At 62.7% G+C, this 57,671-nt stretch carries 51 protein-coding genes and 1 pseudogene (1 of these 52 running past the window's edge); 28 read left to right on the top strand and 24 right to left on the bottom strand.

All coding sequences use genetic code 11. The features are described 5' to 3' along the window. A protein-coding gene (locus tag LB543_RS19430; protein WP_224615220.1) for a GNAT family N-acetyltransferase crosses the window boundary here: on the bottom strand, nt 1-520 show its 5' portion. 383 nt of this gene lie to the left of the window's left edge; the window shows 520 of its 903 coding nt (coding positions 1-520); it begins with the start codon at nt 518-520; its stop codon lies beyond the left edge, outside the window. Nucleotides 521-752: 232 nt separating this feature from the next. Here LB543_RS19430 and argE point away from each other — a divergent pair, with 232 nt between their 5' ends. From argE to LB543_RS19400, 6 genes are all read left to right on the top strand, one after another. Continuing rightward, on the top strand, nt 753-1,877 hold the full coding sequence (gene argE, locus LB543_RS19425) for an acetylornithine deacetylase (protein ID WP_224615219.1): 1,125 nt from the start codon (nt 753-755) through the stop codon (nt 1,875-1,877). Nucleotides 1,878-1,890: 13 nt separating this feature from the next. After that, a complete protein-coding gene (locus LB543_RS19420) occupies nt 1,891-2,814 on the top strand; it encodes a 2-hydroxyacid dehydrogenase (RefSeq protein ID WP_224589907.1) in 924 nt (307 codons plus the stop codon). Between the two features lie 24 nt (nt 2,815-2,838). Beyond that, the gene (locus LB543_RS19415; RefSeq protein WP_140808182.1) at nt 2,839-3,192 is read left to right on the top strand and encodes a cupin domain-containing protein; all 354 of its coding nucleotides are present in this window, start codon (nt 2,839-2,841) and stop codon (nt 3,190-3,192) included. Nucleotides 3,193-3,341: 149 nt separating this feature from the next. Beyond that, nucleotides 3,342-4,805 carry an aldehyde dehydrogenase family protein gene (locus LB543_RS19410; RefSeq protein ID WP_224589908.1) on the top strand — a complete coding sequence of 488 codons (1,464 nt, stop codon included), beginning with the start codon at nt 3,342-3,344 and terminating at the stop codon, nt 4,803-4,805. A 10-nt stretch (nt 4,806-4,815) separates the two neighbouring features. Further along, on the top strand, nt 4,816-5,859 hold the full coding sequence (locus LB543_RS19405; protein WP_224615218.1) for a tartrate dehydrogenase: 1,044 nt from the start codon (nt 4,816-4,818) through the stop codon (nt 5,857-5,859). Between the two features lie 16 nt (nt 5,860-5,875). Continuing rightward, nucleotides 5,876-7,333: an NAD-dependent succinate-semialdehyde dehydrogenase gene (locus tag LB543_RS19400; RefSeq protein WP_224615217.1), complete on the top strand. Its 1,458-nt coding sequence runs from the start codon at nt 5,876-5,878 to the stop codon at nt 7,331-7,333. A gap of 23 nt (nt 7,334-7,356) precedes the next feature. On the opposite strand, the gene LB543_RS19395 is transcribed toward LB543_RS19400, so the two are convergent. Together LB543_RS19395 and LB543_RS19390 are read right to left on the bottom strand one after the other, a co-directional pair. Beyond that, complete coding sequence (locus tag LB543_RS19395; RefSeq protein WP_224615216.1) at nt 7,357-8,631, bottom strand: NAD(P)/FAD-dependent oxidoreductase; 1,275 nt, start codon at nt 8,629-8,631, stop codon at nt 7,357-7,359. 16 nt (nt 8,632-8,647) lie between these two features. Continuing rightward, the gene (locus tag LB543_RS19390; protein ID WP_224615215.1) at nt 8,648-9,316 is read right to left on the bottom strand and encodes a haloacid dehalogenase type II; all 669 of its coding nucleotides are present in this window, start codon (nt 9,314-9,316) and stop codon (nt 8,648-8,650) included. Between LB543_RS19390 and LB543_RS19385 the strand changes: the two genes are divergently transcribed. From LB543_RS19385 to LB543_RS19350, 8 genes are all read left to right on the top strand, one after another. Continuing rightward, nucleotides 9,315-9,455 (top strand): hypothetical protein, encoded by a 141-nt coding sequence (locus LB543_RS19385; protein WP_181178383.1) that lies wholly within the window; start codon nt 9,315-9,317, stop codon nt 9,453-9,455. The genes LB543_RS19390 and LB543_RS19385 overlap by 2 nt on opposite strands. 179 nt (nt 9,456-9,634) lie before the next feature. Next, entirely contained in the window at nt 9,635-10,474 is an 840-nt protein-coding gene (locus LB543_RS19380; protein WP_224615214.1) for a GNAT family N-acetyltransferase, read from the top strand. 126 nt (nt 10,475-10,600) lie between these two features. After that, nucleotides 10,601-11,974, top strand: coding sequence for an aspartate aminotransferase family protein (locus LB543_RS19375; protein WP_224615213.1), 1,374 nt, complete (start codon nt 10,601-10,603; stop codon nt 11,972-11,974). A gap of 268 nt (nt 11,975-12,242) precedes the next feature. After that, nucleotides 12,243-12,935 (top strand): HAD-IA family hydrolase, encoded by a 693-nt coding sequence (locus LB543_RS19370; protein WP_411908770.1) that lies wholly within the window; start codon nt 12,243-12,245, stop codon nt 12,933-12,935. 66 nt (nt 12,936-13,001) lie between these two features. Then, on the top strand, nt 13,002-14,612 hold the full coding sequence (locus LB543_RS19365) for an ABC transporter substrate-binding protein (protein ID WP_140756937.1): 1,611 nt from the start codon (nt 13,002-13,004) through the stop codon (nt 14,610-14,612). Between the two features lie 86 nt (nt 14,613-14,698). Then, entirely contained in the window at nt 14,699-15,649 is a 951-nt protein-coding gene (locus tag LB543_RS19360) for an ABC transporter permease (RefSeq protein ID WP_224615211.1), read from the top strand. Continuing rightward, complete coding sequence (locus LB543_RS19355) at nt 15,646-16,497, top strand: ABC transporter permease (protein WP_140808200.1); 852 nt, start codon at nt 15,646-15,648, stop codon at nt 16,495-16,497. Before LB543_RS19360 ends, LB543_RS19355 begins: the two co-directional genes overlap by 4 nt. After that, nucleotides 16,494-18,149 carry an ABC transporter ATP-binding protein gene (locus LB543_RS19350; RefSeq protein ID WP_224615210.1) on the top strand — a complete coding sequence of 552 codons (1,656 nt, stop codon included), beginning with the start codon at nt 16,494-16,496 and terminating at the stop codon, nt 18,147-18,149. The genes LB543_RS19355 and LB543_RS19350 overlap by 4 nt, the downstream gene beginning before the upstream one ends. 63 nt (nt 18,150-18,212) lie before the next feature. Here the strand turns inward: LB543_RS19350 and LB543_RS19345 are convergent, their stop codons facing one another. Continuing rightward, complete coding sequence (locus tag LB543_RS19345; RefSeq protein WP_224615209.1) at nt 18,213-20,267, bottom strand: FAD-dependent oxidoreductase; 2,055 nt, start codon at nt 20,265-20,267, stop codon at nt 18,213-18,215. A gap of 93 nt (nt 20,268-20,360) precedes the next feature. Between LB543_RS19345 and LB543_RS19340 the strand changes: the two genes are divergently transcribed. Then, the gene (locus tag LB543_RS19340) at nt 20,361-21,302 is read left to right on the top strand and encodes a LysR substrate-binding domain-containing protein (protein ID WP_224615208.1); all 942 of its coding nucleotides are present in this window, start codon (nt 20,361-20,363) and stop codon (nt 21,300-21,302) included. A 46-nt stretch (nt 21,303-21,348) separates the two neighbouring features. Here LB543_RS19340 and LB543_RS19335 read toward each other — a convergent pair whose 3' ends face one another. Then, nucleotides 21,349-21,825, bottom strand: a complete 477-nt coding sequence (locus LB543_RS19335) for an Lrp/AsnC family transcriptional regulator (protein WP_140756925.1) — start codon at nt 21,823-21,825, stop codon at nt 21,349-21,351. Nucleotides 21,826-22,048: 223 nt separating this feature from the next. Here LB543_RS19335 and LB543_RS19330 point away from each other — a divergent pair, with 223 nt between their 5' ends. Further along, nucleotides 22,049-23,374, top strand: coding sequence for an NAD(P)/FAD-dependent oxidoreductase (locus LB543_RS19330; protein WP_224615207.1), 1,326 nt, complete (start codon nt 22,049-22,051; stop codon nt 23,372-23,374). 16 nt (nt 23,375-23,390) lie between these two features. Here the strand turns inward: LB543_RS19330 and LB543_RS19325 are convergent, their stop codons facing one another. The 5 genes from LB543_RS19325 to LB543_RS19305 form a co-directional block, all read right to left on the bottom strand. After that, complete coding sequence (locus tag LB543_RS19325; RefSeq protein WP_224615206.1) at nt 23,391-24,758, bottom strand: NAD(P)/FAD-dependent oxidoreductase; 1,368 nt, start codon at nt 24,756-24,758, stop codon at nt 23,391-23,393. Beyond that, nucleotides 24,755-25,057 carry a (2Fe-2S)-binding protein gene (locus tag LB543_RS19320; protein ID WP_224615205.1) on the bottom strand — a complete coding sequence of 101 codons (303 nt, stop codon included), beginning with the start codon at nt 25,055-25,057 and terminating at the stop codon, nt 24,755-24,757. The genes LB543_RS19325 and LB543_RS19320 overlap by 4 nt, the downstream gene beginning before the upstream one ends. Continuing rightward, entirely contained in the window at nt 25,054-27,039 is a 1,986-nt protein-coding gene (locus tag LB543_RS19315) for a hydantoinase B/oxoprolinase family protein (protein ID WP_263498759.1), read from the bottom strand. Before LB543_RS19315 ends, LB543_RS19320 begins: the two co-directional genes overlap by 4 nt. Nucleotides 27,040-27,044: 5 nt before the next feature. Continuing rightward, nucleotides 27,045-29,123, bottom strand: a complete 2,079-nt coding sequence (locus tag LB543_RS19310; protein WP_224615203.1) for a hydantoinase/oxoprolinase family protein — start codon at nt 29,121-29,123, stop codon at nt 27,045-27,047. Between the two features lie 89 nt (nt 29,124-29,212). Beyond that, a complete protein-coding gene (locus tag LB543_RS19305; RefSeq protein ID WP_224615202.1) occupies nt 29,213-30,118 on the bottom strand; it encodes a LysR family transcriptional regulator in 906 nt (301 codons plus the stop codon). Nucleotides 30,119-30,220: 102 nt separating this feature from the next. Here LB543_RS19305 and LB543_RS19300 point away from each other — a divergent pair, with 102 nt between their 5' ends. After that, complete coding sequence (locus LB543_RS19300) at nt 30,221-31,339, top strand: NAD(P)/FAD-dependent oxidoreductase (RefSeq protein WP_224615201.1); 1,119 nt, start codon at nt 30,221-30,223, stop codon at nt 31,337-31,339. Nucleotides 31,340-31,676: 337 nt separating this feature from the next. Here LB543_RS19300 and uxuA read toward each other — a convergent pair whose 3' ends face one another. The 10 genes from uxuA to LB543_RS19250 all read right to left on the bottom strand — a co-directional run bounded on the left by uxuA (nt 31,677) and on the right by LB543_RS19250 (nt 41,976). After that, nucleotides 31,677-32,870, bottom strand: a complete 1,194-nt coding sequence (gene uxuA / locus LB543_RS19295; RefSeq protein ID WP_224615200.1) for a mannonate dehydratase — start codon at nt 32,868-32,870, stop codon at nt 31,677-31,679. A 54-nt stretch (nt 32,871-32,924) separates the two neighbouring features. Then, nucleotides 32,925-33,638: a GntR family transcriptional regulator gene (locus LB543_RS19290; protein WP_224615199.1), complete on the bottom strand. Its 714-nt coding sequence runs from the start codon at nt 33,636-33,638 to the stop codon at nt 32,925-32,927. Between the two features lie 10 nt (nt 33,639-33,648). Beyond that, a complete protein-coding gene (locus LB543_RS19285; protein WP_140808226.1) occupies nt 33,649-34,926 on the bottom strand; it encodes a TRAP transporter large permease in 1,278 nt (425 codons plus the stop codon). Beyond that, on the bottom strand, nt 34,926-35,420 hold the full coding sequence (locus LB543_RS19280) for a TRAP transporter small permease (RefSeq protein ID WP_140756907.1): 495 nt from the start codon (nt 35,418-35,420) through the stop codon (nt 34,926-34,928). The genes LB543_RS19285 and LB543_RS19280 overlap by 1 nt, the downstream gene beginning before the upstream one ends. A gap of 107 nt (nt 35,421-35,527) precedes the next feature. After that, nucleotides 35,528-36,517: a TRAP transporter substrate-binding protein gene (locus LB543_RS19275; RefSeq protein WP_224615198.1), complete on the bottom strand. Its 990-nt coding sequence runs from the start codon at nt 36,515-36,517 to the stop codon at nt 35,528-35,530. A 27-nt stretch (nt 36,518-36,544) separates the two neighbouring features. Next, nucleotides 36,545-37,561, bottom strand: a complete 1,017-nt coding sequence (locus tag LB543_RS19270) for a Zn-dependent oxidoreductase (protein ID WP_224615197.1) — start codon at nt 37,559-37,561, stop codon at nt 36,545-36,547. A gap of 269 nt (nt 37,562-37,830) precedes the next feature. Then, nucleotides 37,831-38,895: a LacI family DNA-binding transcriptional regulator gene (locus LB543_RS19265; protein ID WP_224615196.1), complete on the bottom strand. Its 1,065-nt coding sequence runs from the start codon at nt 38,893-38,895 to the stop codon at nt 37,831-37,833. 23 nt (nt 38,896-38,918) lie between these two features. After that, entirely contained in the window at nt 38,919-40,436 is a 1,518-nt protein-coding gene (locus LB543_RS19260; protein ID WP_224615195.1) for a tripartite tricarboxylate transporter permease, read from the bottom strand. A 26-nt stretch (nt 40,437-40,462) separates the two neighbouring features. Further along, the gene (locus LB543_RS19255; RefSeq protein WP_224589931.1) at nt 40,463-40,882 is read right to left on the bottom strand and encodes a tripartite tricarboxylate transporter TctB family protein; all 420 of its coding nucleotides are present in this window, start codon (nt 40,880-40,882) and stop codon (nt 40,463-40,465) included. Nucleotides 40,883-40,932: 50 nt separating this feature from the next. Beyond that, nucleotides 40,933-41,976, bottom strand: coding sequence for an ABC transporter substrate-binding protein (locus LB543_RS19250; protein ID WP_224615194.1), 1,044 nt, complete (start codon nt 41,974-41,976; stop codon nt 40,933-40,935). A gap of 211 nt (nt 41,977-42,187) precedes the next feature. Here LB543_RS19250 and araD point away from each other — a divergent pair, with 211 nt between their 5' ends. The 7 genes from araD (at nt 42,188) to LB543_RS19215 (ending at nt 50,430) form a co-directional block, all read left to right on the top strand. Beyond that, entirely contained in the window at nt 42,188-43,927 is a 1,740-nt protein-coding gene (araD, locus tag LB543_RS19245) for an L-arabinonate dehydratase (protein ID WP_224615193.1), read from the top strand. A 17-nt stretch (nt 43,928-43,944) separates the two neighbouring features. Beyond that, nucleotides 43,945-44,844, top strand: a complete 900-nt coding sequence (locus LB543_RS19240) for a dihydrodipicolinate synthase family protein (RefSeq protein WP_224615192.1) — start codon at nt 43,945-43,947, stop codon at nt 44,842-44,844. Between the two features lie 24 nt (nt 44,845-44,868). Beyond that, nucleotides 44,869-45,579: a ribonuclease activity regulator RraA gene (locus LB543_RS19235; protein WP_224615191.1), complete on the top strand. Its 711-nt coding sequence runs from the start codon at nt 44,869-44,871 to the stop codon at nt 45,577-45,579. 386 nt (nt 45,580-45,965) lie between these two features. After that, entirely contained in the window at nt 45,966-47,021 is a 1,056-nt protein-coding gene (locus LB543_RS19230; RefSeq protein WP_224615190.1) for an ABC transporter ATP-binding protein, read from the top strand. A gap of 42 nt (nt 47,022-47,063) precedes the next feature. Continuing rightward, nucleotides 47,064-48,392 carry an ABC transporter substrate-binding protein gene (locus LB543_RS19225; protein ID WP_224615189.1) on the top strand — a complete coding sequence of 443 codons (1,329 nt, stop codon included), beginning with the start codon at nt 47,064-47,066 and terminating at the stop codon, nt 48,390-48,392. A gap of 288 nt (nt 48,393-48,680) precedes the next feature. Then, a complete protein-coding gene (locus LB543_RS19220; RefSeq protein ID WP_411908769.1) occupies nt 48,681-49,532 on the top strand; it encodes a carbohydrate ABC transporter permease in 852 nt (283 codons plus the stop codon). Nucleotide 49,533: 1 nt separating this feature from the next. Continuing rightward, nucleotides 49,534-50,430 carry a carbohydrate ABC transporter permease gene (locus tag LB543_RS19215; RefSeq protein ID WP_224615188.1) on the top strand — a complete coding sequence of 299 codons (897 nt, stop codon included), beginning with the start codon at nt 49,534-49,536 and terminating at the stop codon, nt 50,428-50,430. A gap of 102 nt (nt 50,431-50,532) precedes the next feature. Here LB543_RS19215 and LB543_RS19210 read toward each other — a convergent pair. Further along, nucleotides 50,533-50,805, bottom strand: a pseudogene (locus tag LB543_RS19210) (Arm DNA-binding domain-containing protein); the annotation flags it as partial. A 436-nt stretch (nt 50,806-51,241) separates the two neighbouring features. On the opposite strand from LB543_RS19210, the gene LB543_RS19205 reads away from it, so the two are divergent. Continuing rightward, complete coding sequence (locus tag LB543_RS19205) at nt 51,242-51,892, top strand: HupE/UreJ family protein (protein ID WP_318012983.1); 651 nt, start codon at nt 51,242-51,244, stop codon at nt 51,890-51,892. Continuing rightward, the gene (locus LB543_RS19200; RefSeq protein ID WP_224615187.1) at nt 51,882-52,667 is read left to right on the top strand and encodes a hypothetical protein; all 786 of its coding nucleotides are present in this window, start codon (nt 51,882-51,884) and stop codon (nt 52,665-52,667) included. Before LB543_RS19205 ends, LB543_RS19200 begins: the two co-directional genes overlap by 11 nt. A gap of 101 nt (nt 52,668-52,768) precedes the next feature. Here the strand turns inward: LB543_RS19200 and LB543_RS19195 are convergent, their stop codons facing one another. The 3 genes from LB543_RS19195 to LB543_RS19185 all read right to left on the bottom strand — a co-directional run bounded on the left by LB543_RS19195 (nt 52,769) and on the right by LB543_RS19185 (nt 54,556). Continuing rightward, on the bottom strand, nt 52,769-53,011 hold the full coding sequence (locus LB543_RS19195) for a hypothetical protein (protein WP_140756873.1): 243 nt from the start codon (nt 53,009-53,011) through the stop codon (nt 52,769-52,771). Between the two features lie 71 nt (nt 53,012-53,082). After that, nucleotides 53,083-54,054 (bottom strand): CobW family GTP-binding protein, encoded by a 972-nt coding sequence (locus LB543_RS19190; RefSeq protein ID WP_224615257.1) that lies wholly within the window; start codon nt 54,052-54,054, stop codon nt 53,083-53,085. A 55-nt stretch (nt 54,055-54,109) separates the two neighbouring features. Next, nucleotides 54,110-54,556, bottom strand: a complete 447-nt coding sequence (locus LB543_RS19185) for a Fur family transcriptional regulator (protein ID WP_224615186.1) — start codon at nt 54,554-54,556, stop codon at nt 54,110-54,112. A gap of 378 nt (nt 54,557-54,934) precedes the next feature. Between LB543_RS19185 and LB543_RS19180 the strand changes: the two genes are divergently transcribed. Then, nucleotides 54,935-55,408 (top strand): hypothetical protein, encoded by a 474-nt coding sequence (locus tag LB543_RS19180; RefSeq protein WP_224615185.1) that lies wholly within the window; start codon nt 54,935-54,937, stop codon nt 55,406-55,408. Between the two features lie 105 nt (nt 55,409-55,513). After that, the gene (locus LB543_RS19175; RefSeq protein ID WP_140756867.1) at nt 55,514-57,598 is read left to right on the top strand and encodes a sigma-54-dependent Fis family transcriptional regulator; all 2,085 of its coding nucleotides are present in this window, start codon (nt 55,514-55,516) and stop codon (nt 57,596-57,598) included. Nucleotides 57,599-57,671 lie beyond the last annotated feature (73 nt).

Genomic DNA, 57,671 nt, shown 5'->3' with positions numbered 1-57,671 from the left:
CGACCGCATCGAGCGCGATGATCGCCGGCAAGTGCTCGGCCACCAGCCGACGCACCTCGACACACTCCCTGTCTATTCCAGCCGCCGTGGCGGCGCGGGCAATCCCATGGCAGTGATAGACGGTCTTCTCCGGCTTGAAGTCGAGCGAAAGATAGAGCCGCTTTGCCGCCCGGGTCGCATTGAGACGCAAGTCGCGCCCGACCACGTTTTCGAAGACCCGCTTCATCAGCCACTGGCCGGCTCCCAGCGTCTGCAGCCGCGGCGAGGTGATGACCATGCCCACGGTCGCGAAACCGGTGCCATGCGGGAACCACATGGCCGAGCCGAGCACCCGGCCGATCTCGTCGAGCGCAACGAACCCCCGTCCCGATTCGCGCAGGAATTGCCAGTCCTCGGCGCGATGCGGCCATCCCACGGATAGAGAGTGCGCGTGCAACCGGTCGAGTTCGACGCCTTCGATGTCGCCGATCCGCATCGAGAAGGCATCGATTTTCAAGCTTCCGGACGGCTTCAATTCCATGCCTCTGAAAGACCGCGTAACGAGTGACACACAGGGCACCCATGCTCCTGCCAACGCTAAAACAAACTACCGATACGATTTGCTAGAAAGCCGCGCACCAACGCAAGATTCGACTGAAACACTTCCGCTTTCGGCACGCAATCGCGAAAGAAGGCGCACATCCTCCTTCGAATTGTTGCAGCCTATGGTCGACGGCACCAATCCGGCGCACCCAAATGTTTTGAGGGCAGGAATGGACGTCTTCGATATTCTCGACCGCCTCGTCGCCTTTCCATCGGTCGCCGGCAAGCCAAACGATGATATCGCAGGGTGGATCGGGGCCTACCTCGCGGGGCACGGAATAAAGGTCACCCTACTTCCAGGGCCGGAGGGTAACCGCTCCAATCTTTTTGCAACGATCGGCCCCGCCGATGTGCCGGGCTACATCCTGTCTGGCCACATGGACGTCGTTCCCGCTGGCGAGCCGCAATGGACCTCTGCTCCTTTCACGCTGCGCCCGGACGGCGAACGCCTTTACGGACGCGGCACCACGGATATGAAGGGCTTTCTTGCCGCTTCGCTGGCGGTGGTGCCTGCGTTGGCGCGGCTGCGCCTTGCCAGGCCGATCCACCTCGCCTTCTCCTACGACGAGGAGATTGGGTGCCGCGGTGTGCCGCATCTCATCGCCCGGCTTCCCGACCTTTGCGCAAAGCCGCTCGGCGTGATCGTCGGCGAGCCGAGCGGCATGCGCGCCGTGCGTGGCCACAAGGGCAAGGCGGCCGCCCGCGTGATTATCAAGGGGCGCTCGGGCCATTCCTCCCGGCCCGATCTCGGGCTCAACGCCATCCATGCGATGTCCGAAGTGCTCGCCGCTGCCGTGAGTGAAGCCGAGCAGCTGACGCATGGTCCTTTCAACCCTGTCTTCGAGCCAGCCTATTCTTCGCTGCAGGCCGGCGTGATCGCGGGCGGACGGTCTGTCAACATCATCTCCGACAGCTGCACGCTGGACCTCGAGGCGCGTGCCATACCCGGTGTCGACCCTGCCAGCCTGCTCGCGCCGGTCAAGGCGCGGGCCGAAGCACTCGCGGCCGGAGGCTTTCGGATAGAGTGGGCGCCAATGAGCGCCTATCCGGCGCTATCGCTGCCGCAAGACGCGAGCCTGGCGGCACTGCTGGGCGAGTTGACCGGCGAAGCGCCGCTTGCCGCCGTCAGCTACGGCACGGAGGCCGGGCTCTACCAGGCTGCCGGCTTCGACGCGATCATCTGCGGCCCGGGCGACATTGCCCGCGCCCACAAGCCGGACGAATTCATTCTCGCCGGTGAACTCGCCGCCTGCCAGCGGATGATCGAAGCGCTGGGTGTCCGTTGCACGGCCTGAAGGGGAACCGGAAATGACATTCCTGTTCAATTCCGATGCGCGGCGCGGCGCGGTCTTCGCCGACGCTTTCGCCAAAGAATTGCCGGACATCCCCTTCGCGATTGATGCTGGGACAGTCGATCCCGACACCGTGCGTTACCTGATCACCTGGACGGTGCCGGAGAACCTCGCCCGCTACAGGAACCTGGAAGTCCTGTTTTCAATCGGCGCTGGTGTCGACCAGTTTCGCCTCGAGGCGGTGCCTGGGAAGGTGAAGATCGTGCGCATGGTCGAGGAGGGCATCGTGCGCATGATGCAGGAGTATGTAACGCTGGCCGTACTTGCCCTGCACCGCAACCTGCCGGCCTATCTGGCGCAGCAGCGCGCCGGCGAATGGCGTGACGTCCTGCAACTCCAGGCCGGATCGCGCCGGATCGGCGTGCTCGGCCTTGGGCAGCTCGGCCAGGCCGTCCTTGACCGGCTGAAGCCCTTCGGGTTTCCCCTCGCCGGCTGGAGCCGCTCGCCGCGGCAGATCGAAGGCGTGACCTGCCATCACGGCGAGATCGGGCTGGAGAGGATGCTCATGGCCAGCGACATATTGATCTGCCTGCTGCCGCTGACCGAGGACACCCGCAGCTTCCTCGATGCCGACCTGTTCGCGAAACTGCCCGAAGGCGCGGCGCTCATTCACACAGGTCGGGGGCCGCAGCTCGACCACGCCGCGCTTGTCACCGCACTCGACCGCGACCGCCTTTCAGCGGCGATGATCGACGTGACCGATCCTGAACCCCTGCCTGCGGACCATCCGTTCTGGTCGCATCCAAAGATCATCCTCACCCCGCATGTCGCCAGCGTCACCCAGCCCGCGACCGCCGCACGCGCCGTCATCGACAACATCAGGCGCCACCGCGACGGTGTCGAGCCGATCGGGCTCGTCGACCGGTCGCGCGGTTATTGAAGTCCAACCAGAAAGGCCGTCCTCATGTCGCTGCTCAAAACCGTCGATACCAACCCAAGCTTTTCGCCACGCGAATCCAAGGCGCTGCCTGAGCGGCTGATTGCCGGCGACCCTGCCTTCAAGACCTGGGCGCAGGATGTCGCCAAGAACGACCTCGTCCATACAGGCGTCTGGGAAGCGACCCCAGGCGAAACGCGCTCGATCAAGGGGGAGACATTCGAGTTCTGCCACATCCTCTCCGGCGTGATAGAAATCACGCCCGATGCCGGCGCGACGATGACCTACCGCGCCGGCGACAGTTTCGTGATGAAGCCTGGCTTCACCGGTATTTGGAAAACGATCGAAACGGTGCGCAAGATCTACGTGACCGTGGGATGACAGAATCCGAGCGAGGTGCTGGCCGGCGCGGAAGATTTTGCCGTCCCCCGCACCCAGCACACAACATTCGTCGGTGGCGGAACCCCGAACAGCGCATGCTGCGTGCCGGGACGCGCTAGGCTCCTGCCGATGCCGCGGAGTGGTTGTCGATGAGCCTGAGCTTCGATCCCGATACGATCCCCCTTCCCGTCGGTCATTTCATCGGCGGGGAGTTGATCTCGGCTGAGGACGGGATCGAGATATGCCGCCCGTCGGATGGCAAATCATATGTTGCCTGTCCCGTGGCCGGCATAGACATGGTCGACCGTGCGGTGGAGAGCGCCAAGACCGCGCTGAAGGCCAGCAACTGGGGCGGCGTCCGGCCGCGTGAGCGCACCAAGGCACTCCAGGCCTGGGCCGATCTGATCGAAGCGGAAGCGGCAACACTGGCCAAGATCGAGGCGCTGTGCTCGACCCGACCCGTCGGCCAGCTTGTCGCCGGCGACATCGCCATTACCGCCGAGCAGATCCGTTTCTTTGCCGAATTCGCCGACAAGGAAGGCGGCGACTTGGCGCCGACCGACGACGGCAGTCTCGGCATGATCATGAGCGAGCCCTATGGCGTGGTCGGCGCGATCACGCCCTGGAATTTTCCCCTGTCGATGGCCGGGTGGAAGCTCGGTCCGGCATTGGCGGCGGGCAACGCGGTTGTGCTGAAGCCCTCCGAGATGACGCCGTTCTCGACCGTCTACATCGCGCAGCTCGCTGTCAGGGCTGGCCTGCCGGCTGGGCTCGTCAACGTGGTCCTGGGCGATGGTCCGACGACCGGCACGGCGCTGACCGGTCATCCCGACATCGCCAAGGTCTCCTTCACCGGCTCGACCCGCGCCGGATCGGCCATCATGGAGAATGTCGCCCGCACCGGCGTCAAGCCATTGACGCTGGAACTCGGTGGCAAGAGCCCGCAGCTCGTCTTTGCCGATGCCGATCTCGACAAGGCGGCCATCGCAATTGCCGGCAGCGTCACGTTCAACGCCGGCCAGGCCTGCGTGGCCGGCACGCGCCTTATCGTCGAGAAAAGCGTCGCCGAAAGGCTGACGGCCGCTATCCTGGGAAAGATGAAGGCGGTGCGGCCCGGCCCGACCTGGGATGCGACGACGCAGTACTCCCCCATCATCTCCGAACGACAGCGGGCGCGTATCGACGGCATCGTGCGGGCAGCGGTCGAGGCAGGCGGCGAATGCCTGACTGGCGGCAATGCCATGGACCACGCCGGCTATTTCTACGAGCCGACGCTGATTGGAGGTGTCGACCAGTCCAATCCTGCAATCGTCGAGGAAATCTTCGGCCCGGTCCTGACGGTGCAGACCTTCGAGACCGAGGAGGAGGCGCTGGCGCTGTCGAGCCATTCGACCTACGGGCTGGCTTCCGGCCTGTTCACCTCCGACCTCTCCCGCACCATCCGCTTCGCGCGCAAGCTCGAAGCAGGCACCGTCTGGGTCAACCGCTACAGCCGCTCGCGCGACCATATCCTGCCGACCGGCGGCTACAAGCGTTCCGGCATCGGCAAGGACCTCGGCCGTGAAGCCTATCTCGCCAATCGAAGGACCAAAAGCGTCCTGATCAGCCTCTAGAGAGATGCCGATGAAGTCCTATTCGATCGCCCTGATCCCCGGTGACGGCATCGGCCGCGATGTGACCGCCGCCGGCTGGTCTGTGCTGGATACGGCGGCCAGGCACGCAGGTTTTACCCTGGCCGGAACCGATTTCCCCTGGTCCTGCAAGTTCTACAAGGACACTGGCCGTATGATGCCGGAGGACGGCATCGAAACCTTGCGCGGCTTTGACGCCATCTTGCTCGGCGCGGTCGGCTGGCCGATGGAGGTGCCGGATTCCGTCTCGCTTCACGGCCTGCTGCTGCCGATCCGCAAGGCATTCGTGCAATATGCCAACATCCGGCCGCACCGCCTGCTGCCGGGTGTGACGGGGCCGCTGCGGGCCGAGAGCTTCGACATTTTGTGCATTCGTGAGAATACGGAAGGCGAATATTCGGGCGCCGGCGGGCGTGTGCATCAAGGCACTCTGGACGAGGTCGCCGTGGAGACCTCGATCTTCACCCGCGCCGGCGTCGAGCGCATCCTGCGCTTCGGTTTCGAGCAGGCGCGGACACGGCGCGGCAAGCTGGCCTCCGTCACCAAGTCCAACGCGCAGAAATACTCGATGGTGTTCTGGGACGAGATCACGCGAAAGCTGGCTGCGGAGTACTCTGACGTCGTTGTGACCAGCTATCATGTCGACGCGCTGGCCGCGCGCATGATCATGGCGCCGGAGAGCCTCGACGTGGTCGTCGCCTCCAACCTGTTCGGCGACATCCTCACCGACATCGGCGCGGCGATCCAGGGCGGGCTCGGCTACGCCGCCTCCGCCAACATCAACCCCGACCGCTCGGCGCCGTCCATGTTCGAGCCGGTGCACGGCTCCGCGCCCGACATCGCGCATCTGGGCATCGCCAACCCGATCGCCGCCATATGGTCCGGCGCGATGATGCTGGAACATCTCGGCGAAACAGCCGCCGCTGGCCGCATCATGAAGGCCATCGAAGCGACAACCGCGCGCGGCATTGGAACAGTTCCCGGGAAGGACAGGACGGAAGCCATCACAGCGGCCGTCGTCGCGGCACTCACCTGATTGCAAGGCATTTTCGATGAAAAACCTGAAAGACGAAGATCTCTTCCGCGAAGCCGGCCTGATCGGCGGCAGATGGGTCGCCGCCGGCTCCGGCAAAACGGTCGATGTGCTCGACCCAGCGACCCAGTCGGCGATCGGCACGGTGCCCGACATGGCCGGTACGGAGACCTGTGCGGCGATAGAGGCCGCGGCTTCCTCCTATCGGGATTGGAGGAAGAAGACCAACGCCGAACGCGCGGCGCTCCTGGAAGCATGGCATGGCCTGATGCTGGCGCATCTTGACGATCTGGCCCTGATCCTCACGACGGAACAGGGCAAGCCCCTGGACGAAGCCAAGGGCGAGATCCGTTACGGCGCATCCTTCGTCAAATGGTTTGCCGAGGAAGCGCGCCGCATCAACGGCCACACCATCCCCTCGCCCACATCCGACCGCCGCATCATCGTCCTAAAGGAACCAGTAGGCGTTTGCGGCATCATCACGCCGTGGAACTTTCCCAACGCGATGATCACCCGCAAGGTCGCGCCGGCGCTGGCCGCCGGCTGCACGGTGGTGATCAAGCCGTCCGAGTTCACGCCCTATTCGGCGCTGGCGCTCGGCGTGCTCGCCGAACGGGCGGGTATACCCGCCGGCGTCATCAACATCGTCACCGGCATGCCTGCCGAGATCGGCAACGAGATCATGGCGAACGAGACGGTTCGCAAGATCTCCTTCACCGGCTCGACGCGAGTCGGTTCGCTGCTCATGCGCGGCGCGGCCGACAGCGTGAAGCGCTTGAGTCTAGAACTCGGCGGCAACGCACCCTTCATCGTTTTCGACGACGCCGACCTCGATCTCGCCGTCGAGGGCGCACTCGTCTCGAAATTCCGCAATGGCGGCCAGACTTGCGTCTGCGCCAACCGCATCCTTGTCCAGGCCGGCGTCTATGAAACCTTCGCCGCGAAGCTCACCGCCCGTGTCAACGCCATGACGGTGGGGCCCGGCACGCAGCCCGGCATCGCGATCGGGCCGATGATCAACATGGCGGCGGTCGAGAAGATCAACCGCCACGTCGAGGACGCGCTCGCCAAGGGTGCCGAGATCGTCACGCAGAAGCCGGCTTTGCCGGAGGGCCTGCAATATGTCGCGCCGCTGGTGCTGACCGGCGCCACGAACGAAATGCAGCTTGCCGACGAGGAGACCTTCGGCCCGGTCGCACCGCTTTTCCGTTTCGAGACGGAAGAGGAAGCGATCGCGCTGGCCAATGGCACGCCCTACGGGCTTGCGTCCTACTTCTACACCGAGAATTTGAAACGCGCCTGGCGCGTCGGCGAGGCGCTAGAGTTCGGCATGGTGGGCTTGAACACCGGCTCGGTCTCGATGGAGGTGGCGCCTTTCGGCGGCGTCAAGCAGTCCGGCCTCGGGCGCGAAGGCGCGCAGGCCGGGATAGAGGAATATCTCGAGATGAAGAGCTTTCATATGGGCGGGCTGGGCTGAAGCCGACCCGGTTGGATCGGAGGTCACTGGATCCGGTCGAGCGCCTTGTAGTAGAGGCCGACAATAGGCAGGAACCAGGGCTTGCCCGAATAGCCCGGGATGGCTGGCCACTCGAGTCCTTTCAGCGGATTGCGGTCGTCGCGGCCAAGCATGGCATCGGCCAGGACCATGCCGAGATGGGTGGAAAGCTGCGCACCGTGGCCGGAATAGCCCATCGCATACCAGACCCCGTCGTGATAGCCGGCGCGTGGGAAGCGGTCCTTGGTCATGTCGACCAGCCCGCCCCAGCAATAGTCGATCTCGACCTTGGCGAGTTGCGGGAAGATCGCGGCAAGGCTTGCCTGCAATATCTGGCCGCTCTTGGAGTCGGAGCGCTGGTCCGATGTCGCGGAAAAGCGTGCGCGCCCGCCGAAGATCAGACGATTGTCGGGTGCGAGCCGGAAGTAGTTGCCGATGTTCATCGAGGTCACGCAAGTGCGGTTGCCAGGCATGATCGCGGCGATCTCCGTGTCGCTCAACGGCCGCGTGGCGATGATGAAGCTGCCGACGGAGATGATCCTGCGGCGGAAATAGCCGAAGTCAGGCGTGGTATAGGCGCCGGTCGCCACCAGCACATTGTCGGCGCTGATGCGGCCACGCGACGTGGTCAACTCATGCCTTTTTCCCACCTGCTTGCGATCCGTCACCGCCGCGTTCTCATGGATAATTGCGCCGTGACGGACAGCCGCCGTGGCCAGCCCGGCGACATAGTGGCCCATATGCATCATGGCGCTCTTCTTCGACAGCATCGCGCCATGGAAAGGCGAACCGATTTCGGACTTGAGATCCGCCGCCGACAGCAGCGCCGTGTCCGGATCCACCTCGGCATGGAGGGCTTCGAAGTTACGGACGATCGATTCGAAATGCTGCGGCTTGGAGGCGAGCTTGAGCTTGCCGGCACGGCGGAAACTGCAGTCGATGCCCTCCTGCGCGACCAGCGCCTCGATCGTGTCGACGGAGTCGTCCAGCGCCCGGTAGAGCGCGATCGCGCGTTCCTTGCCGAGCTCCGCCTTGGCCGAGAGGTAGCTATGGGCAAGCCCGTTGTTCAGATGCCCGCCATTGCGCCCGGATGCCCCCCAGCCCACGCGCTCCGCTTCCAGCACCGCCACCTTGGCGCCGGCCTTCGCCAATTGGAGCCCGGCGGCGAGACCGGTGAAGCCGCCGCCGATGATGGCGGCATCGTAGTGCCCCTCGACCGGGCCTTGCGTCGCGCCGGAAAATACGGGGGCTGTGTCGTGCCAGTAGGAGACCAGCTTCATCGGCAATCCGCCTGTTTTAGAGACCGACCACGCCTGGAAGGCCCGAAATGTCCGATATCTCGACATAGCCGTAATAGGGGTTGGCCGGTTCGTGACCGCGGTTGACCCAGACCTTGTTCTTGATGCCGAGATCGTGCGCCGACATCAGGTCGTAGCGGAATGAGGACGAGCAGTGAAGAACGTCCTCCGGGCCGCAGCCCAGCCTATCGAACATGTATTCGAAGGCCTTGAAGCGGGGCTTGTAGGCCTGTGCCTGCTCGGCCGTATAGACGGCATGGAAGGGCGCGCCGAGCTTCTCGACGTTGGACATGATCTGCGCATTCATGGCGTTGGACAGGATGACCAGCGGAATTTCTTTGGCGACCTTTGCCAAGCCGGCCGGGACATCCGCGTGAGGCCCCCAGGTCGGCACACGCTCATAGACCATCTTGGCGTCGTCGGGGCTGAAGGCAACGCCATTGCGCTTGCAGGTGCGCTCGAGCGCGTTGTGGACGACGTCGGCATAGGGCTTCCAGTCGCCCAGGATCTCGTCGAGCCGGTACGCCGCGAAGTTCTTGATGAACTCCTGCATGCGCGGCTCGTCGAGCCGGCTGCCATAGAGGTCGCGCGCCGCTTCCGCCATCTGGAAGAAGGTCAACGTGCCATAGCAGTCGAAGGTGATATATTTGGGCCTGAAAGAAGCCATGTCCGTCGATCTCCGGTGGAAGCACTTCCGCGTTGGGACGTATTTCATCATAGGCTGGCAGGCGGCGAGCCACCTGACCGAAATAGCCTTCCCGAAAGCAGAAAGTTTCGTATCCGCCTGCTGGTTTGGCACGCTGTAGCATCCCGACGGTCAATGGGCCTGCCTTCCCTGACCTGAAACGCATCCGCCACGGGCGGCGCCAGCACAAGATGCGGCGCACCGCTCACGCTACGGCGAAAGATATCGCCGAAGCCAGCGCCTTCAGACGATCTGCGGCGCGCCGATGGTCGAGACTTACGGCAGACGGAAGGGTGCCTCATGCAGCAGGAAGAGATCAAAATCCACGCGTTCGGGCCGAACCATATCGAGGGCGCGGTGGCGCTTTCGCGTCAAGAGAATTGGCCGCATCGTCCGCAGGACTGGCAGATGGCGTTGCAACTCTCCAGCGGCGCGGTCGCGCTCGGTGACCACGGCCAGGTCACCGGGACCATCCTGGTTACGCCCTATGGCAATGAATGCGCCATGATCAACATGGTGATTGTCGACAGGAATGTGCGAGGCAAGGGGCTCGGTCGCCGGCTGATGGAACAGGCGTTCGCCCTTGCCGAAGACCGTCCGCTGCGGCTTGTCGCGACACGGGATGGCATGCCTCTCTACGAGAAACTGGGCTTTGTGCCCTCCGGCACGGTCGTGCAGCATCAGGGCCAGGTCGCGGAGCTCGATGCGCCTGCGGAGGTGGAGGCCGCGGCCACCGTCGACCTGCCGGAAATCAAGGCGATGGACCGCGACGCCTATGGCGCGGACCGTGAAGCTCTGATCGATGCGCTTGCCGAGCGCGGGGAATTCGCCGTCGTCCGCCGCAACGGCGCCATCGAGGCTTATGCGGCGATCCGCCCGTTTGGACGCGGCGAGGTGATCGGCCCTGTGATCGCCGGAAGTGTCGAGGACGCCAAGGGCCTGATCAGCTTTTTCGCCGCGTCGCGCCCCGGTGCCTTCCTGCGCGTGGATACCGACAGCAGGAGCGGCATCGCCGATTGGCTCACGGAAATCGGCCTCGCCCATGTCGGTGGCGGCGTGACCATGGACCGTCCGTCCAGGCCGGACGCGGCACAGGCGCGGCCAAAAGTTTACGCACTCGCCAACCAGGCGCTCGGCTAGAGCCGGATGATTTCGGATCAAGTCGATCCGAAGTCTGAATCCGGCTCTAAATCAAAGGGATAGGGCATGATGTCGTCCGAAAACCGCTTCACGCTTTTCGGCATCATGCTCTAGCCGGAGGTATCAATGCTCGCCAATTCCCTGATCGAACTCGACCGCGCCCATCTTATTCATCCGGTTTCGTCATATCGCGGCCACGAGGCGCTTGGCGTGCGTGTGCTGAAATCGGCAAAGGGTGCGACCGTGACTGATGCGTCCGGCAAGCAGCTCGTCGACGGTTTCGCAGGATTGTGGTGCGTCAACGCAGGCTACGGTCATGACAGCATCGTCGAGGCGGCGGCACGGCAGATGCGCGAACTTCCCTACGCTACCGCCTATTTCGATCTCGGCTCGGAACCGGCCATCCGCCTCGCCTCGGAACTGGCCGAGCGTGCGCCTGGGGATCTCAATCACGTCTATTTCACGCTCGGCGGATCGGACGCGGTCGACAGCACGATCCGTTTCGTCCGCTACTACTGGAACGCCAAGGGCGAGCCGCAGCGCGACCAGTTCATTTCGATCGAGCAGGGCTATCACGGATCGTCGGTGGTCGGTGCCGGCCTGACCGCGCTGCCCGCTTTTCACGCCGGCTTCGGCATCCCTTTTGAATGGCAGCACAAGATTCCGTCCCCCTATCCCTATCGAAACCCGGCCGGCGAAGACGGGAACGCGATCATCGCAGCCTCGCTCACCGCGTTGAAGACCAAGATCGAGGAGATTGGGCCGGAGCGGGTCGCCGCCTTCTATGCCGAGCCGATCCAGGGCTCGGGCGGTGTCATCGTCCCCCCGAAAGGCTGGATCAAGGCGATCCGCGAACTTTGCCGGGCGTACGGCATCCTGTTCATCGCCGACGAGGTGATCACCGGGTTCGGCCGCACGGGACCACTGTTCGCTTGCACGGAAGAAGACATCGTTCCCGATCTCATGACGACGGCCAAGGGCCTGACCTCGGGCTACGTTCCGATGGGCGCGGTGTTCATGGCCGACCATGTCTACGACGTGATCGCCGATGGCGCGGGCGCTTCGGCGGTCGGTCACGGCTACACCTACTCCGCCCATCCCGTCAGCGCCGCCGTCGCGCTCGAAGTGTTGAAGCTCTATGAGAATGGACTTTTGGAGAACGGCATCAAGGCCGGCGCACGCCTGATGGCGGGATTGGCCGGCCTGAGCGATCATCCGCTCGTCGGCGAGGTGCGCGGTCGTGGCATGCTTGCCGCGGTAGAGTTGGTGACCGACAAGCAGAAGAAGACGCCGCTTCCGGCCTCGGCCATGCCGGCGCGGCGGGTCTTCGACAGGGCGTGGGACAATGGCCTGATCATCCGCGCCTTCGCGCATGGAGTCCTCGGCTACGCGCCGCCGCTGTGCTGTACCGACAGCGATATCGATGCGATCATCGACCGAACGCGCCGAACGCTCGACCAGACGCTGGACGATCCCGATGTCCGCCAAGCTTTGGCATGAGGGGCAGCGAAATATGTCGGGTTTCGAAATATCGCCGGGGCAGACGATTTCGCAATTTTGTGCCGCGCACTTGCGCCTTTTCGGCGAATCCAGCGCTGGGGAAGTGCCAGACTGCAGTTAAGACAAGGCCAGAAAGCCCGATTTTCCGGGCCTTCGGAAACGGCCGACGCCCCGGGCAGCACGGAATTTTGTTCTGTTCAGCACATGCATTTCGGCAGCGCGCAGAGGAGAGCCAGTCTTGGCTAGGGGCTTTAGCAAATTCAGATACATGACCTTCGATGTGGTCGGCACGCTGATCGACTTTGAAGGCGGCATAACGACTTGCCTGGCTGGCATTGCCGCCGAGGCCGGCGTCTCGGTCGACGGCGAAGAGGCGCTGGCCCTTTACCGGCAGGCCCGCTACATGCCCGATGCAGGCCTGTTTCCCGACGATCTCGTTCGTGTCTACGGGGTCATCGCGCCGCAGCTCGGCCTGCCGGCCGAGGAGAAATACGGCATCCGGCTGCGGGATTCTGCCAAGCTCTGGAAAGGCTTCCCCGACAGCGCGGCGGCAATGGCAGACCTTGCGAAGTCGCACAGACTGATCGCCATGACAAATGCACGGCGCTGGGCGCTCGAACATTTCGAAAAGCAGCTGGGCCTGCCCTTTTTCGCCACCTTCACGGCAGACGATACAGGCACCGAGAAACCGGACCCGGCCTTTTTCCAGAAGGTCTTCGACTTCGTGGCGGCCCATGGCGACAGCAAGGACGAGATCCTGCACGTCGCGCAAAGCCAGCACCACGACATCGGCATATCCCGGGCGCTTGGCATGACCAATTGCTGGATCGAGCGCCGGCATGCGCAGAAGGGCTATGGCGGCACGATCGAGCCTGAGCGCTTCACCGTGCCGGACCACCACTTCACCTCGATGGCAGCCCTGGCGGCGGCCGTGCGGGAAAGCCTGAAGGAACGAACCTAAGCCAGGCCGGAAAGCGCGCGGCAAGACGGGCATCCGGACCGAGAAATCAACAGAAAGGGGAATGACATGACCGACAAGATCACCAACTGGACCAGCGCAGACGATGCCATGGTCGAAAGCGCCATTCGGCGGGGCGCGAGCCGCCGCGAACTCCTCAAGATGCTGCTGGCCGGCGGCGCCGCGGTTGCCGCGGGCAGCTTGGTGCTCGGACGAGCGACCCAAGCCGTCGCCGCCACGCCTGTTTCCGGCGGAAATTTGAAGGCGGCCGGCTGGTCGTCCTCGACCGCCGATACGCTCGACCCGGCAAAGGCGTCGCTCTCCACCGACTATGTCCGCTGCTGCTCGCTCTACAACCGCCTCACCTTCCTCGACAAGGACGGCGTCACGCAGATGGAACTGGCCGAGAGTTTCGACAGCAAGGACGCCAAGACCTGGACCGTGAAGCTACGCAAGGGCGTTACCTTTCACGACGGCAAGGACCTCACCGCCGACGACGTCGTCTTCTCGCTGAAGCGCCATCTCGACAAAGCGGTCGGCTCCAAGGTCGCCAAGATCGCCGCGCAGATGACCGGCTTCAAGGCGGTCGACAAATCGACCGTCGAGATCACGCTCGCCGACCCGAACGCCGACCTTCCGACCATCCTTTCGCTGCATCACTTCATGATCGTCGCCGACGGCACCACCGACTTCTCCAAGGGCAACGGCACCGGCGCCTTCGTGCTGCAGACGTTCGAACCGGGCGTGCGGTCCGTCGTCACCAAGAACAAGAACTACTGGAAGTCGGGCAAGCCCTATCTGGACTCCTTCGAGTTCATCGCCATCAGCGACGACAGTGCCCGCGTCAACGCCCTGCTTTCCGGTGACATCAATTTCGCGGCCTCGATCAATCCGCGCGCCATGAAGCTCATCGGGGGCCAGCCGGGCTTTGAACTCTCGAAGACGACTTCGGGCAACTATACGGATCTCAACATCCGGCTCGACATGGACCCGGGCAACAAGGCCGACTTCGTGGCCGGCATGAAGTATCTCGTCAACCGCGAGCAGATCGTCAAATCGGCACTGCGCGGCCTCGGTGAAATCGGCAACGACCAGCCTGTCTCGCCGGCGAACATCTTCCACAATGCCGACCTTAAGCCGAAGGCTTTCGACCCCGACAAGGCGAAGTTCCACTTCCAGAAGGCGGGCCTGCTCGGCCAGTCAATCCCGGTGGTCGCGTCCGACGCCGCGACCTCGTCGATCGACATGGCTGTCATCATCCAGGCCGCCGGCGCCGACATCGGCATGAAGCTCGACGTGCAGCGCGTCCCGGCAGACGGCTACTGGGACAATTACTGGCTCAAAGCGCCGGTCCATTTCGGCAATATCAATCCGCGCCCGACACCGGACATCCTGTTCTCGCTCCTTTATGCCTCCAACGCGCCCTGGAACGAGAGCCAGTACAAGTCCCCGAAGTTCGACAAGCTGCTGATCGAGGCGCGCGGCTCGCTCGACCAGGCCAAGCGCAAGGAAATCTACAACCAGATGCAGGCCATGGTCTCCGAGGAGGCGGGCACCATCATCCCGGCCTACATTTCCAACGTCGATGCCCTATCCAGCAAGGTGAAGGGTTTGGAGGCGAACCCGCTTGGTGGCATGATGGGCTACGCAATGGCCGAACACCTGTGGCTCGAAGCCTGAGAGGGTCCTGCCGGGGACCGGACAGCCGGTCCCCGGCACCTATTGCGCAACTTGGCTTGGCCGAACGCAACCGCAGGAGCGCTTCCATGAAGTCTGGGGTTCTAAACCTCGTGTTGAAGCGGCTGGCAATCGCGGTCGTCACCCTTCTGATCGTCCTGTTCGCGGTTTTCTTCGCCACCAGCATGCTGCCTGGCGACACCGCGTCGATCCTGCTCGGCCAGGCGGCGACCCCCGAAGCGGTCGCCGGTCTGCGCGAGGCCATGCATCTCAACGATCCAGCGATCCTGCGCTTCCTGCTCTGGCTCGTGGGCCTGCTGCACGGCGACCTCGGCACGTCCTACGCCAACAATATGCCCGTCGCGGCACTGATTGGCGGACGCCTGCTCAACACAATGGAGCTCGCAGGCATCACCACGCTGCTCTCGGTGCCGCTGGCGCTGATGCTCGGCATCACCGCCGCGATGCTGCGGGGTTCCGTCTACGACCGCACCGTCACCATCCTTTCGATCGGCATCATCTCCGTACCGGAATTCATGGTCGCGACTCTCGCGGTGCTGCTGTTCGCCGTCTATCTCAGATGGCTACCTGCGTTGTCCTCGGTCAACGAGGCTCATTCGCTGACCGACCTCTTGCGGATCTATGCGATGCCTGTGATCACGCTTACCTTCGTCATCTCCGCCCAGATGATCCGCATGACCCGCGCCGCGGTGATCGAAACGCTCTCCACGCCTTATGTCGAGATGGCGCTTCTCAAGGGTGCTTCGCGCAGCCGCATGGTGCTGAAGCACGCGCTTCCCAATGCGCTCGGGCCGATCGTCAACGCGGTCGCGCTGTCGCTGTCCTACCTGGTCGGCGGCGTCATCATCGTGGAGACGATCTTCAACTATCCCGGCATCGCCAAGCTGATGGTGGATGCGGTGGCGACCCGCGACCTGCCGCTGATCCAGAGCTGCGCAATGATCTTCTGCCTCGGCTATCTCCTGCTCATCACTGCCGCCGACATCGTCGCCATCATGTCCAACCCGAGGCTCAGATGATGGTGGCACGCGTCGCAGCCTCCCGACGGTCCTTCCTGGGCCACAGCTACAATCTCGTGGGCGTGATCGCCGCGCTGGTCATCCTGGCATGGACGCTGATTGCCATCTTCGCGCCCTACATCATTCCCCATTCGATCGGCGACATCGTCGACGACGATTATTTCGGCCCGATGCGCCAGGGGCTGTGGCTCGGCTCGGACTATCTGGGGCGCGACATGCTCTCGCGGGTGCTGATGGGCGCGCGCTATACCGTCGGCATATCGCTTGCCGCCGTCGTCATCGCCTGCTTTTCCGGTGTCGTGCTCGGCATGATCGCGGCCGTCACCGGCGGCTGGCTCGACACCTGCCTCAGCCGCTTCCTCGACGCCATGAACTCCATTCCCAGCAAGCTGTTCGGCCTTGTTGTCGTTGCGGCAGTCGGCTCGTCGATCCCAGTGTTGATCCTGACGCTCGCCGTCATCTATACCCCGGGCGCCTACCGGTTCGCACGGGCGCTCGCCGTCAACATCAACACCATGGACTTCATGACCGTCGCCCGTGTCCGTGGCGAAAGCACCATCTATCTCATCGGGTCCGAAATCCTGCCCAACATCATCCGCCCGGTGCTGGCCGATTTCGGCCTGCGCTTCGTCTTCATCGTGCTGTTGCTCTCCGGCCTGTCCTTCCTCGGGCTTGGGCTGCAGCCGCCGCTTGCCGACTGGGGCGCGCTGGTGCGGGAGAATATCGGCGGCCTGCCTTTCGCGGCGCCCGCCGTCATCGTGCCCTCGCTGGCGATCGCCAGCCTCACCATCAGCGTCAACCTGCTGATCGACAATTTGCCGAAGAAGATCAGGGACAGGGACGCATGACCAATCTCGTTGAGGTCAGGAACCTGAAGATCGAGGCAACGACCGATGCCGGGCGGATTGTCGAAATCATCAAAGGCGTCAGCCTCGATATCGCCGACGGCGAGATCGTCGCACTCATCGGCGAGAGCGGCTCCGGCAAGACGACAGTGGCGCTCTCGCTGATGGGACACGCCCGGCCAGGCTGCCGGATCACCGGCGGCGAGATCAACGTCAACGGCAAGAACATGGCAGCACTTTCCGAAAAGGAGCGCGCCAAATTACGCGGCACCGACATCGCCTATGTTCCGCAAAGTGCCGCCGCGTCCTTCAACCCTGCGTCCACCATCATGGAGCAGGTGATCGAAGTGACGCGGATCCATAGACTGATGCCTCCCGAACAGGCTCGAAAGCGCGCGGTCGCGTTGTTCAAAGCCTTGTCGCTGCCGGATCCCGATGGGATCGGCGCCCGTTATCCGCACCAGGTTTCGGGCGGACAATTGCAGCGGCTGTCGGCGGCCATGGCGCTCATCGGCGATCCCAAGCTGGTCATATTCGACGAGCCGACGACAGCCCTCGACGTGACGACGCAGATCGATGTGCTGAAGGCATTCAAGTCGGTGATGCGGGCGGGCGGGATTGCGGGCGTCTACGTTTCCCACGACCTCGCGGTCGTCGCCCAGATCGCCGACCATATCGTTGTGTTAAAGGGTGGCGAAGTGCAGGAGACCGGCACCACGGCTCAAATCCTTTCGGCTGCCCAGCACCCCTACACGCGCGAACTGCTGGCCGCGTTCGAACCGAAGCGGCGGCAAGCGCATGCGGACGCGAATGCGGCAACCAGGCAGTTGCTGCGCATCGACGATTTGACGGCCGGCTACGGCGCGGTTCGGGATGACGGACTGCCCCTCATCCGCGCCGTCAACTCCGTCAGCCTGGTCGTGGAGAAGGGGCGCAATCTCGGTATCATCGGCGAATCCGGCTGCGGAAAATCGACGCTGGCGCGGGTGATCGCCGGCATCCATCCGGCGGCCGCCGGAGAGATCGTCTTCGACGGCAAGGAACTGCAGCGCGCGGCGGGCAAACGCAGCCAGGACCAGCTGCGCGAGATGCAGATCGTGTTCCAGTACGCCGATACCGCGCTCAATCCGGCCAAGCCGGTGGAAGACATCATCGCCCGTCCGCTGGCCTTCTATCACGGGCTCGACAGACAGACGCGGTCGAAGCGCGTCGACCAACTGCTCGACATGGTGCGCCTGCCCAAGGCGTTGCGCTACCGCCATCCATCGGAGCTCTCGGGCGGCCAGAAGCAGCGCGTGAACTTCGCGCGCGCTCTGGCAGCCGACCCCAAGCTGATCATCTGCGACGAAATCACCTCGGCACTCGACACGGTGGTAGCGTCCGCGGTGATCGAGCTGCTCAAGGAGCTGCAACGCGAGCTGGGGCTCTCCTATATCTTCATCAGCCATGACCTCTCCGTCGTCGAGGCCATCTGCGACGAGATCATGGTCATGTATAATGGGCAGCGCGTGGAACAGATCACGCCCGACAAGGTCAAGGCAGCTACCCACCCCTATTCCAAGCTTCTGTTCTCCTCAGTGCCGAAACTCGATCCCACATGGCTCGACGGCCTCGTCCGCGATCCCGAACTGGTCAGCCAGTACGGCCACCGCTGACTACCTCGGAAACAGACTGGGCAGCGGCATCGAGGCAAGCCAGCATGCCGGCTTTCACCCGTTCTACAATTGCGAACAGAGCCGGTAGGCTTCATAGATCGACGAGTAGATATCTCGGCTGGCAACGGCGTCTCCAATGCGGTGCAAGACGAACGATCCAGCAGCTTGGAGACCACCACCCGGCTTTGTCTTCGTTCCCGTCATGAGTGCGATGTCGGTGACGCCGTTGTTGGCGGAGCGCGCGCGCAATTCCTGGTAGGTATCTTCCATGGGCGCCGTGCCGCGCTCGACAATGAGTTGGCCTGCCGTCATTTCCGTTTCCGCGCCGGTGAGCTCATGCCGGAACCTGGCGGCGATCCCGTTGCCTTGGCCCGCCGCCTTGACCAGGCGCACGTCGCTGACGACTCGGATGCCGAGTTCCGAGGCAAGTTTGCGGAAACTCACCCTGTCCGGATAGGGCGTCTCGATCGCCAAGGTATCGTCCGCTATGGCCAGGCTAACCACGCGCCCCAGGCGGGCAAGATGCAGGGCGCACGAAATGGCGGCCTGGCGTCCAGTCTCATCGTAGATGAGCACATCGTCCTTCGCCGGCACGACGCCGGTCAAGACATCCCAGACGCTGTCGCAATGTTCGGCGCCCTCCAGCCATTCCATGTCCGGAACGCCACCGGTGGCCACGATGACCGCGTCCGGCTTCTCGGCCAGAACGATCTCTGCGTCCGCATAGGTGTTGAGACGGACTTCCACACCGAGGCGGGCGAGTTCATCGACGCGCCAGTCGACTATGCCGATGAGATTCTTGCGGTCGACGGCGGAGGCCGCAACGAGCACCTGCCCACCGAGCCGCGCTCCGGCTTCAAGCAGGCAGACTTGGTGCCCGCGCTCGGCGGCGACCCTTGCCGCTTCCATTCCACCCGGCCCCCCGCCGACCACGACCACACGTTTCGGCGTTTCGGCCCCGGCGATGGTATGGCTGATGATCGTTTCATGGCCGCTGGCCGGATTGTGAACGCACTGCACCTTCTTATACAGGCAGTAGGAAGCGCCAACGCACGGGCGAATGCGGTCTTCTTCTCCCCGCATCAGCTTGTTGACGATATGCGGGTCGGCAATATGCGCCCGCGTCATGCCAACCAGGTCGACAAGGTTCTCGCGGATGGCATGCCTGGCCGTGGCTACATCCCTGATGGCTGCGGCGTGGATGACAGGCAATCGGGTCTCCCGCTTGAACTGCCCAACCAGCGGCAGAAACGGCGCGCTGCGGGTGAACATGCCAGGCATGTTCTGCTCGGCCAGAGACAGGTCGGTGTCCATGCGGCCAAAGATGCAATTGAAGAAATCGATATGGCCTTCGCGCTCGAACAACCGGGCGAAAGCGAGGCATTCCTCGAAATCCGATCCGTCATCGACCGCCTCGTCGATGACGAACCGAATGCCGACCGCGAAATCGTCGCCAACCGCCTGGCGAATCGCCTCATGAACCATCAGGCCGAAGCGCGCGCGATTTTCGAGCGAGCCGCCAAATCCATCCATGCGTCTGTTGGTTCTGCGCGACAGGAACTGGCCGATGAGATGGCCGCCGGTGACGGTCTCGATGCCGTCCAGCCCACCGTCACGGCAGCGCTTGGCGGCGCTTGCGTAATCGTTGACGATCCTGTCGATGTCGGCGGCGTCCATCTCCTTCGGAAAATTCCGGTTTCGCGTCTCGCGAACCCGTGACGGCGCAACCGGCGGGAGCCAGTTCCCGGCATAGGCGGTGGCGCGCCTGCCAAGATGGGAGACCTGGCACATGACGGCCGCGCCGTGGCGATGGATTCGCTGCGACAGAGACTGAAGATGGGGGACGATGCGATCGCTCGAAAGGTCTAGCTGACCACCGCCCCAGCTCGAGTCGGGCGAGGTCATCGCCGAGCCGCCTGCCATGGTCATCGCCAGGCCGCCGCGCGCTTTCTCCTCGTGGTAGAGCTGGTAGCGCTCGAGCGGCAGGCCGCCTTCGTCCAGCATCGAGGCATGGCTGGTGCTGACGACGCGGTTGCGCAGCGTCAGACCCTTGAGCCGGAACGGCTGAAGCAGAGGATCGCCGGATGTGCTGTCTGCTTGAGATGCCGCTACGTTCACGTCGTGCTCCGTGCCATTCCTGAGAGTTATAGTCTGCCCTTTACGGGACTTCAGAAAGCTTGAAAATTGTTGGGGTGGCTATACGCTGAACGTATGGCTGATTTTGCAAAACTCGTTCCTTCCGCGCGCGGACTTCTCGTTTTCGAGGCTGCTGTCCGGTTGGGCAGCTTCACGGCCGCCGCGCGGGAGTTCAACGTCACTCAACCATCCGTTAGCCGCAGCATCGCCCAGCTCGAAGCCGATTTGGGCGCCGCTCTGTTCACCCGGGAGCCAACGGGATTGGCCGTGACCCCGGAAGGGCGCGCCCTTTATTCGGCTGTACGAGAGGGATTTGAAGGCATCGCGCAGGTGATCCGGGAGATCAGGCAGAACAGCGCTGCAAAGCCGCTGGTTACCCTTTCCCTTTCGAGTTCTCTGGCAACACACTGGTTTGTTCCCAGATTAGGGGCGTTCAACAAGAGATTTCCTAATGTGGACCTGAGGTTCGAATTGATCGCCGGCGTTCTACGAGGGCCTGCCGAGAATGTAGACCTTGCCACGAGAATCCTGACCGACGACGATACGCAGTATCACCGCTGGGCGTTCTCGCCGGAAATCATCGTTCCCGTGTGCAGTCCATCCTATCTGTCGGCCCACGGTCGGTTGATACATGCCGGAACCGGGGACAATCATGTCCTGCTTAATCTGACAGACGCCAAGGAGCAGTGGCTGGACGCCTGGGGCAGTATAGCGGACCGCAGGACCAGCAAGGCGAAGTGGCTCGAGTTCTCGGACTACGCGGTCGTCCTTCAGGCAGCGATGAACGGGGAAGGCGTGGCGCTCGGCTGGCTCAGCAATGTTTCAAGGGCGCTGCTTCAGGGAACGCTTGTTCCGGCCTCGGACAGGCAGATCAAGACGGGCCGGATTCATCAGCTGATTGCACCGCGCTCAAGGCCGGTACAGCCTGTCGTCTCTGACATCAGCGCCTGGATGATCGCCGAGATGCAAGCCGAATTGAAAGCATTGCACGCGATACTGCGGCTGGACATTCTGTAGCGGGCTGCGGGGCGACAGCCGTAGCGTGCGGCACGGCTACCGCTGACTACCTCGGAAACAGGCTGGGCAGCGGCATGTGCGCCTTGACGATGGGAGACTTCAGCACGACGAAGCTGAAATACTTGTCGATGCCGATATCCATGTCGGTGAGCCGCTCCATGATCGACTGATACTCGCCGATGCCGGAGGTCACGAATTTCATCAGATAGTCGTAGCCGCCCGACACAAGGTGACATTCGATGACCTGCTCGATCTTGTCCACGACGGCGAGAAAACGGGCGAAGTCCACCTGGCGGTGGTTCTTCAAGGTGATCTCGGTGAAGACAGTCAATGTCTGGCCGAGCTTGGCAATATTGATTTGCGCGGAATAGCCTTCGATATAACCCTCCGATTGCAGCCTCTTGACCCGCATCAGGCATGGGCTCGGCGACAAATGAACCAGTTCGGCCAATTCCACGTTGGTGATGCGGCCGTTCTTCTGCAGTTCGTGAAGAATCTTGATATCGATCCGATCGAGTTTCACGGGTTGTCTCCGCGGAAGAGGGCCGCAGCACAAAATGCTGCCTTGCTGGTGACCATCGAGACTACCACAGCCCGCTGGGCTGTCCATCCGAGCGGATGCCGCTTGAAACGCACGGACTTTCGATTTCAACACGACTGCCGGAATAAAATTCTGCTCAGGCCACAACTGCAGCAGCGGCTGCCTGCGCGACACGCTAGATTGGCGTTTCAAGGCAGAGGGAACCATGCGCGCGCCGCTGCAGCAAATCGAAACGTCTGGGCAACTGCCGCAATCCGCTGATGTGGTGGTGATCGGCGCAGGCATCGTAGGTGTCTTCGCGGCCTACTATCTGGCCAGGCGCGGCCTGAAGGTCGCCCTTGTCGAAAAGGGACGCATCGGCGCCGAGCAGTCCAGCAGAAACTGGGGATGGTGCCGCCAGCAGAACCGCGACGCCCGCGAGCTGCCGATGGCAACCCGAAGCCTCGACCTATGGGACAGCTTTGCGGCGGAAACCGGCGAAAACACCGGCTTCCGCCGTTGCGGGCTGCTTTATCTCAGCAATGACGAGGCGGAACTTGCCGGCTGGGCGCGTTGGCGTGACTTCGCCAGAACCGCCGGCGTTACAACGTACATGCTCGACAGTGCCGCGGCCACCGAGCGGGGCCGTGCCACCGGCCGGAGTTGGAGGGGCGGCGTCTTCTCGCCGACCGACGGCACAGCCGATCCGTCGCGGGCGGCGCCCGCGGTCGCCCGCGCCATCCTCAAGCTTGGCAGCACCGTCCACCAGAATTGCGCGGCGCGCGGTATCGAGACCGAGGCCGGGCGACTGAGCGGCGTGGTCACGGAAAGTGGAACGATCCGGACCAAAGCCGCGGTCATAGCCGGTGGCGCCTGGGCCTCCTCATTTTGCCACCAGTTCGGTTTCCGCTTCCCGCAGGCGTCGGTACGCTCGTCCATCCTGTCCGTCTCGCCCGGCGCGAAGGACCTGCCGGATGCGCTGCACACCGCGAAGATTTCGGCCACGCGCCGCGGCGACGGCGGCTATACGCTCGCCATAAGCGGACGCGGACGCGTGGACGTGACCGCCCAGCAGCTGCGTTTCTCGTCGCAGTTCTTTCCCATGTTCCTGAAGCGCTGGCGCAGCATCGGGCCTGGCGGGTTGCAAGGCATGCGTTCGGGCCACGAAACGCTGCAATGCTGGCGGCTCGACCGGCCGACGCCGATGGAGCGGATGCGCATCCTCGACCCGGTTCCGGATCAGGGCACCATCCGGCTGACCCACGCCCGGGCGCTCGAGCTGCTGCCTGCACTTCGCCAGACCAGGATCAGCGCGGCCTGGGCCGGCTACATCGACAGCACACCGGACGGCGTGCCCGCCATCGGCGAGATCCATAGCGTTCCGGGTTTCTTCCTCGCCGCCGGGTTTTCGGGGCACGGCTTCGGCATTGGACCAGGCGCCGGGCACCTCGTTTCCGATCTGGTGACCGGGTCGGAACCGATCGTCGATCCGACATCCTATGACCCGCGCCGCTTCGACGCTTCGGTATGGGGCAAGGTCGCCGACTTCTAGGGCCAACTAAACCGTATCAGTCTTCCCGGAGGAAGGCGCCGATGGGTGCTGGCCGGACAGGGGCTTGCGCGCGAAACCTACCGACGGCTTCGGGCATACAGCCGGTTTGCGCGGCGACCAGTTCGACGGCAGCCAACTGGCAATAGCGCCCCTGGCAGCGCCCCATGCCGGCGCGTGAAAGTGACTTCACCCTGTTGGCCTCGCCGCCGCCGAAATCCGTCCCCTCGCGCACGGCTGCGGCAGTGACGTTCTCGCAGCGGCAGACGATCGCCTCATGGGGCAGCGCCCGTACCATGGCCGCCGGCCAGGGAAAGGCGCGAGCCAGACCGCGGGCAAAGCGCTCGAGCCGCACGAGCTTGCGCAGATCGGCACTGACCGAGGGCGCCTGATATCCGATGTCGGCAAGGCACGCCGCCGCTGCAAGGCGCCCCGCAATCTCGGCGCCATCGGCACCGAGCAGGCGAACCCCATCGCCCGCAAGGTAGACGCCGTCGTCGGCCCGACCCATTTCGTCGGTCTTTGGCAGCCACTGCCGCCACTGCTCGTCATAGGTGAAGGCGCATCCCACCAGATCGGCGAGATGTGTCTCGGCTCGCAGATGCCAGCCCATGCCGACCATGTCGCAGGAAGTGAGCTGCTGCCGTCCACTGGCATCGCGCCAGCGCAAGGCTGCGACGCCCTGCTGGTCGGCCTCGATCCGCTCCAGTGTCACACCCGCATGATAGCGGCGGCCGAGCCGCGCCCGCAGGGCCAGGCCGCGCAACGCAACGACCGGCCGGGCGGCAAGGCCTGAGCATCCCCGCACCTGCTGATGCCAGGAAGACGTATCAAGCACCGCCGCCACGTCCGCTCCAGCCTCGACGAGCTGGGCGCCGACCAGCGTCAGTAAAGGTCCCGATCCCGCCAGGACGATCCGCCGCCCAAGCGCCACACCTTGCGCCTTGAGCGCGATTTGCGCCGCGCCAAGACTGTAGACGCCGGCATTCTGCCAACCGGGGATCGGCGCGACGCGGTCGGACGCGCCCGTGGCAAGGATCAAACGCTCATAGCCGACAACCTGAACGCCGTCCTCGCCCAGCACATGCAACTGGCCGCCACGCGCGGCAATGACAGAACTGCCCGCGCAATGGGTGAGTTGCCCATCCTTGGCCAGCCGGTCGAAGAACTCATGCAGCGCGCGCGCCTTCGCCGCTTCCGACCCGTAGAGCTGCTTTGGCGTGCGGACGAACCCGGCAGGCGGACGGCGATAGATCTGCCCGCCCGCGCGATAGCCTTCGTCAATCACTGTCGGATGGAGCCCGGCCTCGACCAGCGTGGCGGCAGCCCTGATGCCGGCGGGACCCGCACCCACGATCACGATCCGTGGCGGTGAGGCCTCGTTCACGGCCAGCTCTCCGGTGGTGTCGTGCGTAGCCGCAGACCTTCGGCGACAAGGGTTGTGCACGCGCGCAGACGCGGTCCCTCCTCCTGCCATGTCCAGCAATCCTGACAGGCGCCCATCAGGCAGAACCCTGCGCGCGGTTCGGGCCCGAACTCGGATATTCGCAAGACATGCCCCGACGCCAACATGGCGGTCAGCACGGTGTCGCCCGCCAGCGCATAACGCATCTCGCCGTCGAGAAAGATCCGCACGCGTGCCCGGCCCCGCTCGGCCAGCCGGACGATACGGCCGGCCGTGTTCATTCCGCTGCCTCTTGTATCTGGTGAGGACGGGGCAATTCGGGGAAGCGTTCGCAGACCGCATCGAAGGCCGCCTGAACGCCCTCCGGCCCGGAGCGTCCTTTCATACGGCGGAAGATCTCCGTCTTGGCGAAGAAGCGCCAATGGATCGGCAAGGCATCCAGAACCACATGAAGCTGGTCATAGGCGGCCGGCGTCCACTGCGCTTCGTAACCATCGCGCTCCGGACCGAAATGGAAATGACCGACTGATGGTTCCTTGCGTGAGCGCAGCAGCTTGGTCGCGTGTTCATCGATCTCGCCGCCGCGGATGACAACGCCATAGTCACGCTCCGCGGCTGTCGGCGAGACATAGCCGCGCCGCACGTCCTGCGCGACCCGCCAGGGCTCGCGCTGAAACGGATCACCGCGTCCGCCGCCGCCGGCGGAACGGATCTCGAGCTTGTCGCCGGGCTGCAGGACCGCCGTGTCGATATTGCCCAGCCGCCGCTCGTGCTCGCCCCCCGGATTGACGACCATGTCGGACAGGCCGGCCGCCTTACCGCCCAGCACGCCCCAGGGTCGGAAGAAGCTGCGGTCGCGGTTGCGCGCCGTGATCCTGGAGTCCGGAGCAAAGACGCGGAAAGCCATTTCGGTGGCCAGCCCGCCGCGCCAGCGCCCCGCCCCGCCGCTGTCCCTGGCGAGCCCGTATTTCACGAATTCGACCGGGGTCTCGGTCTCGGTGATCTCTATCGGCGTGTTCTTGAGATAGGCGGCATCGGCGCCCGATCCGTTGGTGCCGTCGCGGTGCGGCATCGCGCCGCCACCCCCCACGACGGGGTTCACCGCCGCGATGACGCTCCGGCTGGTACGCTCATCCGTCGTCATGACGTTGATGATGCAGTTGTTGCCGGCAGGAGCCGCAGGCAGGCGCTCCGGCACTGCCTGCGAAAAGGCACCGAAGATGACCGAGCGCAGCCGGGCGCAGGTGAGCGAGCGCATGCCGACGGCGGCGGGGTGGACCGGGTTCAGCACCGAACCTTCAGGGGTGATGCAGGTGAAAGGCCTGGTGAGGCCGGTGTTGAGCAGGATCTTCGGGTTGAGCGTATAGAGAACGTAATAGACACCCACCAGCAGCATGGTGTGGCGCGGGTCGCCGCCCGAGGGCACATTGAGCGAGGAGCCGAGTTGCGGATCGGAGCCGGTGAAGTCGAGCACCGCCTCCCCGCCTTTGATCGTCAGCCTCAGCTTTAGCCGGCAGGGATTAGCCTCGACCGAATCCTCGTCGGCATAATCCGCGAATTCCCATGTGCCGTCAGGCATGGAGCGCAGCACGTCGCGCGCCTGCGCCTCCGCATGATCAAGAAGAGCGGCAACGCCTTCGATGAAGCCTGTCTTGCCGAACTTCCGCACCATTGCGTGGATCTTGCGCTCGCCGGTGTTGAGCGCGCCGACGAGTGCCTTGATGTCGCCGATGTTGAGATCCGGCTTGCGCACATTGGTGCTCATGATGCGCAGGATCATCTCGTCGAAGACGCCCTCATTCACGAGCTTCATCGGTGGAAAGCGGATGCCTTCCTGATGGATTTCGGTCAGCGCCCGGCTGAGCGAAGCCGGCACCGCCCCACCCATGTCGGTGTTGTGGATGTGGCCTCCGGTCCACGCGACGATCTCGCCATCGACAAAGACCGGCTTCCACAGATGCGTGTCGGGTGCGTGGGTGGCGACATGGCCTGAATAAGGATCGTTGGTGAAGGCAACGTCGCCAGGCCGGTAGTCATCCACCATTGCGATCGCACGGCGATACGAAAGCCCGGGATACCAGGTGGCGCCGAGTTCCATGGGGACGGCGAAGGTTGCCCCGGAGCGGTCCATCAGCATCACCGTGAAGTCCTGCGTTTCCTTGACGAAGGCGGAATGCGCGGTGCGGTGTAGCGTGTGGGCCATGTTCTCGGCCGCGGCGCGGGCATGGTTCGCCAGAACCTGAAGGTTTGTCCGGTCAAACAAAGGCGTCACTCCGCGAAAGTCAGAAGAAGATTGAGGTGGCGATCGACCCGCGCCTGAACTCCGGCGGGAATGGCAAGGGTGGTGTCTTCCTGAACGACCACGGCAGGCCCTTGGAAGCTACTGCCAGGCACAAGAGTCTGCCGGTCGTGGAGGTCTACGGTCTCGACGCCCAGGCCTGTATAGACCGGAAGCCGGCGCGCCGGACCGGCGGAGACGTCGATCTCGTCGATCTCTGGAAAGGAGAGCGCCGGACCCGCGCCGACGGCGGACAGCCTGATATTCACAAGCTCGATCTCGCCATCCGGGTCGTGGAAATCGTAGAGCCGCTCATGGGTGCGGTGAAAGGCCTGCTCGATGGCCTCTGCGTCACTCTCCTCGAGCCATTCCGGCGAAAGGACGACCTCGATCTCATAGCTCTGACCGAGATAGCGCATATCGCAGGAGAAATTGAGCTCAGCGGCCGCGTCATGCCCCTGCGCCGCGAGCCAGTCGCGGCCCTCGCTTGCGAGCGCTTCGAAAGCCGCGCGGATAATTGGGAGCGACGCGGCCGACAGCGGCGAGAAAATGGTGCGAATGAAATCTCCGCGCAGATCCGCCACCAGTCCGCCCAGTGCCGACACCACGCCGGGGCGTCGTGGCGCCATGACGCGCTTCATGCCGAGTTCGCGGGCAAGGAAAGCGCCGAGCATGGGGCCGCCGCCGCCAAAGGGCATCAGCGTGAAATCGCGCAAGTCGACGCCGGCGCGCGATGCGAGTTTCTCGACCTCGACGAACATCTCCGACACCGCGATGTCGAGGATCGCCTGCGCGGTCTGCTCGACCGGGCGGCCGAGTCGCCTCGCAAGCTCGCCGACCGCGCGATGCGCCAGCCCGGTATCGATGCTAAGTTGTCCATAGGCCATCTCGCTGTGGCCGAGCCATCCGCACACCACCATGGCGTCCGTCACCGTCGCCTGCTCGCCGCCGCGGCCGTAGCATGCCGGTCCCGGCGTCGAGCCGGCCGACTCCGGCCCGACGCGAAGCACACCCTGTGCGTCGACACTGGCGATCGAGCCGCCGCCGACGCCGATCGAACTCACCGACACGGAAGGGATATGGAGCGGAAATTCGCCGATCAGCTCTCCGGTGCCGAACTGCGGCTCACCGTCGATGATGAGCGCGAAGTCGGCCGAGGTTCCACCGATGTCGAGGGTAAGGATCCTGTCCTCGCCGGCCTGACGCGCCAGCCACGCAGCGCCGATGACCCCTGAAGCCGTACCCGAAAGCAGCATGTTGACGCAGGCCTGCTTGCCTTCGGCAGCGTTCATCAGCCCACCGTTCGACTTCGTCAGCATCGGACGGGCCGGCACGCCGCGGCTCTTCAACCGCTCTTCCAGCGCCGTCAGGTAGCCCGAGACACGCGGATGGACATAGCCGTTGAGGATGGCGGTGGAGCTGCGCTCGTATTCGCGAATGACCGGCCAGACCTCGGCCGAGGTGAAGACGAAGAGGTCGGGTGCGAGGCGCGCAATAGCAGACTTAACCGAGGCCTCCTGCGCGGCGTTGCGCCAGGAATGAAGGAAGGCCACGATGATACCTTGCGCCCCGTTCGCCTTCGCCGCCGCGACCGCGCTTTTAACGATCGCCATGTCCGGAGCCAGGGATTCGCTGCCATCGGCGCGCATGCGGGCCGGAATGCCGAAGACCATGTCGCGCGGGATGAACGGGTCCGGCCGAGAGCAGAACAGCGAATACATGTCCGGCATTCGAAGCCGTGCGAGCTCGATCACGTCCTCGAAGCCGGCATTGGTGAACAGCGCGAGCGGCGCGCCCTTGCGCTGGATGATCGTGTTGATGCCGACCGTGGTGCCGTGCACGAAGCGCGTCATATGGGTGGGATCAAAGCCCTCGCGCTCGGCCAGAAGGCCAAGACCGGTCATCAGCTCGGCGCCCGGATCCTCCGGCGTCGTCAGCACCTTCAGCGAGGCGACGCGTCCGGAGTTTACTTCAAGCGCGCAGAAATCGATAAAGGTCCCGCCAATGTCGACGCCGACCTTCCAGTCGGCCTCGTTCCCTGCCCCGTTTGCCGCGATGGCGCCATCCATGATGCGTTCCTTCCTGTCTGCCGACCAAAGCTGGCACGACCGGATGTTGCCGGTCCAAGATGGATGAGGAGCAAGGATATAAGTCGTGCTTATGCTTTGGCTCGATGCTCGCCGAGGACGGCGGAACAGGCCGCGCGAATTTCGTCGCGCATCATCTCATCGGCCCGAGAAAGGGCTCGGGCGCGTGAGGTGAGAAGCGCGATCGGGAATTCCGGCCCGGCCGCGAGCGGCCTGACCGCAAGCCCGGCAAACTGGTGCCACGGCAGCAGCGCATCGACCAAGGCGATGCCCAGACCGGCCTGGACGAAGCCGACCGCGGAGATGGATGCGTCGATCTCGAGCGACGGCGAAAGCGCCACGCCTTGCGCCTGGGCCGCGTGGGCCAGTTCATCGGCAGGGCGGGTGTTGCCGCGATAGGATATCAACTCTTCCCCGACGAGGTCGGCGAGCGTCAGCTCGGTTTTCGTTTGCAGCGCGTGCCTGGCGGGCAGCAGGCATACGAAGCCGAGTCTGCCGACCACCTCCGCCTCGATATCCGGAGGCAGCCGGTCGTCCATGGCCACGCCGATGCTGGCGTCGCCCGCACGCAGCATGTCGACGATTGCCGAGATGGGCGCGCTATGGGCACGCAGCATTATGTTGGGATGCTGCGCCCGGAATTTGGTGAACGCACGCGGCAATATCGCCATTGCCGGCGGCGGCGACGCCGCGACCCGCACCAGCCCTGCCCGACCCAGGCGCAGGTCGGTTGTCTTGCGGCGCAAGCCCTCAAGCCCCGCCGACAACCTCTCGGCATCGGGGAAGATCTCTAACGCCTCCGGGGTTGGTCGCAGCCGGCCCTTCACCCGCTCGAACAGGGTGAAACCGAGTTCGTCCTCGGCGTGGAGCAGGATCTGGCTGAGCGCAGGCTGGGAGATGTTTAGCATCCGCGCCGCGGCGGTCACGGTACCCGCGCGCATCACGGCGATGAACACTTCGAGCTGCCGGGCCCGCATGGCTACTCCATAGGTAAAACTTATGGCTTCTGTCCAAACCCATCTTTGACGCAATAGCGCGGCGCGGACAAGATCCGCTGGGATTGATTGCTAGAGGGCGCTATGGATGTAGTCGTGCTGGGCGGCGGACTGATGGGGACGGCTTCGGCCTATTTCCTCGCCCGGCGCGGCGCACGCGTGACGCTGATCGAGCGGAGCCGGATCGGAACCGGGGCAACGGTCGCCTCCTTCGGCAACATCCGGCGCACAGGACGTCATCTGTCCCAGCTTCCATTGGCCCATCGCTCGCTCAGGCTTTGGGGCGAGGCCGGGAAAATGCTTGGCCGCGACGTCGAATTCCGCGTAACCGGCCATATCCGGTTGATCTTCGATGAAGCCAGTCTCGCCGACATGCGAACCTACGCCCAGACGGCGCGGCCCTGGGGACTAGAGTTGGAGGAACTCAGCCCGCGCGAGATTCGCACCCGCTTTCCCGGCCTCGGTCCCGATGCGATCGCGGCGTCGTTCTCGCCGCGTGATGGCAGCGGCAATCCGCGGCTGATTGCACCCGCCTTTGCCGAGGCCGCGCACCAGTTGGGCGCCCAACTTGTCGAAGAAGCGGAGGTCGAGACGATCAAGCACACGGCTTCCGGGTTTCTCGTTGTCAGTTCAAAGGGAAAATTCGCCGCCGAGTGTTTGCTCAACACTGCCGGAGCTTGGGGTGCACGCATCGCCGCACAGTTCGGCGAACAGGTTCCGCTCGACGCGCGTGGCCCACAAATGGGCGTGACCGAACCACTGCCGCACCGGATCCTGCCGGTGGTCGGAATCTGGACGCGTGACAAGAACCATGGCGCCTATCTGCGTCAGGTCGAGCGGGGCAACATAGTCTTCGGCGGCGCCGCCGAAAGAGTGTCGGTGGATATCGACCCAGGCCATGCGGCCGCCGACCCCATGCGCCTGCCCATGCAATTGCGTGCCGTCGTGCGGCTGCTGCCTGCAATCGCGCAGGCCACCGTCATCCGCACCTGGTCAGGCTGCGAGGGCTATGTCAGGGATATGCTGCCGGTCATGGGACGCTCGGCGACGACGCCGGGCCTGTTCCACGCCTTCGGCTTCAGCGGACACGGCTTCCAGCTCGGCCCAGGCGTCGGCGACGCAATGGCCGAACTCATCATGACCGACCGATGCGAAACGCCGCTCGATGATTTCAGGGTCGATCGCTTCGGCCGCGCCGTCTGAAAGAGCAACTGTCGACATCCGCGCAACGACGGCCCTTTGGTCGCGAAAGAGGGACAATCCATTCGCCGGCGTCTTCGAGTATGAGGAAGCGCTGCGTTGCCCGGCACAAAGGTTTCCTCGATGGTTTTGGCCACCGGCCAACACTGGCACCGGGGATGCACGGCCCAAAATCAGAACCACTTAATTGCACCGCCGTGAAGCAGTTCCGGGAAACTATCGAAGGCTCCAGCTACGATAGCGGTCAAGCTCCGAAGACCGTACAAGTGTTCATGAGCAAGCATCTGAAGAAGATGTTCGACCACGTGGCCGCAATGGCTATCCACGCGGACCAAGGATTTTAAAGCGGCAAGCGCTCCAGCGCTGCTACCGCAGTCATGACCCCTCGCAGCTCGGCAAGACCCTTGAGGCGGCCGATCATCGGATAGCCGGGATGGGTCGGCTTGCCGACATCGTCGAGCAGCTCGTGACCGTGATCGGGTCGCATCGGGATGCGCCAGTCGCGCCGCCCTTCTTCGAGCCGCCGCTTTTGCTCGCGCAGCAATATCGTAATCAGGGCCACCATGTCGGTGTCGCCTCCCAAATGCTCGGCCTCCATGAAGGAGCCGTCCGGTTCGTTGGCGACATTGCGCAAATGGGCAAAATGGATGCGTTCGGCAAAGCGCGCCGCGATCGCCGGCACGTCGTTGTCCGGTCCCGCCCCCAGCGAACCGGAGCATAGCGTGAGACCATTCGAGCGCGACGGCACCGCATCAAGCGTGAAGGCGATGTCCTCGGCGTTGGACACGATGCGCGGCAGGCCGAACAACGGACGCGGCGGATCATCGGGGTGTACGCACATATTGATGCCGAGCTCCTCGGCGGTGGGGATGACGGCGGCAAGAAAGCGCACGAAGTTCTGCCGCAGTTCCGCCTTCGCCATGCCGTGGTAGCGAGCGAGCACGGCCTTCAGCCCCGGCACGTCATAGCGCTCGTAGGCGCCCGGCAGGCCGGCCATGATGTTGGCCAGCAGGCGCGCGCGGTCGCCTTCCGAAGAGGCGCCGAACCATGCTCTGGCCCGAGCCATGATTTCGGGCGTGTGCTCCTCTTCGGCACCGCGACGTTCGAGAATGAAGCAGTCGAAGGCAGCATATTCGTGCGCATTGAAACGCAGCGCCGTACCGCCTCCCGGCAGCGGCGCGGCCAACTCGGTGCGGGTCCAGTCGAGCACCGGCATGAAATTGTAGCAAACGGTGGTGATGCCGCAACGGGCCAGGTTTCTGAGCGATTGCCGATAGTTGGCGAAGAGCGGCTCCAGATCGCCATCTCCGGATTTGATGGTCTCGTGAACCGGAAGGCTCTCCACGACGCGCCACTCCAGCCCGAGCTCCGTATCGGCAATCACGCGCTTGCGCTTTTCGATCTCATCAACGCTCCACGCCACACCATAGGGGATGTGGTGCAGCGCCGTGACGATGCCTGTCGCTCCGGCTTGCCTGATATGGGAGAGCCGGACGGCGTCGTCCGGGCCGAACCAGCGGAAGGTCTGTTCCATCGCCTTGCGATCCTTGCGTATTTTCAATGGGAGGGAAGTTGCGGCCCGCAGCGGTCAGTCGTCGGCCTGGATCAGATCGGGCCGGCTGGCCGCCAGGCCGTGCGTGATCTTCAGCACCTCCGACAGATGCTCGCGCATGCGGGCCTCCGCCGCCGCGATATCGCCATCGAGCACGGCCTTGAAGATCGCCTCGTGCTGGGCGATCAGTGTGTCGACCGGCGTGATCGCCGGCAGGCTGAGGAAGCGCAGACGGTCGAACTGCGCCTTTTCCCGCTCGATGACTCCCCAGACGCTGCTCTGGCCGATGCCGTCGGCCAGAGCAGCGTGAAAGTCGTCGTCGGCTTCGGTGAAGCGTGCCGCGTCACCGCCGGCGTCGCGCTGGCGGGCAAGCGCGACACGCAGGTTCCGCGCGGTTTCCTCGCTGATGCCGTTGGCAGCGGCACTCCGCGCCACCGCGACCTCCAGCGCCTCACGCACGAAGCGGGCACGCTCCACGGCCTTGAGCGAGATGCGGCGCACGAAGCTGCCGCGTTGCGGCAGCACCTCGATCATCTCTTCCTCGACCAGGCGGATCAGCGCCTCGCGCACCGGCGTGCGACTGGTGCCGAAGCGCATGGCCAGTTCGTTCTCCGACAGCCGCTCGCCTGGGGTCAGGCGCAGCGAGACGATATCTCGCCGCAGCGCGGCATGGATCTCGCGCACCGAAGCCGGCATGGTGCGAAAACCCGACGGGCTGGTCGGTCGGATCGCCGGTAGGCCCTTGGTCACGTCCATTCTCCTATTCAAAAAACAAGCTAGGCAGCCAGAGCGATATGGCCGGTATGTAGGATACCAGCATCAGAACGATAATATTGCAGATCAGGAAGGGCACGATGGCCTTGCTGACCTGGGCAAGCGAAACCTTGCCGATGTTGGCGGCAACGAACAGGCATACGCCGACCGGCGGCGTGGTCAGGCCGATCATCAAATTCAGGATGCAGAAGATCGCGAAATGGATCGGATCGATGCCTACCTGCGTGGCGACCGCCAGAAGCGGCGGAAACAGGATGATGAGAGCGGCTATCGTTTCCATGAAGGTGCCGACGATCAGCAGCAGGATGTTGATGAACAGGATGATGAGATACTTGTTCGTCGTCACCGCCAGCATCGCTGCCGCTATCGCCTGCGGAATCTGCTCGCTGGTCATGATCCAGCCGAAGACGTTGGCAAGCCCGACCAGCAGGATAAGCGCGCCCGAGCCGATGGCGCTTTCCAGGAGGATGCCCGGTAGGTCTTTCAGGCGGAACCCCTTGTAGACGAAGAGGCCGATAGCGAAGGCGTACAGCGAGGCGACGATCGACGCCTCGGTGGGCGTGAACACGCCGCCCACGATGCCGACGAGGATGATGAGCGTCATAAGGATCGCCCAGATCGCTGCACGGCTGGAACGCAGCAACACACGGAAGCCGACCCATTCGCCCTTGGGGTAGCCGCGCTGGCGCGACAGGATATAGACAGTGATCAGCATGCCGAGGCCGAGCAGCAAGCCGGGGATCGCGCCGGCCACGAACATCTTGCCTACCGACAGGCCGGTGAGCGTTCCGGCAATGATCATCGGAACGCTTGGCGGAATGATCGGACCGACGGTGGAAGCAGCGGCGGTAAGAGCCGAAGCAAAAGGGGCGTCATATCCGGCCTTCTTCATCGCCGGGATCATGACAGCGCCGATCGAGGCGGTCTCCGCGACAGCCGTGCCGGATATACCGGCGAAGATCATCGAACCGGTGACGTTGGCCAGGCCGAGGCCTCCGCGGATGTGGCCGACAAGCGCATTGCCGAAACGCACGATCTGGTCGGTGATACCGCCGCCGTTCATCAGGTTGCCGGCCAGCACGAAGCCGGGGATGCACAACAGCACGAAGCTGTCCATGCCTGAATACATGAACTGTGCCACGACCGTCAGGTCGATGTCGGCAAGGTAGAGATAAATGGCCGACGCAACACCAAGCGCGATCGCAACCGGCACACCGAGGATGAGGCAGATGGCGAAGCTGCCGAAAAGGGCCGCGACCAGCATCAGATCAGCTCCTCGTGACGCATTGGCTGTCCGAAGCCGAACAGCCGGGCCAGGGAGAAGATGGCAAGCGCAACCGGAATTATCAGCACGGTGACGTAAACGATGAGCATCGGCGCGTCGAGGGATCGTGCGCGCTCGCCGATGCTTCCCGAGACATAGGCGTAGGCACCGGGAATGACGGCGAGGCTGAACAGCATCGTGATGACATCTGCCACCCGCTCGACCTGACGCCGGGCGCGGGCTGGCAGGGATGCGGTGAAGAGATCGACATTGACCAGGTCGCCGCGCAGGACGGCGAGGCCGCACGAAAAGGCGACCATGTGCAGCAACGCGAAACGCGCCACCTCCTCGGTCCAGGCCGGTGACGGGAAGCCTGGCAGACGGCCGAGCACCTGTATGGTCACGACGGCGATGAGAACGGCGAAAGCAATGATGGTTCCGGCTTTGCAGATCGCCTTCAGGCCAGCCAGCAGCATACCGACGGTTCGTTTCATGGGCTCCTCCCAGACGAGCGCCGGGTCGTTATCGCGGTCCGGCGTTCATGGTCCTTGTGGGGTCGACAAAAGTGGAGAAGCCGCCCAAGGGCGGTTTCCCGACTCGCCTATTTCGTGGCGAGAATGTCCTCGTAAAGCGGCTTCAGGTCGGCGCCGAGCGAGGCGGTGACCGCATCCTTGCCCCTGGTGGCGAACGCCTGCTTGTCCACGTCGATGAACTCCATGCCTTTGGCCTTCAGTTCGTCGGCGATGCGAGCCTCGTCGGCCAGGAACAGCTTGCGCTCGAATTCCTGCGCCACGGCGGCCGCTTCCCGGATGGCTTTCTGCTGCTCATCTGGCAGCTTGCCGAGTTTCCGGCTGCCGCCGACGAGGTAGATCCAGCTCAGCACGTGGTCGGTCTTGTTCAGATATTTCTGCACCTCGAAGAAACTCGCCGACTGGATCAGGGCGAGCGGGTTCTCCTGCGCGTCGACGACATGGCTCTGCAGCGAGGTGAAGACCTCGGAGAAGGCCATCGGCGTCGGTTTGGCGCCGAGCGCCTGCCAGAACGAGACGAACAACGGCACGTTCGGCACACGCAGTTTGAGGCCGGCGAGTTCATCGGGCGTGCGGATCGCCTTGTTGGCGGTCAGTTCGCGCGGACCGCGCGCAAACCAGGTCAGCGGAACGAGCTTGGTCTTGTCCTCGATCTCGGCGGCGATCTTCTGGCCGACGGAGCCCCCGATCACGGCCTTCATATGGTCGAAATCGCGGATGGCGTAAGGCACGGCGAGCAAGGCTGCGAGCGGCGCCCAGTTCTGCAGTGACTCGCCGGTGATCGTGAAATCGACGGTGCCGAGCTGGATGCCTTTGATGAGGTCGGTTTCCTTGCCTAGCTGCTCGTTCGGAAAGACCTTGATCTCGATCTCGCCATTGGTGCGGGTGGCGACCTCCTCGGCGAACTTCAGCGAGGCCTTGTGCCAGCTGTTCTGCTCGTTCGCGAGATGGCCAAGCTTCAATACGGTCTTGGCTTGGGCACGGCCGACGATGGTGATGCTGGCGCCGGCTCCGAGAGCGGTGGCCAGCACACTGCGGCGTGAAATCTTGGTATCGAACACAGTCTTTCCTCCTTCAGTTGTTATGCATCAGTCAAAGGCGAGATGAACCTTGACGACCTGTCCCGGTTCGCTCTCGATCAGCGAAAACGCAGCCTTCGCCTCGGCGGCGGCAAAGGTGTGGGTAATCATGGCGGCCGGACGCAACCTCCCTTGCTCCAGCCACCTGATGACTTGCGGCAAGAGTCTACGGCTGAGCCGTGACCCGTGCAGCGACAGTTCCTTCCTGACGATCTCCTGCTGACTGACGTTGCACGGCGCGGGTGAAAAGCCGAGCAGGCCGATGCGGCCGGCGGGACTTGCCAGCCCGCAGGCCTCGGCCAGGAGCGCCGGTACGCCTGCACCGTCGATGACCACTGAGGGCCCGAGGCCTTCGTTCTCGCCCGCGACGGCGACCGGCACGGACTCTTTGGCGGAGTGGATGACGCGGTCGGCGCCGAAGGCCTCTGCGCGCTCCAGGCGCTTGGCGTCGAGATCAGCCAAAATCACCCGTGCGCCATGGAGCTTCGCCACCTGAAGGACCGTAAGGCCCACGGTGCCAGCACCGTAGACAAGCACCACATCGTCTGCCGAGCAGCCAGTGCGCGAAAGGACGTTGGCCGCGATCGAAAACGGCTCGGCGAGCGCGGCCACTTCGACCGGCAGCGTGGGGGCCAGTTTCACCGCATTGGCGGCGGGCACGACAACCCGATCGCGGAAGCCCCCGTCACGATGGACGCCCAGCACCTCCAGATTGGCGCAGACATTGGACCGGCCGACTCGACAGGCATAGCAAAGGCCGCAGGAAATCACCGGGTCGACGACGACGCGGTCGCCCGGCGTCAATCCCGTCGCCTGCGGCCCGACAGCCTCGACGACACCTGCAAATTCATGGCCGATGATGCGCGGATATTTTGCAAAGGGATTGGTGCCGTGGAGAATGTGGATATCTGAGCCGCAGATACCTGCGCGCTGCACGCGCACCATCACATCGCCCGCTCCCAGCGCGCGCGGCTCGTTCTCCATCAGGACCAAGGCGCCCGGCCTTTCGACGGCGACGGCAACCATGCTTCCTCCAAACTTCCATACTAGTGTGCATTACCGGTATGGAAGTTTGTTCGGCCTGTCAATTAATGCATCAGACTCTCGGCACCAACGTCTTCAGGTCTTCATTCGCATCGGAGACGACGAGCTTCACGCTCCTGAGGCCGCGCCGCGTCAGCTTGCGAAGCAATTGGCTGGTTGACACGGGCACATGTCACAGCTCATCCGGCCCTTCCGATATCGGCACCGGGACCTTCAGATGGAAGGAGACCGGTATTCTCCTTCTCCCTTGTTCAAGCGGATTGCCGGGCGATAATTTGGAAGCCGAGATCCTTGACCCGTCCAGCAGGCGGTTCGCCGTCAAAGCGCGCCAGGATCGCCTTGGCGGCAGTGAGCCCGAGCTCCGTCCGGTCGACCCGGACTGTGGTAAGCGGCGGCACGACATGGGCCGCGAAATCCTGATCCCCGAAGCCGATGACGGCGATCTCGTCGGGTACCCGCAGGCCGCGGACGTTGGCCTCGATAAGAACCCCGTGCGCGAGCAGATCGGAGCTGCAAAAAATCGCTCCACCCCTGAAATTCTGCTCGTCAACGAGAATCCGCAGAGCCTCGCGACCGCGTGCAAGGCTAGCGCCTCCCACGAAATTAATCTGCGTAACGTCGATGCCCGCACGGCGGCCGATCTCCTTTACGAAAGCGTCCTTGCGCCTGAGCGCGCGTTCATCGCCAGCGGAAACCGTCGCAGCGTTCTTGTAGCCGGCCTCCAATACGAATTCCGCCACTGCGCGGCCCGTCTCGACATGCGAAAAGCCGACGCAGAGATCGATCGGTGTCTCGGTCATGTCCCACAATTCCACTACAGGAATTCCGGCCGCCATCAGCATGCGGCGCGCCTCCAGCATATGGTGGATGCCGGTCAGGAGCATCGCGTCTGGCCGGCGGGAAAGAAGCGTCACGATCGCTCTTTCCTCTTCCTTCGGGTCGAAGCCCGTTTCGGACAAAAGGATCTGGTAGCCGTGCCCGGCGATGCCCTCACTGAAGGCCTGGATCATTGAGGAATAGACGATATTCGTGATGGAAGGCACCAGCGCCCCAATGAGGCGGCTACGGCGAGAGGCTAGCGCGCCGGCTATCGCATTCGGTACGAACCCGGTCATTTCGATGGCGTTGCGGATCTTCTCGAACGTTGCCGGGGAGACCTTCGACGGGTCGCTCAGCGCCCGCGAAACGGTGACCTGAGAAACACCGGCCAGGCGGCCGACCGTTGCCATGGTAACGGGACGGCTGGAGCCTTCTTTCGCCCGCTCGACGTTTCCGCCGTCGTACCTGTCTCGCCGGCCCGACCCGGTCTTGCTCATGCCATTTCCGTTTCCCGCCGCGATCAAGCTTGCTCAAGAACAGCTTCACTTGTCTTGTGCTGTTTGCTGCGCCTTGCAAGAATGATTGATACCCAAATGGACCCGGCGATCAAGAACCACATCAGAACGGCAATCCAGCTCTTGGTGAAAAAGATCGTCAGGTCGCCGAACGATTCGAGGCTCTTCACGAAATAGATCTCGGCTGAAGGCCCGAGGATGAAGCCGATGATGAAAGGGGCGATCTCGATGCCAATCTTCAGCGCGAACCAACCGAAGACACCGAAGATCAGAAGCGTCCACACATCGAACATCACGCCGTAATTGGTGGTGTAGGCGCCGACCATGCACATCATCACGATGAGTGGAAAGAGAATGTGCTTCGGCACGGTGACGATCAGCGCCAGATAGCGAATGGCGAGATACATCATGGCGAACATCGCGAGATTGGCGATCAGCATCGCCACGATTATCGCGTCCCAGGTTCCGGAATTGTTGCCGATGAAAAGCGGCCCCACCTGCACACCTTGAAGAGTGAAGGCGCCGATGAGTAGCGCCGTCGTCGAGTCGCCGGGAATGCCGAGCGAGAGCAGCGGGATCAGAGCGCCGCCGGTCAGCCCGTTGTTGCCGGATTCGGAGGCGATGACGCCTGCGGGCTCTCCCTTGCCGAAGCGTTCGGGATTTCGCGAGAAAGTCTTGGCGTTCGAATAGGCGAGGATCGAGGCCGCCGATCCGCCGACGCCGGGCAGGATGCCAACAAAGGTGCCGATGCCCGAGGAGCGGATCAGGTTCCATATCTGACCTCGGAACAGCGAAAACGAAAAAGTCGAATGCTTGCCGAGCTTAAGCTCGCTGATGTCCTGTCCTTCGGGAACGCCCTGTTGTGCTTCTTCAAGGACGGCCGCGATACCGAACAGGCCGATCAGGACGGGCAGCAGGGAAAAGCCGTTGTCCAGCCAGTATTCGAGACCGGGCGGCACCAACCGGATTTCGCCATTGCCGCCGTTCGAGGTGGCGTAGGTGCCGATGAGGCTGATGAAGATGCCGAGAAAGCCGGAAAAGACACCCATTAGCATGTCGCTGCTGAGCGCGCCCATCACGGTGAGCGCGAAAAGAATGATCAGGAACTTCTCGACATAGGAGAAGCGGATCGCGAAGTCGGCGAGCGCCGGAGCAAACAGGTAGAGGATGAGCAGGCTGAAGAGGCCGCCGAAAAGGGAGGAGATGATACCGATGCGCAATGCTTTCTCCCCCTCTCCTTTCCGCGTCATTGGATAGCCGTCGAGCGTCGTGGTGATCGAGGAGGGAGTACCCGGTATGCCGATCAGGATGGCCGGCACCAGCCCGCCAGATATGCCGCCGACATAGAGACCGAGCAGCAGGGCGAGGCCGTTCGTGAGTCCCAGAGAATAAGTGAGCGGGAGGCAGACCGCGACCGCCATCGTTGCTGTCAGCCCCGGAATGGCCCCGAAGACGATGCCCACGAAGGTTCCGCCAACGATGAGCGACAGGAAAAGCGGGGTGACGAAATCGAAAAGTTCCATGGAGTTCAGGCCCGCGGACGGATTGATCAGGGAAGCGACAGGAAGAAGACGTCGTTGAACAGCCACCACGTCAGCACGGGCGCAATGGCGGCCATCATGACAACCGGCAAGACCGTTCTGAGGTTGCGCTGGTGCATGAAGAGCAGCGACGTCAACAAAACGAAGGGAATGGAGCAAGCCAGGAACCCGAAGCCGGTGTTCGGCATCAGTTCGCCGACGGGTTCGAGGAGCGCGAAATAGATGAAGCACAGCCCGATCGCGCCGAAGAACCGCATCTTGTCCATCTGTGAGACGATGCCGCGCCAATAGGCGCCTGATCCGGCAATGGAACGGCGCCGGGTGACGACGATCGCAAGGCCGAGGATCGCAAGGATCGCGCCGATCACTCCCGGGAAGACGAGGTGCGACGTTTCGAAGTTGATGGTGACGTGGGTAAGGCTGCTCATGCCGTCTCCTGTGCAAGAAGGAAAAGGGCCGGTTTCACCCGGCCCCGCCGTCACTTGCCGGAAATCTTCGCAATGATCCCGTTGTAGGCTGCGTTCTTCTCTTCGAGATGCGCGGCCGCTTCCTTCGAGGGCTTGAAATTCGGAATGAAGAAGGCCTGCTTCTGGCGTTCCTGGATCTTGCCTTCGGCGAAGACATCCTTGAGCGCCGCGTCGATCGCATCGACCATGCCCTGATCCATGTCCTTGTTGTAGAGGAAGAAGAATTCCTTGTCGAAGGTGAAGTCCTTCTTGCCGTCTTCAGTCACGCTCGTCTTCGGGCTGGTGTATTTCAACATATCGTCTCGAGTCGTCTTGCCCATGCCCATTTCCGGGGCTTGCTCGATCGTTTCCGGCCGCGCCGTGATCCAGACAAAGCGCATCGCCTTCTGGTCCGATTCCGGCAATTGCGTGAACTGCTCGTTGGCCTGGATCGAGCCGTTGATGACGTCGGCAAGATCGTCGAACATCGCCTGGTTCTTGTCGGACTGGCTGCCCGTCTTCACCGAGACGATGTTGGCCTCCGAACCGGGCGACAGGATGCTTGCGGCATTCTTCATCGCGGAAAAGCCGATTTCGGAAACCCCGCCGGGCTCGATCGCCACGCGGATCTTGGTGCCGGCGGCGGCGGCCTTGAAGATGTCGTCCATCGATTTATAGGGCGAATCCTTGGCCACCAGATAGGCATTGCCCGGATTGATCGCGACCGTCGGGCCGATCTTGTACTTCGTGAAGATGTCGTCGAAGCCGTGCACGCCGTAGAGATGTGAGAGATAGGCAGAATCGTGGAAGATCATGATCGTCGTCCCGCGCCCGTCGCGTTCCAGCGCCTTGAACGCTTCATTGGCGCCGACTGCATCCACCTTCATGTTCACGCCAAGCTTTTGGGACAGCGCGTCGGCGACGATGGCGGAGTTCTGGTAGGTGTCGCCACCGGTCGATGACGAACCGATCACCATCCGGATATTGTGCGGCAAATCCCGAGCGGCCGCAGCCAACGGCTGCGTGAGAAACATTGCCGCGCCGACGACCACAATCATTCTACGGGTAATTTTCATCTTTCCTCCCATACCCAGCCCACTGGCGGGGTTCCTCATTTCATGGCATGCACAAGCCCGCAGTGAATGCGCATACATTATCTTGTTCGGTTCATTTGCGCCTGTCAACTCTCATAGTATTCGTTGCGGATAACGAAATCTGGATGGGCCGGCTGCGGTTGACACGAAATGATGAAAGCGCATACATAATTGCTGTTTCAAGGAATAGTCGATGGTCCCAGGAAAAAAGAGCCCGGAAACGCTTCGCAGCGCACGCTGGTTCGCACCGGATGACCTGCGCAGTTTCGGACATCGGTCCCGTATGATGCAGATGGGGCTCGCGCCGGAGGACTGGGCCGGCAAACCAATCATCGGCATCCTGAACACATGGTCCGAGATGAACCCCTGTCACCTGCATTTCCGTGACAGGGCCGAGGACGTGAAAAAAGGCATCGTGCAGGCGGGCGGTCTCGGTGTCGAAATTCCGACGATTTCGATCGACGAGAGCTTCACCAAGCCGACATCCATGCTCTACCGCAACATGATTGCCATGGAGACGGAAGAGACGATCCGGTCCCATCCGCTCGACGGCGTGGTGCTGATGGGCGGTTGCGACAAGTCGACCCCGGGTCTGACCATGGGCGCGATCACCGCTGGCATTCCCTTCATTTATCTCCCCGCGGGTCCGATGCTGCGGGGCAACTATGCCGGCAGGGCGCTGGGCTCCGGTTCGGACGCCTGGAAGTACTGGGACGAGCGGCGGGCGGGCAATATTTCCGACGACGAATGGCTGGGTGTGGAAGGCGGCATCGCCCGTTCCTATGGTCACTGCATGACCATGGGCACGGCTTCGACCATGACAGCGATTGCCGAGGCCATGGGCCTCTGCCTGCCCGGTGCATCTTCCATTCCCGCCCCCGATGCCAACCACAAGCGCATGAGTGCGGCCTGCGGGCGCCGGATCGTCGACATGGTCTGGGAAGACCTGACCCCGGACAAAATCGTGACCGAAGCCGCCGTCCGCAACGCTGCCATCGTCGCCATGGCAACGGGCTGCTCCACCAATGCGGTCGTGCACCTTTTGGCGATGGCGCGGCGGGCCGGCGTGAAGCTGAGCCTCGACGACCTCGACGCTCTCGGACGGATAACGCCGCTGATCGCCAACATCCGGCCTTCGGGCAAGGACTACCTGATGGAGGATTTCTATTTCGCCGGCGGCTTGAGGGCGCTGATGAATGAGCTCGGAGACCGGCTGGACAGAAGCAGCATCACCTGCACCGGACGACCGCTCGGCGAAACGCTGGCAGGCGCGGAGGTCTACAACGATGACGTCATCCGCCCGCTTTCCAATCCGGTTTATTACGAAGGTTCGTTAGCCGTGCTCAGGGGCAACCTCTGTCCCGACGGCGCCGTGATGAAGCCGGCTGCCTGCGATCCGCGTTTTCATGTGCATGAAGGCCCGGCGCTCGTTTTCGACAGCTACCCGGAAATGAAGGCGGCCATCGACGACGAAGATCTCGACGTAACGCCGGACCATGTGCTGGTGCTGCGCAATGCAGGCCCACAGGGGGGCCCCGGCTTTCCCGAGTGGGGCATGCTGCCGATCCCCAAGGCGCTGGTCAAGAAGGGCCACCGCGACATGCTGCGCATTTCGGATGCCCGCATGTCCGGCACGTCCTACGGCGCCTGCATCCTGCATGTCGCCCCGGAATCCTTCATTGGCGGACCGCTGGCGCTCCTGAAGAGCGGCGATATCGTCCGGCTGGACCTGCCGAACCGCCGTCTGGACATGCTTGTCGGTGAAGAGGAGCTTGCCGCCCGCAGGGCTGCCTGGATACCGCCGGAACCGCGTTTCGAGCGCGGTTGGGGCTACATGTTCCAGCGCCATGTCGCCCAGGCGAACGAGGGCTGCGATTTCGACTTCCTGACCCGCGATTTCGGCCAGCCGGCCGGCGAGCCTGACATTTTCTGAACGGACGAGGAAAAGCCATGTCCCACGACCTCGACAAGGCCTTGACCGGTATTTCCGGCATTCTCGTCACGCCCTACGACACGGACGGGAATGTCGCACCCAAACGCCTTCAGCCGATCATCGACCACGCGTTGCAGGCCGGTGTCCACATCCCCGTCGTCAACGGCAACACGGGCGAGTTTTACGCCCTGACGACAGACGAAGCCTGCACCATGGTGCGTGAGGTGACGGCGATGGTTGCCGGTCGCGCACCGGTGCTGGCCGGCATCGGCCGGTCGATCCGCGACGCCTGCCGACTCGCCATGGCTTCCGCCAATGCGGGCGCCGCCGCGCTGATGATCCACCAGCCGCCGGATCCCTTCGTTTCTCCGCGCGGAACGGTCGAATACGTCAAGGCGGTCAGCGAGGCTTCCGGCGGCCTGCCGGTCATGCTCTATCTGCGCAACGATGCCATCGGAACCAGGGCGATTGCCGACCTTTGCGCCCTTCCGGGTGTGAGGGGCGTGAAGTGGGCGACGCCGAACCCGATGAAGCTTGCCGAGGCGATAGCGGCCTGCGATCCGTCGATCGTCTGGGTCGGCGGCCTCGCGGAAGTCTGGGCCCCCACCTTCTACGCGGTCGGCGCGCGGGGCTTCACCTCCGGTCTGATCAATCTCTGGCCGGAACGTTCGATCGCGATCCATTCGGCGCTCGAGGCCGGCGACTATGCCACCGCCCGCGAACTGATCGCCGGCATGCGCGCCTTCGAGGAAGTGCGCGCCGAAGAGCTGAACGGAACCAATGTCACCGGCGTCAAGGCCGCTCTCCAGGCGGTCGGCAAGGATTGCGGCCCGACGCGGCCGCCGTCCGCCTGGCCTCTGACCGCCGGCCAGCAGGAAAAGATGCTCGCTTTCCTGAGATCCTCAGGACTCGTCTGAACCCACCCAGAGGAAAGCCCCGTCATGAAATCTGAAACCAGATCCAAACTCATGGGCGTGTCCGTCGCGACGCTGGCGACTGCCCTCTTTAAGCGCGGCCTGCGCAACCAGGTGATCCAGGGCGTCCATCCGGTGGCCCCCAAGGGCCGCAATATGGTCGGCCCTGCCTTCACGCTGCGCTACATGCCTGCCCGGGAGGACCGCAACCAACTCAGCGAGTTCCGCAATCCGAAGCATCCCCAGCGCGTCGCGATCGAGACCTGTCCCGAAGGCCATGTCATGGTGATCGACAGCCGCAAGGATGCCCGGGCGGCAAGCGCGGGCGACATTCTGATCACCCGGCTCATGATGCGCGGTGGCGCCGGCATCGTGACCGACGGCGGCTTCCGCGACGCCGCAACGATCGGCGCGCTCGACATTCCGGCCTATCACGCCCGCCCCTCAAGCCCGACGAACCTGACGCTGCATGAAGCGATCGAGATCAATGGGCCGATCGGTTGCGGCGATGCGCCGATCTTTCCCGGCGACATCGTCGTCGGCGACGAAGACTGCGTGATCGTCATTCCCGCCCATCTGGCCGAGGAGGTGGCCGACGAAGCGGTGGAAATGTCGGCTTACGAGGATTTTGTGGTCGAGCAGGTGAAGAATGGCCAGACCATCACCGGTCTCTACCCTTGCACGAAGGAGGAACACCAGGCCGCTTTCGCCGAGTGGCGAAAGAGCAACGGCCGATAGACCGTTGCGCTACCGGAGGAGCAGGAAAGCCGTGGCATGAACCTGTCCGTTTAATGGAAGGCGACCCGGATTTGAGAACACATGTGTCAGAAGGAGGAGGGACGCAAATGCAAGCACCGCAGGATCCAACGCGATCACTCCGGTCGCGGCAGGCACGTTTCGCAAGATGTGCTCGTGCGAGAGATGAGAGAAGCCATGAAATCGATTGGTCGCAGAAAGGGATGGCAAGGCGTGCCATTCGGAAATCCGCCAGCCTTCCGGCCGTGCTTTACATGCGCTGCTGGTAGCGCTACCAATTCAGATGGAGGACGCGGCAAGACTGCAAGCTGCGTATGTATGGAGTGGACGTCTCCCTCGCAGGCGTCGCATCGCTCGGGAGGGAATCGATGGCATCCGTTGCGATCCGCGATGTCTACAAATCCTTCGGCGCCGCCGAAATTCTCCATGGCGTCGGGATCGATATAGAAGACGGCGAGTTCGTGACGCTGGTCGGCCCGTCGGGCTGTGGGAAGTCGACACTGTTGCGCATGATCGCGGGCCTAGAAGGCATCACGCGCGGCGAGATCGCCATTGGCGGGCGCATTGTCAACACGGTCGCCCCCAAGGAACGCGACATTGCCATGGTGTTCCAGAATTACGCGCTTTACCCACATATGACGGTGCGCGAGAACATGGCGTTCTCCCTGATGTTGAAGCGTGTCTCGAAGCAGGAGAGCGATGGCAAGGTCGAGCGTGCCGCGGAAATTCTCAACCTCACGCCGCTGCTGTCGCGCTATCCCCGGCAGCTTTCGGGCGGGCAGCGGCAGCGCGTGGCCATGGGCCGGGCGATCGTGCGCGACCCGCAGGTCTTTTTGTTTGACGAGCCGCTCTCCAATCTCGATGCCAAACTGCGCGTGCAGATGCGCGCGGAGATCAAGGAACTGCACCAGCGCCTGAAGACCACGACCGTCTATGTCACTCACGATCAGATCGAGGCGATGACGATGGCCGACAAGATCGTCGTCATGCATGACGGCAATGTGGAGCAGATCGGACGACCGCTCGATCTTTATGACCGGCCGGACAATCTTTTCGTGGCGATGTTCATCGGCTCCCCAGCAATGAACATGCTGACAGGCCGCATTGGCGCCGGCGGCTTCGAAGGCAGCGGCGGCGTCGCCATAGATTTGCCGCGGACGCCGCAAAACCTGAATAACGGTCCGGTGGTGCTTGGCATACGGCCCGAGCATCTACGCCTTTCCGACCAGGGCTTCCCCGTCACCATTTCGGTCGTCGAACCGACCGGGTCGGAGTTGCAGATTATCGGCCGCGCGCCTGGCGGTGAAGAGATCGTCGCGAATTTCCGGGAGCGCCACCCGTTCCAGCCCGGCGAAACCGTCAAGCTTGCCGCCGAGCCGAGCCTGATCCATCTCTTTGACGCAGATACGGGCCGCCGGCTTTGAACATACCGAGGTCTCAGCCAATCAAAACAGGAGGAAATGGCAATGAGATTCACCAGACGCGACGTGATACGAACCAGCGCCGGTGCGGCGGCTGCCGGAGCAATCGGCAACCGCCTGCTTGGCACGCCAGCCTTTGCCCAGGATGCGCCGAAATACACGCCCGAAAAAGGCGCCAAGCTCAGGCTCCTTCGCTGGTCGCCGTTTGTCCAGGGCGATGAGACCGCCTGGCTGGCGCTGACGAAGAAATTCACCGATGCCACCGGTGTCGAGGTGCGCGTCGACAAGGAGAGCTGGGAGGACATTCGTCCCAAGGCGGCGGTCGCGGCCAATGTCGGCTCGGGCCCCGACCTGATGTTCGTCTGGTTCGACGATCCCTTCCAATATCCCGACAAGCTCCTCGATGTGACCGATCTCGGAGATTATCTGGGCAAGAAGTATGGCGGCTGGCACGAGGGCCCGAAGAGCTACGCCACCAAGGACGGCAAGTTCATCGGCTTGCCGCTGGCCACCATAGGCAACGCCATCGTCTACCGCGAGAGCTGGGTCAAGGAGGCCGGTTTCTCCGAGTTCCCGAAAGACACCGACAGCTTCCTCGAATTGTGCAAGGCCATGCAGGCTAAAGGCAATCCGGCCGGCTTCACCCATGGGCATGGCGTCGGTGACGGCAACAACTACGCTCATTGGCTGTTGTGGAGCCATGGTGGCAAGATGGTCGACGAGAACAGCAAGGTGGTGATCAACAGTCCCGAGACGATGAAGGCGATCGAATATGCTCAGGCGCTCTACAAGACCTTCATCCCCGGCACGGAAAGCTGGCTCGACGTGAACAACAACCGCGCCTTCCTGGCCGGAGAGTTGTCCGTCATCGCCAACGGTATCTCGGCCTATGAAACCGCCAGGATCAACAAGGACAAGGATCCTAAGTTGACTGAAATGGCCAAGGACATCCGCACCGCTAGCTTGCCGATCGGTCCGATCGGCAAGGCGGTGGAGCTTTACCAGGTCACCTCGGCGGTGATCTTCAACTACACGCCCTATCCGAACGCGGCCAAGGCCTATCTGCAGTTCGTGTTCGAGGAACCGCAGATGTCGGAATGGATCAAGGGCTCTTCCGGCTATTGCTGCCAAACCTTGAAGGCCTACGACGACAATCCGATCTGGAAGGCCGATCCGAACTATGCGCCCTATGCCAAAGCGTCCGCAACGCTGCGCAACAACGGCTACGCCGGGCCGCTCGGCTACGCTTCGGCCGCCACCATGGCCGACTATGTGCTGGTCGACATGTTCGCCAAGGCGGTGACCGGTCGGGCGACGCCACAGGAGGCAATGGAAGAGGCCGAGAAGCGCGCCAACCGGTATTACCGGGTGTAGTCCGCACGTCTTCTTCCGTTCACGGAAGAAGACGCTTGTATTTTCGGGTCGGCCGCAGCGTGGGTCGAGACGTGCCGCCGAAATGCAAGCGCCCTATAAGGAGAGCGCGGGGCCGTGAGATCCGCGCGCCAGCAGTCTTCTCCACGAAGGCGGAAAGACTGCTGGCTCCGGCCACTCGATACCCACCAGAGGAGCTTTTTCATGGCCGTGACAACCGCCGCTGCCCCGCCCCGCCCCTCCTTCTTGTCGCGCATTGCGGAAAGCCGCGGGCTGCTTAGCTTCGGCTTTATGCTGCCGACAGTGGTGCTGCTGCTGGTCTTCCTGACCTATCCGCTGGGGCTCGGCGTCTGGCTCGGCTTCACCGACGCCCGCATCGGCAGGCCAGGCGTCTTCATCGGTCTGGAAAACTACGAATATCTCTGGGACGACAGCGTGTTCTGGCTGTCCGTGTTCAACACGCTTCTCTACACGGTGAGCGCGTCGATCCTGAAGTTCGCCCTCGGGCTATGGCTGGCGTTGCTGCTCAACGAGAACCTGCCGTTCAAATCCTTTTTCCGCGCGGTGGTGCTTCTTCCCTGGGTGGTGCCGACGGTGTTGTCGGCGATCGCTTTCTGGTGGATCTACGATTCGCAGTTCTCGATCATCTCCTGGGCTCTCAAGCAGATGGGCCTCATCGATCACAACATCAATTTCCTTGGCGATCCGCAGAACGCCCGCGCTTCAGTGATCGCCGCCAATGTCTGGCGCGGCATTCCCTTCGTCGCCATAACCCTGCTCGCCGGCCTGCAGACGATCCCGCAATCGCTTTACGAAGCTGCCACGCTGGACGGCGCCGGTCGCTGGCAGCTGTTTCGCTATGTCACCCTGCCGCTGCTGACGCCGATCATCGCCATCACCATGACCTTTTCGGTTCTGTTCACCTTCACCGATTTCCAGCTCATCTATGTGCTGACGCGCGGCGGCCCGGTGAACGCCACACATCTCATGGCGACGCTTTCTTTCCAACGCGGCATTTCGGGCGGGCAACTCGGTGAAGGCGCAGCGATCGCGGTAGCGATGATCCCCTTCCTGCTAGGCGCGATCCTGTTCAGCTATTTCGGCTTGCAGCGGCGCAGATGGCAGCAAGGCGGCGGAGATTGAGATGGCTCTAATCAACGCTAAACCGAACCCCGCCGGCGGCGACGACGGTGGCATGACCTATTTGCAAAGCATGCCGCGCCGCGTGGTGACGGTCTACCTTCCGTTGGCGATTTTCGTCATCGTGCTGCTCTTTCCCTTCTACTGGATGACGATCACCGCCATCAAACCCAACGCGGAGATGACAAGCTACGATACATCGAGCCCGTTCTGGGTGGTCCACCCGACGTTGCAGAACATCCGTTACCTGCTGTTCGAGACCTCCTATCCGGGCTGGCTGCTCAATACGACGATCATCTCGGTCGCCGCTACCGTGCTTTCGCTCATCGCCGCGGTGTTGGCTGCCTATGCGATCGAGCGGCTGCGCTTTTCCGGGTCGCGCCAGGTCGGGCTCGCCGTCTTTCTCGCCTACCTAGTGCCGCCGTCCATCCTGTTCATTCCGCTGTCGGTCATGGTCTTCAATCTCGGGCTCTATGACACGCCCTTTGCCCTGATTTTGACTTATCCGACTTTCCTGGTGCCTTTCTGCACCTGGTTGCTGATGGGCTATTTTCGTTCCATTCCCTTCGAACTGGAAGAGTGCGCGCTCATCGATGGCGCCAGCCGCTGGCAGGTGCTGACCAAGATCGTGCTGCCGCTGTCGGTGCCGGGGCTGATCTCCGCCGGTATCTTCGCCTTCACGCTGTCGTGGAACGAGTTCATCTACGCTCTGACCTTCATTCAGTCGTCCGAAAACAAGACCGTGCCGGTGGGCGTGCTGACCGAGCTCGTCCGCTCCGACGTCTACGAATGGGGTTCGCTAATGGCCGGCGCCCTGATCGGGTCGCTGCCGGTGGTGATCCTTTATTCCTTCTTCGTCGAGCACTATGTTTCGTCAATGACCGGGGCGGTCAAAGAGTAGCCCAGCGCAATAGGGCAACTGACAGCAACGGCAATTTCCGGCGTTCCGCCATCGCAGCTGAGTCCACACGATACCCGGTGGCCGAACACGGCGTTAGCAGACGAATTCGCCAAAACTCTTGGCTTCCTTCAGGCGACGCTTCTCGATCGCTGGTGATCGTCCTTCGCCGATGGCGCGCCTCGCGTCGATGCACTTCTCCCGAGCCCGGGCGAGTGAAATCCCGTCGCGTCCGTACCCTCTCAGACAGATGGTCTCCCGGCGGCCGTTGAGCCTGTAATCCAGGCGAAAGGAGATCGCGCCACTTGGCATAACGCGGACATACATCCCGTCGTGGTCTGCAACTTTGTAGATTTTGTCTTTGGGTTTCAGCGCAATTTCAAGGGCTCGTAGTGGCGATTCCCTTTTATCGTCAATGCCTTGAAGCGAAAAAGTACCGTCACGAGGATCGTGTCCCTCTGCGTGGTGTAGCTGGCGGCATTGGTCGCCGTGCTCTCCGGCATGGGCCGGGCTGATCAGCGCGCCACGCAGAGGGACACGATCTGATTGGCCGCGACGGTACTTTTGAAAATTCGTGTGAGCAATATGCCGAAGGCCCGTCAGGCAGGCCGCCAAAGCCAAGCTCTGCGTACCGATAGTCACCGAATGTCGGTGGCATTTTTTTGTTCCAGAATCAGCGCTTCGCGATAGACCGGCGGGCACGATCCGCATCACGATGCCAACTGTTGAAATTGCCAATGCGTCTCGCACACTCTATCGCTAGAACCATCCAAAGAGTTCTGTCCGGAACGATTGATCATGGGTGGCGTGATTAGTGCGTAGTCAGCAGACCCTCGCGTCGCCTCAACCGAACTTTAGGCAAACCGATGCCTTTCGCCCAGGGCGTGTCTTCGTCTCTCGCTTGGTCGTCAGTTGTGTGCTGATATCCATGCCAACGGCGGTCCAAGCTCACATAATTCAGTCTGGATCCGGGGGGTTCGGCAGCGGATTCGAACATCCGCTGACCGGCCCCGATCATTTTCTGGCGATGTTCGCCGTCGGCCTGTGGGGTGCTCAAATCGGCGGACGATCAATATGGACGCTGCCGGTTGCCTTCCCGCTGATCATGGTTCTCGGCGGCATCGCCGGCATTGCGGGAATCCCTCTACCCGGCGTGGAGATCGGAATCGCGCTTTCGATCATCGCGCTAGGACTGGCCATTGCATGCGCCTGGCGGCCGGCGGAATGGATGGCCTTGCTGTTGATCGCAGTGTTTGCGATCTGTCATGGATATGCTCACGGTGCGGAGCTTCCGAACGCAGCCGATCCAGCCGACTACGCAATCGGGTTTGTCATCGCCACCGGCTTGATCCATCTTCTTGGCATCGGGGTCGGGCTTGTTCTAGGCAAGCCGTTCGGCGGACGGCTATCGCAAGTGCTGGGCGGGCTGATCGCGGTTGGAGGCATCTATTTCCTTGTCACTTGAGAACGACACTGAGCGAACAACGCCCGGGGCTCTGCGCTGGTCCGGCCCCCTGCTGGCATTCCTCGGGATTGCCTCGATCTGCGCTCTCATATTGGAGACGCGATCCGAACGGACAGTGACGACATGGTGGATTCTCAACAGTGGCCTTTCCGCAGAACGGGTCATGCCGCTTGCCGGATTGGGTGTGGCGATCGCACTAGCGCGCGGACGCCACGTGGCTGTCGCACTGGCAACATTCCTCCTGGGCGTCGTGCTCGGAATTGCCTTTCGTGATCGGTATCTCGCGATCATGGCGGACGTCCCCGGGGTGACGACGCACCTTTTCCTGACCGGGCCAGTTTCGGCGCTTACGGCCGGCCTGCTGTTGATCCTGCCTGCCCGCGTCAGACGATGGATTCTTCCCGTTGGCGCCATGTTGATCGGCGCGATGCTCGGTGTCGCCACAACGCTGACCGACCCCACTTTGCATGATCCCGCAATTTCGATGATCGCCACTCTCATCGGCTTGTGGATCTTGGCTGCCATTGGTCTCAGCGGGCACGCCTTCTGGCACGGCTGGTTTCCGATTGCCGCGCGCATCCTTGGCAGCTGGCTGATTGCGATCGGCCTTCTTCTTGGAGGCGCGGCAATTGCCTCCAAGCCTCCGGTGCTTGCACCACCGCCTCCGCCGGCATCGTTGACCGAAGGCGGAGCAAACCGCTTTGAAACACCGTTTCCGGGCATCAATCGGCAAGGCGACCGTTCACGGAACGCTGCAAGGCCATCCCTTCCGTGAACAAGCGCTGTGAGGTTGCCGGGGAATTTCGGTTCGACCGTCTTTGCAGGGTACTTCTGAGGCTCCGCCGCCAACGGTTTGGCGGGATGAGCCCGAATATCTCACCCTCTCCTATCCGTTCGCTTTTCATCAACGGGCCGATAATGGCCCGGCATTTCCAGTGCATGAGCCACATCCGTCTCGCGCACATTCTCGATGGGCCTCAAAATGCGGATGGACCTGGTCGGCATGTTTGCCACCATGATGCCGATGACCGTCTCGACATCCGGGCATCCCTGATCGCGGCAAATGATTTCATTGACCGAAATGGTCACATCTTCGGACCAACCGATATGGGCTCTCACCCAATCCTTGATTCTCGACGAAGAGGGAGGGACCGTTCTGCTGCGAGGTGCCAGCGGATTGAAGAAGGGTATCATGCACGGCATGCCAGAAAGCCGTCATTGATGATGTCCTTGCGCAGGTTACGGCCAATGAACACCAGACGGCTGACGCGCTCCTCGTCGTCCTTCCAAGGCCGCTGATGATCGCCCTCCAGCAGCATATGGACAGCTTGCACGACGAAGCGATCATTGTCTCCCTTGAATGCGAGGATTCCCTTCATGCGCAGAATGTCCATTCCGAAGTGCTGCGTGATCATCCCGATCCATGGCATGAACCTTTGAGGGTCGAGCGGTTCCTTCATCACCAGCGAAAAACTCGTCACGTGTTCGTCGTGTTCGTGCTCGTGAAACGCGTCGAGAAAGTCCGGCTCGACCTCGAGAATCCGATCGAGGTCAAAGGCGTTCCGATCTAGAATCTTTTCGAGACCGACACTGCAGCGCTCCGTCCCATGGATCGCTGCGGTGGGGTTGATGCGGCGGATGCGCTCCTCCACCTGTTTCTGCTCTTCGGCTGAAACGAGATCGGTCTTGTTAAGGAGAACGATATCGGCGAAGGCGAGTTGTTCCTGCGCCTCATGCGCTTTGCCTAGCTCGCCTAGAAGGTGCTTGGCATCGACAACGGTGATGATGGCGTCCAGCTTGGTCTTTGTGCGCACATCCTCATCGACGAAAAACGTCTGCGCGACTGGCGCGGGATCGGCCAGGCCGGTGGTTTCCACGAGGATCGCGTCGAACCGGTCGCGTCTGCGCATCAGACCTTCGATGATGCGGATCAGATCGCCACGAACCGTGCAGCAGATACATCCGTTGTTCATCTCAAAGACCTCCTCATCAGCATCGACGATCAGATCGTTGTCTATGCCGACTTCGCCGAATTCATTGACGATGACGGCGTATTTCTTGCCATGCTTCTCGGTCAGGATGCGGTTGAGCAACGTGGTTTTCCCGGATCCAAGATAACCGGTAAGCACGGTTACCGGGGTGCGCTCGACAGGCATTGGCATCAATCTTTCCTTCCAAATGATGATCTGGATTCTCAGAGAATTAGGTATCTGCCGTTCAAAGGGTTGCGTTCGCTTCGACAAGGCAGTCAGCGCATAGCCCGCTAAGTTCGAGGCTCACGGCCTCGATCTTAAAACTCTGGCGTCCCGCCCCTTCGGCAAGCCGGCGATCGATGATGTCGTCGCAGAACTCGGCGACCCGGCCGCATCGTTCGCAAATCGCCAGAATTGCTGCCCCCTGACCATGGGCATGCGGGCCGGCGCACAACACGAATGCATTCAGGCTCTCGATTTTGTGGACGGTACCATCCTGGATGAGTTTCTTGACCGCCCGATAGACCTGCACTGGCGATCGGATGCCTTGCGGCCTGATTTCATCGAGGATGTCATACGCGCTGACCGGCTTGCGGGCATGGGAGATGACCTCCAACACCAGCTTTTGGTTCCTCGTTAGCTCGGGTATCTGCCCCACCGTCGCAGTTTGCCCATATGATCGACGAAGCATAGCGGGTCACACTCGTTATAAGATAACATTACGATTCTTTGTTAGCGAACGTAATAACATAACCTATCCACCCGTCAACCACAACGTTCCGGAATGCAACGGCCATATCCCGAACTTTGTTTCCATGCTGCGCACCACGTGCGCACTCTACCTGCGCAACAGGCAATCACTTGACAGCGAACCCGCGGAATTGGCGAACAAGGCAACCTTAGGCGGGTGTTACTCAAAATCCCGTGTAGCAGCCGCCTGCTACCGGCGACCCGAATTTTGGCGCTATGGGATTAGAAATGGCGAACTTCACCGAGGCGGTGTAGAGTTCAGCTCAAAAGAGGAGTAAGCCGTGCTAACGGCGACGCCCAAGCGAATCTGGGAGGATTCATGGTTGAGATCATCTCCAAGCGGGATGGACCGCGGCGCGAGGACGTGCAAGTCAAGAGACTGATCGAGCAAAACCGCTCGACCATCGTTCGCCTTGCCGAGCAGATCAGCGGCGGCGGCTATTCGGCATCCAGGAAGCCGCGCCAGCAACCGAAGGCGGAAGGTTTGATCATCCATGTTGGCGGCAGTGCTGCGCCTGTGGCTGAAGCCAAACCGTCAATCCAGGTCACCATCAACGGCCGCGTGATCTCGAAGGATCAGAACACCGGCCGCCAACTTCATCACATCGGCGATATCCGCAACCGGAGCGGGGACCAGATCTTCGTGCTGGCGACGAAACAGAATGGCTTTTTCTCGCCGGTGGACGAAACCGTCGCCGAAGCACTTGCCGAGTTGGACGGATCCCGCCTTGCGCCCACCTATACCGAAGAACAGCTTGCCGCCGATATCGGCGCGAAACTCGGCATCGACTGATGAGGCAGACGCCCGGGCGTGCTTGTGCACGTCCAATCCGCGTCAGCTTGCGAAACGCGACAGCATACAGAAATAGCATACCCCAATACGTTCTGTGATGGCTGAATGAAACGCGAGATAGGCCCCAATCAGATGAAGATCGATGCTCTTCCGGCGCGTGCGTCAATGGCCGCCGGGCAAATGGTTCTGGGCAACATCGACTATGACGAGCGGGCCACCATGCGCGCCTGGGAAGATTTTCTGGCCGACGCGCCCAAATGCGCCCGCGACGCAGTCCAACCAAGCCACGTCCGCTCCCTCATCCACGATTCCTGGTATCGCAGCGTCACCGGCGGCATCAACGCCCAGGGGATTGAAGCGCCGCTGAGCAGTGATCGCGACGAGATCGAATATCTGACCCGGTCCAATGCAGAACTGCTTGCGGCGGCGCGGCGGTCGTTCGACTCCCTTGGCCAGTTGTTGCAAGGGACAGGCGCGATGCTTGTGCTTGCCGACAGTGACGGCGTGCTGATCGACGCGATCGGCGACAAGAAGACCCTGCACGACGGCATGGATATCCATCTGGGGATCGGCGGCAAATGGAACGAGGACGCCGTCGGCACCAACGGCATCGGCACGGCGCTGTGGACCGGTGAGCCGACTTTCGTTCATGCGGCAGAGCATTTCTGCGCGGGCATCAAATCCTGGACCTGCGCCGGGGCGCCGATCCGCGACCCGCTCGACGGCAAGATTATCGGGGTCGTCGACCTGTCAGGCTATTCGCCGATCTTCCGGCCGCACAACACCGCGCTCGTCGCCGCCACCGCCCGGCAGATCGAAAAAGCGCTCGCCGAACAGCAGCAGGAGCAGCGCACGCGCCTGCTCGAAGCCTTCATTTCCTCGGCCCCTAGCTACCGCCGAAAGGACGGGTTGGTGATCGTCGACCACCGTGGCCGGGCGATCTTCTGCAACAATGTGCCCAACGGCGATACGACGGATATGATGGACGGCCCGATGGAGCCGGGCCGCGGTCGTTGGCTTATGAACCTGCCGGCGTCCGGCTCCGACGCCGATCTTGCCAAGGCGTTGCCGGCGCATCTGCGATCCTGCCACGTTACGCCGCTGAAGCTCGACGGCGACCTTCGCGGCGCAGCTCTGGTGTTCCCCTCCATGCCGGCCGTCTCCAGCGCGATGACAGTAAGCCGGGAGGTTAACAAGCACCTGCAGACAGCCGCGGAGATGATCGTCGGCGAAAGCGAGAAGCTGCTCGCCGCCGTCGATGTCGCCTCCCGCGTGGCGCGGTCGAACGGCGTCACGTCACTGCTCATAGAGGGTGAAACCGGGGTTGGAAAAGAGCTGTTCGCGCGGCTTGTCCATGCCGGCAGCCGGCGCACCGAAAACGATCCGTTCATCGCCATGAATTGTGGGGCGATAACCAAGGAATTGTTCGGCAGCGAATTGTTCGGCCATGTGGCCGGGGCCTTCACCGGAGCCTCGCGTGAGGGCAAGCCGGGCATCTTCGAAATGGCCAATGGCGGCGTGCTGAGTCTTGACGAAATCGGCGAGTTGCCGCTGGAGATTCAGCCATTCCTGTTGCGCGTCCTGGAAGAGCGTGTGGTCCACCGCATCGGCGACTCAAGGGGCCGGCCGGTGGACGTGCGACTGGTTGCCTCGACCAACCGCGACCTCAAGCAGGAAGTGGCGGCCGGGCGCTTCCGCAGTGACCTCTACTACCGGATCGGTGCCGTCTCGATTCAAGTCCCGGCCTTGCGCGAGCGCGGCGACGACATACTTTTGCTGATCGAGCATTTCAACCGCCGAATCGCGGCGCTGGCCGGCAATGAGCCGTTGGAGTTTTCAAACGACGCATTCGACGCGCTGCTCGCCTATCGCTGGCCGGGCAATGTGCGCGAACTGAAGAACCTGGTGGAGCGCCTGCACATACTGGCGCGCGGCAGCACGATCGAGCTCCAGGATCTTCCCGGTGAAATCAATGCGGCCAGCAACAACGCGGCCATCCACAGCGACCATCCCGCAGCCATGCTCGAGGCACCGGTATGCACATTCGAGGATGCCGAACGCCAGGCGATCAAGAACGCGCTGGCGGCAGAGAGCGGCAATCTCAGCAAGGTCGCCGTCAGGCTCGGTATCTCGCGGCCGACGCTTTATCGCAAGCTCGGCCAATACGGCATTCGGCGCGGCTTCCTCTAGAGCGGGATGAGATTAGCTTTGGTCATAGCCTGAGTTTTCGAAGTAGTGTGAGCACTCTGTCGGTGTGACGCGG

Origin of the sequence: Mesorhizobium sp. ESP7-2 (assembly GCF_020164715.1) — a bacterium.
GTDB lineage: Bacteria > Pseudomonadota > Alphaproteobacteria > Rhizobiales > Rhizobiaceae > Mesorhizobium.
The sequence above is the reverse complement of the archived record's forward strand: the minus strand, read 5'-3'. Positions and strand labels throughout refer to the sequence as shown.

What these genes read in the sequence shown, in the direction of transcription:
- LB543_RS19270 (WP_224615197.1), bottom strand. Translation starts at nt 37,561, where the DNA reads ATGGTTGCCGTCGCCGTCGAAAGGCCGGGCGCCTTGGTCCTGATGGAG.
- LB543_RS19175 (WP_140756867.1), top strand. Translation starts at nt 55,514, where the DNA reads ATGAAACGCGAGATAGGCCCCAATCAGATGAAGATCGATGCTCTTCCG.
- LB543_RS19255 (WP_224589931.1), bottom strand. Translation starts at nt 40,882, where the DNA reads ATGAGCAGCCTTACCCACGTCACCATCAACTTCGAAACGTCGCACCTC.
- LB543_RS19340 (WP_224615208.1), top strand. Translation starts at nt 20,361, where the DNA reads ATGGCTGATTTTGCAAAACTCGTTCCTTCCGCGCGCGGACTTCTCGTT.
- LB543_RS19350 (WP_224615210.1), top strand. Translation starts at nt 16,494, where the DNA reads ATGACCAATCTCGTTGAGGTCAGGAACCTGAAGATCGAGGCAACGACC.
- argE (WP_224615219.1), top strand. Translation starts at nt 753, where the DNA reads ATGGACGTCTTCGATATTCTCGACCGCCTCGTCGCCTTTCCATCGGTC.
- LB543_RS19375 (WP_224615213.1), top strand. Translation starts at nt 10,601, where the DNA reads ATGCTCGCCAATTCCCTGATCGAACTCGACCGCGCCCATCTTATTCAT.
- LB543_RS19285 (WP_140808226.1), bottom strand. Translation starts at nt 34,926, where the DNA reads ATGCTGGTCGCGGCCCTTTTCGGCAGCTTCGCCATCTGCCTCATCCTC.
- LB543_RS19190 (WP_224615257.1), bottom strand. Translation starts at nt 54,054, where the DNA reads ATGCCAATGCCTGTCGAGCGCACCCCGGTAACCGTGCTTACCGGTTAT.
- LB543_RS19310 (WP_224615203.1), bottom strand. Translation starts at nt 29,123, where the DNA reads ATGGATGGCGCCATCGCGGCAAACGGGGCAGGGAACGAGGCCGACTGG.
- LB543_RS19305 (WP_224615202.1), bottom strand. Translation starts at nt 30,118, where the DNA reads ATGCGGGCCCGGCAGCTCGAAGTGTTCATCGCCGTGATGCGCGCGGGT.
- LB543_RS19240 (WP_224615192.1), top strand. Translation starts at nt 43,945, where the DNA reads ATGTCCCACGACCTCGACAAGGCCTTGACCGGTATTTCCGGCATTCTC.
- LB543_RS19395 (WP_224615216.1), bottom strand. Translation starts at nt 8,631, where the DNA reads ATGAAGCTGGTCTCCTACTGGCACGACACAGCCCCCGTATTTTCCGGC.
- LB543_RS19365 (WP_140756937.1), top strand. Translation starts at nt 13,002, where the DNA reads ATGACCGACAAGATCACCAACTGGACCAGCGCAGACGATGCCATGGTC.
- LB543_RS19330 (WP_224615207.1), top strand. Translation starts at nt 22,049, where the DNA reads ATGCGCGCGCCGCTGCAGCAAATCGAAACGTCTGGGCAACTGCCGCAA.
- LB543_RS19300 (WP_224615201.1), top strand. Translation starts at nt 30,221, where the DNA reads ATGGATGTAGTCGTGCTGGGCGGCGGACTGATGGGGACGGCTTCGGCC.
- LB543_RS19320 (WP_224615205.1), bottom strand. Translation starts at nt 25,057, where the DNA reads ATGAACACGGCCGGCCGTATCGTCCGGCTGGCCGAGCGGGGCCGGGCA.
- LB543_RS19370 (WP_411908770.1), top strand. Translation starts at nt 12,243, where the DNA reads ATGACCTTCGATGTGGTCGGCACGCTGATCGACTTTGAAGGCGGCATA.
- araD (WP_224615193.1), top strand. Translation starts at nt 42,188, where the DNA reads ATGGTCCCAGGAAAAAAGAGCCCGGAAACGCTTCGCAGCGCACGCTGG.
- uxuA (WP_224615200.1), bottom strand. Translation starts at nt 32,870, where the DNA reads ATGGAACAGACCTTCCGCTGGTTCGGCCCGGACGACGCCGTCCGGCTC.
- LB543_RS19360 (WP_224615211.1), top strand. Translation starts at nt 14,699, where the DNA reads ATGAAGTCTGGGGTTCTAAACCTCGTGTTGAAGCGGCTGGCAATCGCG.
- LB543_RS19265 (WP_224615196.1), bottom strand. Translation starts at nt 38,895, where the DNA reads ATGAGCAAGACCGGGTCGGGCCGGCGAGACAGGTACGACGGCGGAAAC.
- LB543_RS19250 (WP_224615194.1), bottom strand. Translation starts at nt 41,976, where the DNA reads ATGAAAATTACCCGTAGAATGATTGTGGTCGTCGGCGCGGCAATGTTT.
- LB543_RS19380 (WP_224615214.1), top strand. Translation starts at nt 9,635, where the DNA reads ATGCAGCAGGAAGAGATCAAAATCCACGCGTTCGGGCCGAACCATATC.
- LB543_RS19215 (WP_224615188.1), top strand. Translation starts at nt 49,534, where the DNA reads ATGGCTCTAATCAACGCTAAACCGAACCCCGCCGGCGGCGACGACGGT.
- LB543_RS19420 (WP_224589907.1), top strand. Translation starts at nt 1,891, where the DNA reads ATGACATTCCTGTTCAATTCCGATGCGCGGCGCGGCGCGGTCTTCGCC.
- LB543_RS19355 (WP_140808200.1), top strand. Translation starts at nt 15,646, where the DNA reads ATGATGGTGGCACGCGTCGCAGCCTCCCGACGGTCCTTCCTGGGCCAC.
- LB543_RS19235 (WP_224615191.1), top strand. Translation starts at nt 44,869, where the DNA reads ATGAAATCTGAAACCAGATCCAAACTCATGGGCGTGTCCGTCGCGACG.
- LB543_RS19225 (WP_224615189.1), top strand. Translation starts at nt 47,064, where the DNA reads ATGAGATTCACCAGACGCGACGTGATACGAACCAGCGCCGGTGCGGCG.
- LB543_RS19185 (WP_224615186.1), bottom strand. Translation starts at nt 54,556, where the DNA reads ATGCTTCGTCGATCATATGGGCAAACTGCGACGGTGGGGCAGATACCC.
- LB543_RS19400 (WP_224615217.1), top strand. Translation starts at nt 5,876, where the DNA reads ATGAAAAACCTGAAAGACGAAGATCTCTTCCGCGAAGCCGGCCTGATC.
- LB543_RS19260 (WP_224615195.1), bottom strand. Translation starts at nt 40,436, where the DNA reads ATGGAACTTTTCGATTTCGTCACCCCGCTTTTCCTGTCGCTCATCGTT.
- LB543_RS19390 (WP_224615215.1), bottom strand. Translation starts at nt 9,316, where the DNA reads ATGGCTTCTTTCAGGCCCAAATATATCACCTTCGACTGCTATGGCACG.
- LB543_RS19180 (WP_224615185.1), top strand. Translation starts at nt 54,935, where the DNA reads ATGGTTGAGATCATCTCCAAGCGGGATGGACCGCGGCGCGAGGACGTG.
- LB543_RS19220 (WP_411908769.1), top strand. Translation starts at nt 48,681, where the DNA reads ATGCTGCCGACAGTGGTGCTGCTGCTGGTCTTCCTGACCTATCCGCTG.
- LB543_RS19410 (WP_224589908.1), top strand. Translation starts at nt 3,342, where the DNA reads ATGAGCCTGAGCTTCGATCCCGATACGATCCCCCTTCCCGTCGGTCAT.
- LB543_RS19415 (WP_140808182.1), top strand. Translation starts at nt 2,839, where the DNA reads ATGTCGCTGCTCAAAACCGTCGATACCAACCCAAGCTTTTCGCCACGC.
- LB543_RS19280 (WP_140756907.1), bottom strand. Translation starts at nt 35,420, where the DNA reads ATGAAACGAACCGTCGGTATGCTGCTGGCTGGCCTGAAGGCGATCTGC.
- LB543_RS19405 (WP_224615218.1), top strand. Translation starts at nt 4,816, where the DNA reads ATGAAGTCCTATTCGATCGCCCTGATCCCCGGTGACGGCATCGGCCGC.
- LB543_RS19230 (WP_224615190.1), top strand. Translation starts at nt 45,966, where the DNA reads ATGGCATCCGTTGCGATCCGCGATGTCTACAAATCCTTCGGCGCCGCC.
- LB543_RS19385 (WP_181178383.1), top strand. Translation starts at nt 9,315, where the DNA reads ATGTCCGTCGATCTCCGGTGGAAGCACTTCCGCGTTGGGACGTATTTC.